Source organism: Providencia sp. PROV209 (assembly GCF_028479485.1).
Lineage (GTDB): Bacteria > Pseudomonadota > Gammaproteobacteria > Enterobacterales > Enterobacteriaceae > Providencia > Providencia alcalifaciens.
The window spans coordinates 1-45,523 of the sequence record NZ_JAMPNR010000027.1 but is presented as its reverse complement, the minus strand read 5'-3'; the positions used below and the strand labels follow the sequence as shown (position 1 = coordinate 45,523).

47 protein-coding genes are annotated in these 45,523 nt (G+C 40.5%); 24 read left to right on the top strand and 23 right to left on the bottom strand.

What is annotated here, in order from left to right; translation table 11 throughout:
- On the top strand, positions 1–271 hold a 271-nt coding region (locus PR795_RS17595; RefSeq protein ID WP_272516973.1), incomplete at its 5' end, for a UDP binding domain-containing protein.
- Positions 272–366: 95 nt separating this feature from the next.
- On the opposite strand, the gene PR795_RS17590 is transcribed toward PR795_RS17595, so the two are convergent.
- A complete protein-coding gene (locus PR795_RS17590; RefSeq protein ID WP_272516980.1) occupies positions 367–1,569 on the bottom strand; it encodes an ROK family protein in 1,203 nt (400 codons plus the stop codon).
- Between the two features lie 202 nt (positions 1,570–1,771).
- Here PR795_RS17590 and PR795_RS17585 point away from each other — a divergent pair, with 202 nt between their 5' ends.
- The 3 genes from PR795_RS17585 to PR795_RS17575 all read left to right on the top strand — a co-directional run bounded on the left by PR795_RS17585 (position 1,772) and on the right by PR795_RS17575 (position 4,936).
- The gene (locus tag PR795_RS17585) at positions 1,772–2,590 is read left to right on the top strand and encodes a purine-nucleoside phosphorylase (protein ID WP_006660593.1); all 819 of its coding nucleotides are present in this window, start codon (positions 1,772–1,774) and stop codon (positions 2,588–2,590) included.
- A 117-nt stretch (positions 2,591–2,707) separates the two neighbouring features.
- Positions 2,708–3,964 carry a nucleoside permease gene (locus tag PR795_RS17580; protein ID WP_006660592.1) on the top strand — a complete coding sequence of 419 codons (1,257 nt, stop codon included), beginning with the start codon at positions 2,708–2,710 and terminating at the stop codon, positions 3,962–3,964.
- A gap of 327 nt (positions 3,965–4,291) precedes the next feature.
- Positions 4,292–4,936: a Qnr family pentapeptide repeat protein gene (locus PR795_RS17575; RefSeq protein ID WP_181480404.1), complete on the top strand. Its 645-nt coding sequence runs from the start codon at positions 4,292–4,294 to the stop codon at positions 4,934–4,936.
- Between the two features lie 140 nt (positions 4,937–5,076).
- On the opposite strand, the gene PR795_RS17570 is transcribed toward PR795_RS17575, so the two are convergent.
- Positions 5,077–5,940 (bottom strand): YicC/YloC family endoribonuclease, encoded by an 864-nt coding sequence (locus PR795_RS17570; RefSeq protein WP_006663234.1) that lies wholly within the window; start codon positions 5,938–5,940, stop codon positions 5,077–5,079.
- Positions 5,941–6,063: 123 nt separating this feature from the next.
- On the opposite strand from PR795_RS17570, the gene rph reads away from it, so the two are divergent.
- Together rph and pyrE are read left to right on the top strand one after the other, a co-directional pair.
- A complete protein-coding gene (rph, locus tag PR795_RS17565) occupies positions 6,064–6,777 on the top strand; it encodes a ribonuclease PH (protein WP_006660589.1) in 714 nt (237 codons plus the stop codon).
- Between the two features lie 139 nt (positions 6,778–6,916).
- Entirely contained in the window at positions 6,917–7,558 is a 642-nt protein-coding gene (pyrE, locus tag PR795_RS17560; RefSeq protein WP_006660588.1) for an orotate phosphoribosyltransferase, read from the top strand.
- 54 nt (positions 7,559–7,612) lie between these two features.
- Here the strand turns inward: pyrE and slmA are convergent, their stop codons facing one another.
- From slmA to coaBC, 3 genes are all read right to left on the bottom strand, one after another.
- Positions 7,613–8,209, bottom strand: a complete 597-nt coding sequence (gene slmA, locus PR795_RS17555) for a nucleoid occlusion factor SlmA (protein ID WP_006663233.1) — start codon at positions 8,207–8,209, stop codon at positions 7,613–7,615.
- Positions 8,210–8,427: 218 nt separating this feature from the next.
- On the bottom strand, positions 8,428–8,901 hold the full coding sequence (dut, locus tag PR795_RS17550; protein ID WP_181480943.1) for a dUTP diphosphatase: 474 nt from the start codon (positions 8,899–8,901) through the stop codon (positions 8,428–8,430).
- Positions 8,855–10,093, bottom strand: coding sequence for a bifunctional phosphopantothenoylcysteine decarboxylase/phosphopantothenate--cysteine ligase CoaBC (gene coaBC / locus PR795_RS17545; RefSeq protein WP_006660585.1), 1,239 nt, complete (start codon positions 10,091–10,093; stop codon positions 8,855–8,857). The genes dut and coaBC overlap by 47 nt, the downstream gene beginning before the upstream one ends.
- 182 nt (positions 10,094–10,275) lie before the next feature.
- Between coaBC and radC the strand changes: the two genes are divergently transcribed.
- The 8 genes from radC to PR795_RS17505 all read left to right on the top strand — a co-directional run bounded on the left by radC (position 10,276) and on the right by PR795_RS17505 (position 16,817).
- Positions 10,276–10,941 (top strand): RadC family protein, encoded by a 666-nt coding sequence (gene radC / locus PR795_RS17540; RefSeq protein WP_006660584.1) that lies wholly within the window; start codon positions 10,276–10,278, stop codon positions 10,939–10,941.
- A gap of 253 nt (positions 10,942–11,194) precedes the next feature.
- Positions 11,195–11,431: a 50S ribosomal protein L28 gene (gene rpmB, locus PR795_RS17535; protein ID WP_004265123.1), complete on the top strand. Its 237-nt coding sequence runs from the start codon at positions 11,195–11,197 to the stop codon at positions 11,429–11,431.
- Between the two features lie 11 nt (positions 11,432–11,442).
- Positions 11,443–11,610 (top strand): 50S ribosomal protein L33, encoded by a 168-nt coding sequence (gene rpmG, locus PR795_RS17530; protein WP_004265124.1) that lies wholly within the window; start codon positions 11,443–11,445, stop codon positions 11,608–11,610.
- Between the two features lie 209 nt (positions 11,611–11,819).
- Positions 11,820–12,884 carry a lipopolysaccharide core heptosyltransferase RfaQ gene (gene rfaQ / locus PR795_RS17525; RefSeq protein ID WP_006660582.1) on the top strand — a complete coding sequence of 355 codons (1,065 nt, stop codon included), beginning with the start codon at positions 11,820–11,822 and terminating at the stop codon, positions 12,882–12,884.
- Between the two features lies 1 nt (position 12,885).
- Complete coding sequence (locus PR795_RS17520; RefSeq protein WP_181480403.1) at positions 12,886–14,010, top strand: glycosyltransferase family 4 protein; 1,125 nt, start codon at positions 12,886–12,888, stop codon at positions 14,008–14,010.
- Positions 14,003–14,800: a lipopolysaccharide core heptose(I) kinase RfaP gene (rfaP, locus tag PR795_RS17515; RefSeq protein WP_181480402.1), complete on the top strand. Its 798-nt coding sequence runs from the start codon at positions 14,003–14,005 to the stop codon at positions 14,798–14,800. Before PR795_RS17520 ends, rfaP begins: the two co-directional genes overlap by 8 nt.
- Before the next feature lie 25 nt (positions 14,801–14,825).
- Positions 14,826–15,827 carry a glycosyltransferase gene (locus tag PR795_RS17510; RefSeq protein WP_006663229.1) on the top strand — a complete coding sequence of 334 codons (1,002 nt, stop codon included), beginning with the start codon at positions 14,826–14,828 and terminating at the stop codon, positions 15,825–15,827.
- Positions 15,828–15,839: 12 nt separating this feature from the next.
- Positions 15,840–16,817, top strand: coding sequence for a glycosyltransferase family 8 protein (locus PR795_RS17505; protein ID WP_006663228.1), 978 nt, complete (start codon positions 15,840–15,842; stop codon positions 16,815–16,817).
- Positions 16,818–16,857: 40 nt separating this feature from the next.
- On the opposite strand, the gene PR795_RS17500 is transcribed toward PR795_RS17505, so the two are convergent.
- A complete protein-coding gene (locus tag PR795_RS17500) occupies positions 16,858–18,411 on the bottom strand; it encodes a phosphoethanolamine transferase (RefSeq protein ID WP_272516979.1) in 1,554 nt (517 codons plus the stop codon).
- Between the two features lie 181 nt (positions 18,412–18,592).
- Here PR795_RS17500 and PR795_RS17495 point away from each other — a divergent pair, with 181 nt between their 5' ends.
- Positions 18,593–19,597: a glycosyltransferase family 2 protein gene (locus PR795_RS17495; RefSeq protein ID WP_181480399.1), complete on the top strand. Its 1,005-nt coding sequence runs from the start codon at positions 18,593–18,595 to the stop codon at positions 19,595–19,597.
- Here PR795_RS17495 and PR795_RS17490 read toward each other — a convergent pair.
- Positions 19,592–20,860: an O-antigen ligase family protein gene (locus PR795_RS17490; RefSeq protein WP_232373739.1), complete on the bottom strand. Its 1,269-nt coding sequence runs from the start codon at positions 20,858–20,860 to the stop codon at positions 19,592–19,594. The genes PR795_RS17495 and PR795_RS17490 overlap by 6 nt on opposite strands.
- A 115-nt stretch (positions 20,861–20,975) precedes the next feature.
- Here PR795_RS17490 and mutM point away from each other — a divergent pair, with 115 nt between their 5' ends.
- Positions 20,976–21,785: a bifunctional DNA-formamidopyrimidine glycosylase/DNA-(apurinic or apyrimidinic site) lyase gene (gene mutM, locus PR795_RS17485; protein WP_036962540.1), complete on the top strand. Its 810-nt coding sequence runs from the start codon at positions 20,976–20,978 to the stop codon at positions 21,783–21,785.
- 3 nt (positions 21,786–21,788) lie between these two features.
- Here mutM and coaD read toward each other — a convergent pair whose 3' ends face one another.
- Positions 21,789–22,274, bottom strand: coding sequence for a pantetheine-phosphate adenylyltransferase (gene coaD / locus PR795_RS17480; RefSeq protein WP_006660572.1), 486 nt, complete (start codon positions 22,272–22,274; stop codon positions 21,789–21,791).
- A 214-nt stretch (positions 22,275–22,488) separates the two neighbouring features.
- Here coaD and waaA point away from each other — a divergent pair, with 214 nt between their 5' ends.
- Both waaA and PR795_RS17470 read left to right on the top strand, forming a co-directional pair.
- Positions 22,489–23,766 carry a lipid IV(A) 3-deoxy-D-manno-octulosonic acid transferase gene (waaA, locus tag PR795_RS17475; protein WP_272516978.1) on the top strand — a complete coding sequence of 426 codons (1,278 nt, stop codon included), beginning with the start codon at positions 22,489–22,491 and terminating at the stop codon, positions 23,764–23,766.
- A 206-nt stretch (positions 23,767–23,972) separates the two neighbouring features.
- Positions 23,973–25,436 (top strand): ArnT family glycosyltransferase, encoded by a 1,464-nt coding sequence (locus PR795_RS17470; protein WP_181480397.1) that lies wholly within the window; start codon positions 23,973–23,975, stop codon positions 25,434–25,436.
- Between the two features lie 95 nt (positions 25,437–25,531).
- Here PR795_RS17470 and rfaC read toward each other — a convergent pair whose 3' ends face one another.
- The 3 genes from rfaC to rfaD are packed head-to-tail and all read right to left on the bottom strand — an operon-like array spanning position 25,532 to position 28,488.
- Positions 25,532–26,494 carry a lipopolysaccharide heptosyltransferase RfaC gene (gene rfaC / locus PR795_RS17465; protein WP_272516977.1) on the bottom strand — a complete coding sequence of 321 codons (963 nt, stop codon included), beginning with the start codon at positions 26,492–26,494 and terminating at the stop codon, positions 25,532–25,534.
- On the bottom strand, positions 26,494–27,540 hold the full coding sequence (rfaF, locus tag PR795_RS17460; RefSeq protein WP_181480395.1) for an ADP-heptose--LPS heptosyltransferase RfaF: 1,047 nt from the start codon (positions 27,538–27,540) through the stop codon (positions 26,494–26,496). The genes rfaC and rfaF overlap by 1 nt, the downstream gene beginning before the upstream one ends.
- A 9-nt stretch (positions 27,541–27,549) precedes the next feature.
- Positions 27,550–28,488 (bottom strand): ADP-glyceromanno-heptose 6-epimerase, encoded by a 939-nt coding sequence (gene rfaD, locus PR795_RS17455; protein WP_006660567.1) that lies wholly within the window; start codon positions 28,486–28,488, stop codon positions 27,550–27,552.
- A gap of 233 nt (positions 28,489–28,721) precedes the next feature.
- Here rfaD and PR795_RS17450 point away from each other — a divergent pair, with 233 nt between their 5' ends.
- Together PR795_RS17450 and tdh are read left to right on the top strand one after the other, a co-directional pair.
- Positions 28,722–29,915 (top strand): glycine C-acetyltransferase, encoded by a 1,194-nt coding sequence (locus PR795_RS17450; protein ID WP_036979178.1) that lies wholly within the window; start codon positions 28,722–28,724, stop codon positions 29,913–29,915.
- Positions 29,916–29,935: 20 nt separating this feature from the next.
- Positions 29,936–30,961, top strand: coding sequence for an L-threonine 3-dehydrogenase (tdh, locus tag PR795_RS17445; protein ID WP_181480394.1), 1,026 nt, complete (start codon positions 29,936–29,938; stop codon positions 30,959–30,961).
- 82 nt (positions 30,962–31,043) lie between these two features.
- On the opposite strand, the gene PR795_RS17440 is transcribed toward tdh, so the two are convergent.
- Positions 31,044–32,117, bottom strand: a complete 1,074-nt coding sequence (locus tag PR795_RS17440) for a divergent polysaccharide deacetylase family protein (RefSeq protein ID WP_181480393.1) — start codon at positions 32,115–32,117, stop codon at positions 31,044–31,046.
- Between the two features lie 96 nt (positions 32,118–32,213).
- Positions 32,214–33,506 carry a murein hydrolase activator EnvC gene (envC, locus tag PR795_RS17435; RefSeq protein WP_006663217.1) on the bottom strand — a complete coding sequence of 431 codons (1,293 nt, stop codon included), beginning with the start codon at positions 33,504–33,506 and terminating at the stop codon, positions 32,214–32,216.
- 437 nt (positions 33,507–33,943) lie between these two features.
- On the opposite strand from envC, the gene PR795_RS17430 reads away from it, so the two are divergent.
- From PR795_RS17430 to cysE, 4 genes are all read left to right on the top strand, one after another.
- On the top strand, positions 33,944–34,378 hold the full coding sequence (locus PR795_RS17430; RefSeq protein WP_224051067.1) for a rhodanese-like domain-containing protein: 435 nt from the start codon (positions 33,944–33,946) through the stop codon (positions 34,376–34,378).
- A gap of 66 nt (positions 34,379–34,444) precedes the next feature.
- Positions 34,445–34,912 carry a protein-export chaperone SecB gene (gene secB, locus PR795_RS17425; RefSeq protein ID WP_006660561.1) on the top strand — a complete coding sequence of 156 codons (468 nt, stop codon included), beginning with the start codon at positions 34,445–34,447 and terminating at the stop codon, positions 34,910–34,912.
- A gap of 9 nt (positions 34,913–34,921) precedes the next feature.
- Positions 34,922–35,950 carry an NAD(P)H-dependent glycerol-3-phosphate dehydrogenase gene (gene gpsA, locus PR795_RS17420; protein ID WP_006660560.1) on the top strand — a complete coding sequence of 343 codons (1,029 nt, stop codon included), beginning with the start codon at positions 34,922–34,924 and terminating at the stop codon, positions 35,948–35,950.
- Between the two features lie 34 nt (positions 35,951–35,984).
- The gene (gene cysE / locus PR795_RS17415) at positions 35,985–36,806 is read left to right on the top strand and encodes a serine O-acetyltransferase (RefSeq protein ID WP_006660559.1); all 822 of its coding nucleotides are present in this window, start codon (positions 35,985–35,987) and stop codon (positions 36,804–36,806) included.
- Positions 36,807–36,812: 6 nt separating this feature from the next.
- On the opposite strand, the gene PR795_RS17410 is transcribed toward cysE, so the two are convergent.
- From PR795_RS17410 to PR795_RS17365, 10 genes are all read right to left on the bottom strand, one after another.
- Positions 36,813–37,073, bottom strand: coding sequence for a Txe/YoeB family addiction module toxin (locus PR795_RS17410; RefSeq protein ID WP_006663216.1), 261 nt, complete (start codon positions 37,071–37,073; stop codon positions 36,813–36,815).
- A complete protein-coding gene (locus PR795_RS17405; RefSeq protein WP_006663215.1) occupies positions 37,066–37,320 on the bottom strand; it encodes a type II toxin-antitoxin system Phd/YefM family antitoxin in 255 nt (84 codons plus the stop codon). The genes PR795_RS17410 and PR795_RS17405 overlap by 8 nt, the downstream gene beginning before the upstream one ends.
- A 103-nt stretch (positions 37,321–37,423) precedes the next feature.
- Positions 37,424–37,927 (bottom strand): tRNA (uridine(34)/cytosine(34)/5-carboxymethylaminomethyluridine(34)-2'-O)-methyltransferase TrmL, encoded by a 504-nt coding sequence (trmL, locus tag PR795_RS17400; RefSeq protein ID WP_272516976.1) that lies wholly within the window; start codon positions 37,925–37,927, stop codon positions 37,424–37,426.
- Between the two features lie 144 nt (positions 37,928–38,071).
- Positions 38,072–40,153, bottom strand: a complete 2,082-nt coding sequence (locus PR795_RS17395) for a polysaccharide biosynthesis tyrosine autokinase (RefSeq protein WP_181480391.1) — start codon at positions 40,151–40,153, stop codon at positions 38,072–38,074.
- Between the two features lie 27 nt (positions 40,154–40,180).
- Positions 40,181–40,609, bottom strand: a complete 429-nt coding sequence (locus PR795_RS17390; protein WP_036967040.1) for an arsenate reductase/protein-tyrosine-phosphatase family protein — start codon at positions 40,607–40,609, stop codon at positions 40,181–40,183.
- Between the two features lie 5 nt (positions 40,610–40,614).
- Positions 40,615–41,763, bottom strand: a complete 1,149-nt coding sequence (locus PR795_RS17385) for a polysaccharide export protein (RefSeq protein ID WP_272516975.1) — start codon at positions 41,761–41,763, stop codon at positions 40,615–40,617.
- Positions 41,764–42,122: 359 nt separating this feature from the next.
- Positions 42,123–43,148 (bottom strand): UDP-glucose 4-epimerase GalE, encoded by a 1,026-nt coding sequence (gene galE / locus PR795_RS17380; RefSeq protein ID WP_272516974.1) that lies wholly within the window; start codon positions 43,146–43,148, stop codon positions 42,123–42,125.
- A gap of 50 nt (positions 43,149–43,198) precedes the next feature.
- Entirely contained in the window at positions 43,199–44,149 is a 951-nt protein-coding gene (locus tag PR795_RS17375; protein ID WP_181480388.1) for an NAD-dependent epimerase/dehydratase family protein, read from the bottom strand.
- Positions 44,146–45,252 carry a glycosyltransferase family 4 protein gene (locus tag PR795_RS17370; RefSeq protein WP_181480387.1) on the bottom strand — a complete coding sequence of 369 codons (1,107 nt, stop codon included), beginning with the start codon at positions 45,250–45,252 and terminating at the stop codon, positions 44,146–44,148. Before PR795_RS17370 ends, PR795_RS17375 begins: the two co-directional genes overlap by 4 nt.
- Positions 45,253–45,523 (bottom strand): UDP binding domain-containing protein (locus tag PR795_RS17365; protein ID WP_272516973.1); only part of this gene is annotated, 271 nt, incomplete at its 5' end.

Genomic DNA, 45,523 nt, shown 5'->3' with positions numbered 1-45,523 from the left:
GGGCGTATATCGCTTAGTGATGAAAGCGGGCTCTGATAACTTTCGTGCATCGGCCGTTCAAGGCGTGATGAAACGCATTAAAGCGAAAGGGATTGAAGTGGTGGTTTACGAGCCGGTGCTCAAAGAAGACGAATTCTTCCGCTCGAAAGTTATCCGAGATTTAGACGCGTTCAAAGCCGAATGTGACATTATTCTGGCAAACCGTATGGTGCCTGAGCTGGACGATGTGGCGGATAAAGTCTATACCCGTGACTTGTTTGGTAATGATTAAGATTAGCTGACGACTTACATAGTCAGCGGTTATTGATAATGAAGAATGCCCCACATGTTGGGGCATTTTTTTATTTTTTAAGTCTGAGTCGATAACTATTCGGACAGGTAGCTTTCCATTACCATTCCCCCCGCGCCTTGCGCGACAATTTCATAGGAATCATTCGCGGGATAAATTCTGGGCTTAATATTGGGAAAAATAGAGAGTTTCTGTTCAATGGACTTTTTGGTCATGTCGAAGAAGTGGTTTTTCGGGGTGAGGGTTCCGCCACAAACTACGACATCGGCTTGGGCTATTAACACCGCGTTGGCAATCGCAATTCCATAGTAATAAGCCGCTTCCTCTAGTGCTTCAAGGCACACTTCATCATTTTGAGCGAGAGCTTGGAAAATAGTGTGGTAGTTAATTTCAGCTTCGGATGTGACGAGTTGGTTAATAACTGATGGCTTGCCAAGTCGAAGATGCTGGATGACGCGTGATTTGATCGCCTGCAAAGAACTGTACTGTTTTAAACAGCCAAATGAGCCGCATTCACAACGCTGCCCATTGATATCAATTGTGATGTGCCCAAAAGCTTGCGCTGTACTAATTGGTGTCGGAGCGTATTGGTTATTGATGATAGTTGAACTACGAATGTCAGTATCACAGGTTGTGAATAGGAAACGTTGGCTATTCGCTGAATAACGTAATCGGTACTCTGCAAAAGCCGCAAAACTGATCCCACTCCCTAATAGAACGAAGCATGGAACACGCTGTGTAATATATTGATAAAGCTCTTGGATTCTTTCTTTATAGTGGGAATAAGGTACTTTATCGCGCTCTAAAATATGGTCAATGGCAATGCCTATCCCCAATATTTTCTGAGTATCCAATTGATGCTCAGCGAGGAGGTCATCAACGTTATCTAGCAAGTGGTCGAGCATATTTTCGGCAGTTTCAAGATGCTCGTACTTGATTTTAACCTTACCAATAATGTCTAGCTTCAGGTTTTGCAGGACAATCGTAGAGTAAATATCACTCATTTCAATACCCACAAGATAACCATCCGCAGGATTCACGCTGTACAGAATCGGTTTGCGTCCCCCCGTCGATTCTCCGAGCTCAGAGGTCGAGATCAATTGGCACTTACTGAGTTCATCAAGCAATCTGGCACAAGTAGCTGGCTTCATGTTGGCGAGGGACGTCAACATTTCCGCCCTGATTGGTCCGTGGTTGAGGATCAGTCGGTACAGCGTTTTGAGTTTTTGCGTTTTGGAATTTTTAGATGTGCGAAATTCATTCAATAAACGGTGTAACAAGTTCTCCCCCTCCTATTTATATTCGTGATGAACCAAGCCATGCTGGCTTTTATCAAGATTAACAGATTCACATGATGAGTACTTTAATAGATATCATGTTTATCAACATTTTCTCAAAATGAGATTAAGATCGCGGTTAGATTTTTTAATTACGTTATTATCCCAATCATATTCATTATTTGACTTGATTGCGGAGCGCATTATGCACAACACCAAAGATATCTTAGAAAGCTTGAGTTTTATCCAGTCTCGCACAGATGTAAAACCTACCGTTGGGATCATTTTAGGTTCAGGCTTAGGCCCATTTGCCGATACGTTAGAGAATGCGGTGCATATTCCTTATAGCGAGATCCCGCATTTTGCTAAATCTGAGGCGGTGGGTCACGCAAACGAATTAGTGATCGGAACGATAGCGGGCAAAAATGTCGTGGCGATGAAAGGTCGTTTCCATTACTACGAAGGTTTTTCGCTGGATCAAGTGACATTTCCTGTGCGTTTAATGAAAGCATTAGGCGTTGAAAAACTGATTATCACTAACGCATGCGGTGCCGTGAATACTGAGTTTAACCCAGGCGACCTGATGGTGATTACAGATCATATTAACCTGACAGCTAATAACCCATTGATGGGACCAAATAATCCTGAGCTAGGGGTGCGCTTCCTTGATGTTAGTGAAGTGTACAACAAAGAGCTACGCCAAACGATTTTCGATGTAGCAAAAGAGCAAGGCGTGTCTTTGCGTCAGGGGGTATATGCATGGTGGACGGGTCCAACCTATGAAACGCCAGCAGAAATTCGCATGATCAGAACCCTTGGTGCTGATGCAGTCGGTATGTCCACAGTACCTGAAGCACTAGTGGCGCACCATTCTCAGATTAAAACGGTGGGTATTTCCTGCCTGACAAACATGGCATGCGGCATTTTAGAACAACCACTGAGCCATGACGAAGTGATTGAGACCGCTGAAAAAGTGAAGGCGACCTTCTTAAAATTAGTGACTGGTGTCATCGAGCGCTTCTAACGTCAAGTTACTTAATCTCAAATTAATAGAAAGACAGTGCGGGAACGGTTTTCCTTTAGGGCGTTATCGTCAAGCTGAGAATGTCACCCGCCAAACTTACTTCAAACGGAGCCTAGTATGAATATTAAGTCTCGTTTAAAGGTCATGCTTTTTCTGCAATATTTTGTTTGGGGAAGTTGGCTGGTGACATTAGGTGCCTACATGATGAAAACTCTGAGTTTTTCAGGGGCTGAAGTCGGTATGGTTTATAGCTCTAAGGGGGTTGCCGCTATTTTAATGCCCGGTTTAATTGGCATTATTGCGGATAAATATATTCCCGCAAATCGGTTGTATATGATTTGTCATGTGATTTGCGCAGGTTCTCTATTTTATGCCGCGACAGTCACGGATTCTTCCGTCATGTTCTGGGTGATGTTAATCAATGCCATGGCATTTATGCCAACCATTGCGCTGTCTAACACCATCAGCTACTCCTCGTTGAGCCAATATCAGCTAGATTCTGTCGCGAATTTCCCACCAATCCGTGTGTTTGGGACAGTTGGATTTATTGCGGCGATGTGGAGCATCAGCCTATTAAAATTTGAACTCAGTAGCATGCAGCTGTATGTGGCAGGTTGTTGTTCATTACTGTTAGCCATGTATTCTTTCACATTGCCAAAAATGGCAGTCAATAAACAGGCGATCACCACTAGCTGGATGAGCAAGCTTGGGCTAGATGCATTAGTCCTGTTTAAAAAGCCGATTATGGCGGTCTTTTTCCTGTTTGCGATGTTGCTGGGCGCAGTGCTGCAAATTACCAATACTTTTGGTAGCCCGTTTCTGCATGATTTTGCACGTAACCCACTGTATCAAGACAGTTTAATTGTGCAATACCCATCAATTCTATTATCTGTCTCCCAAATGGCAGAAGTGGCGTTCATTCTCGCTATTCCATTCTTCTTGAAACGGTATGGCATAAAAACCGTCATGTTGCTCAGTATGCTAGCGTGGACATTACGATTTGGTTTCTTCGCATTTGGCGACCCATCGACGATTGGTTTGATGTTCTTAATCATGTCGATGATTGTGTATGGTTGCGCATTCGACTTCTTTAATATCTCCGGTTCTATTTTTATTGAGCAGGAAGTTGACCATCGAATGCGTGCCAGTGCCCAAGGTCTGTTCATGACGATGGTTAATGGGGTTGGCGCATACTTTGGCGCGATATTGAGTGGGTTGGTCGTCGATTACTTTAGTGTGGATGGGGTGAAGGATTGGCAATCAATTTGGCTGGTATTCTCGTCTTATACGGTCATTTTAGCGGTGATTTTCTATTTCTCATTTCACTATAAGCATCAGCGAGAAAAACCGTTGCTGGTCGCTAAAGCGAACTAACGGTTGAGTTTGATTGAATAAAAAAAGCCAGCGAATATGCTGGCTTTAAATTGTTCTAAAAAGTGATAAATCTATTCATTGATCCAGTGACTCAAATGTACGTAGTGACTGGACTCAGAGGGACCCCATTGGGTACAGATTCAATTGGCGCGCCCCAATAAATCGATCAAATAACGTTCAATTTGAGATCTTTGTAAGGGTTCCCTTTGCCATTGCTTTTGTGCTAATACTGTTAGCCATCGACCTGATGATTGCAGGATTTGATATAGACAATATCACCTGCCATTAGCAGAACATTGCAGTTCAATCTTTTTTGAATGGTTTATTATGTTATTAAATGACGAGAAAATAGGGAAAAATCAGTTTAAAGGGACGAGCATCAAAAATGCAGTGTTTTCAAACTGTGATTTTTCAGGCGCTGATTTGACGGATACCGAGTTTCTCAATTGTAGGTTCTATGATAGAGATACTCAAAAAGCGTGCCGTTTTAACCGTTCAATTTTAAAAGATGCCAGCTTTAAAAATTGTGATTTATCCATGGTAGATTTTAGGCATTCACAGGCTCTTGGATTAGAAATCCGAGAGTGTCTTGCTCAAGGGGCTGATTTTCGTGGTGTCAGTTTTATGAATTTGATTACGGCGAAAACATGGTTTTGCTCTGCATATATCACAAAATCGAATCTGAGTTATGCGAATTTTTCTGGGGTTATCTTAGAGAAATGTGAGCTGTGGGAGAATCGCTGGCACGAAACAACGGTTATAGGATCAGTTTTTAGGAATTCAGATCTTTCAGGTGGAGAATTTTCTTCATTTAATTGGAGTGATGCAGATTTTACGGGTTGTGATTTAACGAATTCACAGCTTGGGGCTTTAGATATTAGACGAGTGGATTTTAGTGGCGTTAAGTTAAACGAAGATCAAATCTTTCATTTAATCGATAGTCTCGGCATTATCGTTGTAAGTAACAGTTAATGTAGCTTTATCTCGGTGATGCACCTTAACGGCACACGCTGGCAATGCGTTATTGTGCTTCACTCTGCTATGTACGAATAGTAAAAAGCCAGCGAATTTATTGAATAAGCTGGCTTTGAAGTTATTCTGAAAAGTGAAATTTATTCGATATTTTGAATTTGCTCGCGCATTTGCTCGATCAGCACTTTCAGCTCAACAGCGGAATTAGTCACTTCGCTATTGATAGACTTAGAGGCCAGGGTATTTGACTCACGGTTAAACTCTTGCATCATGAAATCAAGGCGGCGACCGCTTGCTTCTTTCTTCTTCAGAATATTACGCGTTTCTTTAACGTGAGCTTCTAGTCTGTCTAATTCTTCAGCCACATCGACACGTTGTGCCAATAAAATCAGCTCTTGTTCTAAACGATTGTTTTCTAATTGGATACCCGCTTCGTCTAATTTACTTTGCAGACGTTCACGCTGCCACTGTAGGATTTCTGGCATATGTTGGCGAACTTTGGCAACTTCGACTAAAACGCCATCTAAACGCTGCTCAATGAGACTATGCAGTGCAGCACCTTCGGCTTCACGGCTCTGAATAAAGGCATCGATGGTTTCATCTAAACCCGCCATCAGCTGTTCACTGATAGCATCTAAATCTTGTTCACCCGCAGACATCACGCCAGGCCAACGTAAAATTTCTAATGGGTTAATTTCACCTTCGTGGCTGTAATTTTTCACCCAGTTAGCAGCGCTAATCAGTTGACGAGCAAGATCTTCATTCAGAAGTAATTCGCCACGTTGCGCACCATCTAATTCAAAACGCAGGTTACATTCGACTTTACCACGCGTTAATCGGGAACGAAGACGCTCACGGATAACTGGCTCTAGACTACGGAATTGTTCAGGTAAACGGATATAGGTTTCTAAATAACGCTGGTTTACGGAACGCAGCTCCCAAGCCGCATTCCCCCATTCACCCTTGATATCACGGCGGGCAAAAGCAGTCATACTACGGATCATAATTCGTTCCTATCATTCATTAAGATAACAGGATTATAGCGCTATGACGGATGACAGGATAGGCATTATCCGATTAACAACGTATAATACGTGCCAATTTGAGTTGATAACGGAGATAACACCATGCGCCCAGCAGGTAGATTAGCAGATCAGATGCGTCCTATAAAAATTACGCGTAATTATACAAAGCACGCAGAAGGCTCTGTTCTTATTGAGTTTGGCGACACGAAGGTGTTATGTAATGCAACGGTTGAGGAAGGCGTTCCGCGTTTTCTAAAAGGTCAGGGGCAAGGTTGGATAACCGCAGAATATGGCATGTTACCTCGTGCAACCAATTCTCGTAATCAACGTGAAGCGGCAAAGGGTAAACAAACAGGTCGTACGATGGAAATTCAACGACTGATCGCCCGTTCATTACGTGCTGCGGTCGACCTGAAAAAACTCGGAGAGTACACCATTACCTTAGACTGTGATGTTATCCAAGCGGATGGTGGTACACGTACTGCATCTATTTCAGGAGCTTGTGTCGCATTAGTCGATGCCCTGAATAATATGGTTGCTCAAGGTAAATTAGCGAAAAGCCCACTGAAATCTATGGTTGCAGCGGTATCGGTTGGTATCGTAGGGCAAGAAGGCTTATGTGATCTTGAGTATGTGGAAGATTCCGCCGCAGAAACCGATATGAACGTGGTGATGATGGAGGATGGTCGCATGATTGAGGTACAAGGTACCGCAGAAGGTGAGCCGTTCAGCCATGAAGAGTTACTCGAACTACTCGCCCTCGCGAAGACGGGGTTAGACACCATTTTCGAAGCTCAGCGAGAAGCGCTGAAATAGATTTATGATTGAATAGGCGGCTGAAAAGTCGCCTTTTTTATGTCCGCTGTTTATTGATTAAGTTGCTTACTGATAAAGATAAACCGCGAAAGTAGTTCTAATAAAAAAGACCAATATTAATTAATGAGGAGAATGACCAATGAAAGCCTATCAGCGCGATTTTATTGAACTTGCCATGAAAAAACAGGTACTAAAATTTGGTGAGTTTACGCTGAAATCAGGTCGTAAAAGCCCCTATTTCTTTAACGCGGGGCTATTTAATACAGGGCGTGACTTGGCTCTTGTGGGTCGTTTTTATGCACAAGCATTAAAAGAGAGTGCGATTGAGTGTGATGTGATTTTCGGTCCTGCTTATAAAGGGATCCCTATCGCAACAACAACGGCAGTGGCGTTAGCAGAACATCACGATATCGATATGCCATATTGTTTTAATCGTAAGGAAGCGAAAGATCATGGGGAAGGCGGCACATTAGTGGGTAGTCCATTACAGGGGCGCGTTGTGGTTGTTGATGATGTTATTACCGCTGGCACGGCAATTCGTGAGTCAATGGAAATTATCAAACAACAAGAAGCCACCTTAAATGGTGTGTTGCTGTGCTTGGATCGTCAAGAAAAAGGGAAAGGGGAAATTTCTGCGGTGCAGGAAGTCGAGCGTGATTATGGGTGTAAAGTGTATTCGATCATCACAATGAGCGATTTAATCACGTATTTAACCGAAAAAGAAGGTATGCAACAGCATCTTGCTGCGATGAAAGCATATCGTGAGCAGTATGGTATTTAATTGAAAAAAAGCCCTCGCCCAATAACGGGCGGGGTGAGTAGTATAAATAAGTGGTTATTGTAGCTGAGCCAAAATTAAAGGCCAGCGAGCTTCAAATTCTACCGTTGGGCGGTAACGAAACTCAGAACGTACAAAGCGCGACAGCATACCTTCACAGAAGGCTAATAGTTGAGAAGCTAATAATGATTCATCATGGATAAAACCATGCCCATCACGGATTTTTTTCTCTTTTAGGACTTGTCGCAGCTGCGATTCTATACGTTCGAATAATTGGTTAATGCGTCCTTGCAGTCTATCTTGCTCGAACATTAGCGCATGCCCTGTCATTATACGCGTTAATCCAGGGTTTTTCTCTGAGAAACCTAAAATTAGCGCTAAAACCAATTTAATTCGGACAAGTGTATCTTTTTCATCCGCTAAAATCAGATTGATGCGTGAAACGAGTGAATCTTCAATAAACTCAATTAGGCTGTCGAACATCTTCATTTTACTTGGAAAATGACGATATAACGCCGCTTCTGAAACACCCACCGCTGCCGCGAGTTTTGCCGTTGTAATACGCTGGCTGCCGTCGCTACTTTCTAACATTAACGCAAGAGCCTGTAAAATCTCATCACGTCTGTTACGTTTTTGTATTGTATTCTCTGCCATGTCTGATAAGACCCCTGCTAAAACAGCAAGACAAACTATCCAAAATTTCGCTCTGAGTAAAGTCACCCTCAGAATAAAACAGGTTTAAAATATGTAGAGATTATAACCAAATCTAAACAGCTCACGAGATAAAAAATACCGTAATGATTGTTTTTATTCACAAATATAGGCGTTTTTAGAACGCCTATATTCGGTATTTCAGCGTGAATTGGTTCGACTTATTGACGACCAGAGTGTCCGAAACCACCTTCACCACGCTCTGTCGCATCAAAATCATCCACAATATTAAATTGTGCCTGAACAACAGGAACGAATACCATTTGTGCCATACGTTCACCTGGTTCAACGGTGAATGCTTTGTCACTACGGTTCCATATTGACACCATTAACTGACCTTGGTAGTCGGAGTCGATTAAACCCACTAAATTTCCCAGAACAACACCATGCTTATGACCCAGCCCTGAACGTGGCAGGATCACGGCAGCAAGTTGCTCATCAGCGATATGGATAGCCAAACCCGTCGGGATCAATTCAGTTTGACCCGGTGCTAAATCGATAGGTGCATCAAGGCATGCACGTAAATCTAAACCCGCAGAGCCAGTGGTTGCGTAAGTTGGCAGTGGAAACTCGTTCCCAATACGGGGATCAAGAATTTTCAGATCGATTTTTTTCATAACGTTGAAGTATCTCATCAAGTAAATGGTGGCTTAATTCAATTTTACTACTGTGTGGCAATCGAACATCACCGAAAGCATCAAATAGATGTAATGCGTTGTTATCACTATTAAAACCATTATCTGCTAGGGAAACGTCATTGGCACAAATTAAATCAAGTTGCTTTTGTTGGCGTTTTTGTCGTGCATACTCATCGACATTTTGGGTCTCTGCAGCGAAACCAACCACATAAGGTCGATTTTGCGTCAACTTCCCGACACTCGCCACAATATCAGGGTTTTTTACAAGAGTAATGGAGACTTCATTACCTTGTTTTTTAATTTTATTTTCAGCAACGGTTTTGGCGCGGTAATCGGCTACGGCCGCACAGCCAATAAAGATATCTTGCTGATTAATCGATTGGTGCACTTGCTCATACATCTCAAGGGCACTGATAACATTAATTCGATTTACACCACTTGGTGTTGCAAGGTTAACGGGACCTGCAACCAGAGTGACTTTTGCACCGCGAGCACTTGCCGCTTGTGCGATGGCAAAACCCATTTTTCCAGAGCTATGATTACTAATAAAACGCACAGGATCTAAATCTTCACGGGTTGGACCTGCCGTGACCATGATTGAAATCCCTTGTAGATCTAAATGTGGCTGGAAATGCTGACTTGCCAATTTCACAATAGCGAGTGGGTCTATCATGCGTCCAGGACCTACGTCACCACATGCTTGGCTACCTTCGTCGGGTCCCCATATCATAAACTGGCGTTGTTGCAGTCTGATTAAATTATCTTGGGTTGCCGCTGCGCGGTACATTTGTTGGTTCATTGCGGGAACGACCGCAATAGGGGCAGATGATGCAAGGCAAACCGTTGTGAGTAAATCATTCGCCATACCCGCACTGAGTCTCGCGATTAAGTCCGCAGTGGCTGGCGCTAAAATAATTATATCAGCCCATTTTGCCAATTCAATGTGACCCATTGCAGCTTCAGCAGCGGGGTCTAGCAAATCGTCAGCGACCGGATAACCGGATACCGCTTGCAAAGTAAGAGGCGTAATAAACGCTTTTGCCGCAGGTGTCATCACAACACGTACAGATGCCCCTTCATCACGCAGCCGGCGAGTGAGTTCTGGAATTTTATACGCGGCTATTCCACCACTAATACCGAGAACAATTCGCTTACCTAATAATGAGTTAACTGAAGTTTGTTGAGTCATGGTCTCTGTCCGATTTGGTCAACATGGGGGGCATCTTACCATATCAATGAGCTTGGTGAGAGAGCCGATTTTGTATCCCGATGCTATTTTTGCGAAGCGCTACGCAAAGGATAGCTTAGACGATTGGCGTTTGCGGATTCGTTAGCTAAAAAGGGGGCAACGACGCGAAAGGAGGTTGGTCGATGCATGAATACACGGAGCTTTTACCGCGAGAAAAAATGCTCGCATACGGCGCTGCTTCATTATCAGATATAGAGCTATTAGCCATTTTCTTACGTACAGGAACACGGGGTGAATCTGTTTTACAACTTGCTGAACGGTTACTTTATGAGTTTGGTTCACTCTATTTATTAGTGCAAGCCGACTATAAGAAGTTAATTGAATGCAAAGGTGTGGGAAATTGTAAATTGACGCAATTGCAAGCTGCGAGTGAATTGGCGAAGCGCTGTTTTTCAATGCAAGTGTTGTGCACGGATATCATGAATAACCCTAACGCGCTGAAATCTAAGCTACTTGAGTTATTCTCAGGGCAGGAGCGTGAGGTGTTTATAGTGCTATTTCTCAATAACCAACATCAGGTTATTTGCCATGAAGAAATGTTTAAAGGGACGATCAATCGTGTTGAAGTTCATCCGCGAGAAATTCTTCGGTTTGCAATGAGAATGAATGCGAGTGCGATAGTGCTTGCCCATAATCATCCATCGGGTAATCCGGAACCCAGCATGGCAGATAAGTATGTGACTGAGCAAATTCAAGGTGCTTGCGACGTGATGGGGATTAAATTACTCGATCATTTTGTCGTTGGACACAAATCTTGTATCTCATTTGCTGAGCGCGGATGGCTGTAAAATCATTTTTTTGACTAAAAAATGACAACTTTTGCTGTGTTGGGCTTGAGTGAAAACGATTGAAAGCGTATACTACGCCACCTTTAAGGATCTCGGGTTTGACGAGAAGAGCCTATCTCAGTAAATTTTTTTGCTAAGATAAATACATTTTGTTGATCACTTAAAAGTTTGCTGAGATGGGCTCCTAAGCCTGACGAGGCAGTCAAGCCCAGAACAAAAAAGCTCGAGCTGATTAGATTTTTGGAGAATAGACATGTCACGAGTCTGCCAAGTTACCGGCAAGCGTCCAATGAGCGGTAACAACCGTTCACACGCATTAAACGCGACCAAACGTCGTTTTTTGCCAAACCTGCACTCTCACCGTTTCTGGGTTGAGTCTGAGAAACGTTTCGTAACACTGCGTGTATCTGCTAAAGGTATGCGTGTTATCGATAAAAAGGGTATTGATGCTGTTCTTGCTGAACTGCGTACCCGCGGTGAGAAGTACTAAGGAGCTAAAAAATGGCTAAAGGTATTCGCGAGAAAATCAAGCTGGTTTCTTCTGAAGGTACAGGTCACTTCTATACCACTACGAAGAACAAGCGCACAATGCCAGAAAAACTGGAACTGAAAAAATTCGATCCAGTTGTTCGTAAGCATGTGATCTACAAAGAAGCAAAAATCAAATAATTTTGTTTCTGCGTACGAAGAACCCAGCTTAGGCTGGGTTTTTTTTTGCCAAAAATTAGCGATAAAATAGCTATCCATTGGGATATTGATTAAAAGCTATAACCGTTAATCTGAACGTAGTAACATATTCAGTATTCATGGAATTAATAACGCATTTTATTGTCAAATATCCATATCAATTTATCTATAGACCTGATTAAGAGCGCCTGGTGAAAAAACAGTACAAAAAAATTCTTGTGATCAAGATGCGATTTCATGGTGACATGCTACTGACGACGCCTGTTATCAGCTCATTGAAGCAAAATTATCCTGATGCTCAGATTGATGTTTTACTTTATCAGGACACAATTCCTATCTTATCGGAAAACCAAGAAATCCATACGCTATATGGTATGAAAGGTAAAAAAAGTGGCGGGCTCAGTAAAGCCTGTAACTTTTTAAGCTTACTGTTTAAATTACGTCGTAATCAGTATGACTTGGTCGTTAACCTTGCTGATCAGTGGATGGTTTCACTACTGGTTCGCGCGATTCCCGCTACAACGAAAATTTCCCATGATTTTGGGCATCGCGATTCAAAATTTTGGCGAAATAGCTTCACGCATCTGACTCCTCCTGAAGGGGAGCATGTTGTTTTAAATAATCTTTCTGTATTAAAGCCGTTAGGAATCCAAGAATTTAACACAGACCTAACCATGTCTTATACGGAAGAAGATTGGAAAAAAATTGACCAACGCTTGCTCGATCTTGGGGTACACAGTAGCTACGTAGTGATTCAGCCTACAGCTCGGCAAATCTTTAAATGTTGGGATAATGAAAAATTCTCGGCGGTGATTGACGCATTGCAGTCTCGTGGATATCAAGTTGTACTCACGTCAGGTCCAAGCAAAGAAGACTTAGCGTGTGTGAATGAAATAGCCAACAATTGTCAAACGAAGCCAACAACTGAGTTGGCGGGTAAAACATCATTTCCTGAATTAGGGGCATTAATTGCTCATGCCGCACTTTTTATTGGCGTTGATTCTGCGCCGATGCATATTGCGGCAGCAGTGAAAACGCCAATTGTTTGCTTGTTTGGTGCGACAAACCATATTTTTTGGCGCCCATGGAGTGACAATGTGGTGAAATTCTGGGCTGGCGACTACGAAAAAATGCCGCCAAGAGATGAGTTGGATCGCAATAAAAAATACCTTTCGGTGATCCCAGCTTGTGATGTGATTGATGCAACAGAAAAAATGCTACCGATGAATATGCGTTCAATGATGGGAAGGTATTAGTATGGTATTGGCATTCTGTCTGTATAAATATTTCCCATTCGGTGGGTTACAACGGGACTTTTTACGTATTGCGACAGCGTGCCAAGCTCGCGGGCATCACATTCGCGTTTATACCCAATCATGGGAAGGCGAACAACCGGAACAGTTTGAAATTGTTATTGTTCCTGTTAGCTCAGGCACTAACCATGGTCGGAATCGGCAATATTATGAGTGGGTGATGGCAGATCTGAAGCAACATCCTGCAGATAGGATTGTTGGTTTTAATAAAATGCCGGGGTTAGATGTTTATTTTGCTGCGGATGTTTGTTACGCGCAAAAAGTCGCGGAAGAGAAAGGGTTTTTCTATAAGCTGACTCCACGTTATAAACATTACGCTGCGTTTGAAAAAGCGGTCTTCCAAAAAGGTCAGCCAACCCAGCTAATGATGCTTACCCCTCATCAAATTGCTCATTTTAAAAAGCATTATGGTACTGAAACTGAACGTTTTCATATGCTTCCCCCTGGCATTGCCATTGACCGAAAATATGACCAGCAAATTGCCGATGCGAAGCGTATTTATCGAGAAAAAAATCAAATACCTGATTCCGCTTTTTTATTGCTTCAAGTGGGATCCGATTTTAAGCGTAAAGGGGTTGATAGAACCCTTAAAGCAATGGCTGCACTGCCCGAAACCATCAGAAATAACACATTATTAATGGTCGTTGGACAAGATAAACCTTCTAAGTATCAGAAACTCGCGGAAAGCTTAGGGATTGCAAAACAAGTGTCATTTTTTAGCGGACGCAATGATATCGCTGAGTTAATGGCAGCTGCTGATTTATTAATGCATCCAGCTTATCAAGAAGCGGCAGGAATCGTACTTCTTGAGGCCATTGTGGCTGGATTACCGATTATTGTGACCGAAGTATGTGGTTATGCATCATTTATCAATAAAGCGCAATGTGGCGTAGTGATAGCGGAGCCGTTCGAACAGTCTATTTTAAATCAGTCACTATGCGATAGTTTGCAAGATACTCAGAAACTGGTTCAATGGGCAAACAATGCAAAATATTATTCAGATACAGAAGATCTGTATAGTTTACCGGAAAAAGCGGCCGATATTATTTTAGGATGCTCTAATGGTTGAGTTAAAAGCGCCTTTTAACGAATTATGGAAAGATAAAGACCCGTTTGCTGAGACAGACAAACTGAATGGTGAAGTTTTTCGTGCATTAGAAACACGTCGAACGTTACGTTTTCAGCTCGATGATAAAAGCTATTTTATTAAGATCCACTACGGTACGACACTAAAAGAAGTTTTGAAGAATTTATTTTCATTCCGTTTACCTGTGTTAGGTGCAGACCGTGAGTGGAATGCTATTCATCGATTAACTGAAGCCGGCGTTGATACAATGAACGGGCGAGCTTTCGGGCAAAAAGGTTGGAATCCACTTCGCCGTCATTCATTTATTATCACTGAAGATTTAACGCCGACAGTGAGCTTAGAAGATTACTGCGCTAATTGGGTCACTCAACCGCCTAAATTCAAAACTAAGCAAATGTTGATCCAGCGAGTCGCTGAAATGGTACGTAAGATGCATAGCATCGGTATTAACCATCGCGACTGCTATATCTGCCATTTCTTACTGCATTTACCGTTTACGGAAAATCAGCAAGATTTAAAAATTTCAGTCATTGATTTACATCGTGCACAGTTAAGGTCTTCAGTCCCTACCCGTTGGCGAAATAAGGATTTGATTGGGCTATACTTTTCTTCATTAGAAATCGGTTTGACGCAGCGCGATATTTTCAGATTTATGAAGATTTATTTTGATCTGCCGTTAAAAGAGATACTAACTAAAGAATCTAGTTTGATGGCTGAAGCAAAAAGTAAGGCAAAGCGAATTAAAGAAAGAACTGAAAAACGCGGCTTGTAATTAAAATTCGGTATGGAACATAGGCATGGTAATTAATTTTGATGGTATGGTAAAAAAAACAATTCCGATTGGAAATATCGAGATAGATGATTCGTCATGCCAGCATGTTGCATATGGGATTGATCATAATTTTTTGTATGGTAGCGGCGTCTCGATTGTATCTTTATTGATGCATAATCCACACATTCAGTTTGCATTTCATATCTTTATTGATAATTCAATGAGTGACGAAGATATCGCTAAATTTGCTGAAATTTGTCACTTATATAATACAAAAATTACGATTTATTTTATTGATTCAAATAACGTTAAAAAGCTACCTACGACCAAAAACTGGACTCATGCTATCTATTTTAGATTTATTATCGCAGAATATTTTAAGGATAAAATAGATTATTTACTTTATCTCGATGCAGATGTGGTCTGTAACCGTAATATCGATGAGCTCCTAAGCCATAACTTATTGGGTTATATTGCGGCGGTTGTTCCTGAGCGAGATAAGGCCTGGTGGCAAAAAAGAGCCGATTCATTAGGTTTCCCATCTGTATCGAAAGGCTATTTTAATAGCGGCGTCATGTATATAAATCTACGGACGTGGAAAACGAACAATGTAACAGAAAAATCGATGGCGTTACTGATGGATAACGAGGTTAGCCATAGACTGGTTTATCCTGACCAAGACGTGCTAAATATCTTATTAACGGATAGTGTATTATTTATTAGTTCTATTTTTAATACTCAATTTAGCTTGAACTACGAGTTAAAAAAGAGTTTTGATTTTCCCGTAAAACGAACTACTGTATTTATTCATTATGTGGGCCCAACAAAACCGTGGCATGAGTGGGCTAATTATGAGACAGCACAACCATTTTTAGAGGCGAGGGCTGTCTCTCCATGGCGAAATGTACCATTGCTTAAAGCAAAAAGCAGCAATCATCTACGGTATTGTGCAAAGCATAATATTAATCAAAGAAAGTATTTTTTTGCTTTCAAAAATTATATGGCATATTTTTTTAGTAAAATATAAGTAGGTATTTACGTGAACTTAATAAAAGAAAAAATCGAGTTGGGAGCACAAAATGGTGCCGCTGAACTAAATATTGCCTATGGTGTAGATAAAGGATTTTTATTTGGTTCTGGTTTATCTATGAACTCAATTATTATTAATAATTCAGATATCAAGCTAAAATTCCATCTATTTACTGATTATATGAATGATGAATTTTTATCGAAATTAGAAAAATTAACATTAAATGAGAATGTTAATATCGATATTTACATCATTAATGCGGATGAACTAAAAAAACTACCAATATCTCATGTTTGGTCTTACGCGACCTATTTCAGATTCTTTATTTTTGATCATTTATGTGAAACATTATCATCTATTTTATATTTGGATGCAGATGTCTTTTGTAAAGGCAGCTTGAGAAAATATATAGATATTGCTTTTAATGGAGAGTATGCAGCCGTTATTCCGGATGTACCAAACATGCAGATTTCTTGTGTTGACCGTCTTTCTATGCCTCAGCTAAAAGATAAATATTTTAATGCTGGCGTTATTTTTCTGAATCTAAAAGTTTGGGATAAAAATAAATTCACTAAGCAGGCATTTAACCTGATTACGAATAACCACACAGGAAAGACATTAAAATATTTAGATCAAGATGCGTTAAATATCATATTTAATTGCCAGAATATTTATCTGCCAAGAGATTATAATTGCATTTATACTCTAAAGAATGAATTAGAACATGAGAATTATAAAGACTATATTACATCAGAAACTAAATTAATTCATTATACAGGGGCGACCAAACCTTGGCACTATTGGGCGGTCAATTACCCAGCAAGTCAAACGTTTAAAGTCGCTTTTGAAACATCACCTTGGAAAAATGATGAATTAGTTGATGCAAAGAAAAAACCAGAGTATCAAGAGAGATATAAACATGAATTTAATCAGAAGAAGTTTTTAACTGGAATTTCTAGTTTGATTAAATATAAAAAGTTTAAATAAAAATTAACGGTGGTGATTATTAATCACCACCGCATAAGAATTATTTTTCTATAATATCAATAGCTTGGTCACTATCTGAGTTTTTTAGCTTAGAATACTTATTATATAGCCCATAATCAGTGATATCATCTTTAGGTGTAAATAAACTATGGTTTGAATCAACTTTACTATTATTAATGCCTAGCCAATTAGCGAGTCCATCTACAAATAGTAAGCCAGATTTAAAATTTTTCACCATTATTCTTTCTTTATCATCAGATGATATTTTAATCAATGGGATTTCGAGAACTTTTGCTGTAGAGTTGCTTAAATTCATTCGAATTTCATTGTTAACTTCGCTATGAGATAGGCCATGATCAGAAAAATAAAGAATAGAAAAAGTACGTTTATCTCTTTTTTCTTGTTCACCTAACAAATTATAAATTTTCTCGATGATTTCATCTGTCTTTTGAATGCTCGTTACATAGCAGGAAACATTATTATATTTTTCATCTTTCGTAATGTATTGATTACCATAATCTTCAATTCTTGCACAGGCGTCAGGGTGTGAGCCGTAAAGATGAACAACAAATAATCTTTTTTGTTTTTCCGCTATCTTGGAATTGAGTTCTTTTTTGAACATATCAATGAGTTCAAAATCACTTGCATTACTTGAGTTATACGCCCCAATTTTGATAAATTTTTTCGTATCACTGCGAGATGCAATAAAACTAATTGGAGTATCGTATTCACCGATAAACCCTTGGTTAGATAACCAATATGTTTTTATTCCAGCGGATTTAGCGAGGTCGATAAAATTTAACCCATAGTTAGGTTGCCAATCAGTTTTATTAGCGGAGGTTAACATTAAACGTAATGAGGATATGGTATTGGTACCACCTGCAGTTAATCCTTCAACAATGGTTCCATTTACTTTAGATAAAAATGGCGTGTTGTTTATTGGGTAACCATAAATTCCCATATAATCACGTCGGACGCTTTCCCCGATAATCAAAACATAGTCATCATACTGAGTATTATTATTTTTTAGCTCAGACTGACCCCATTCACTCTTTTTTGTCAAATCGCTTAATGAATTCACTTCATCTTTCAGATTGACAAAAGATTGATAGCTTTCATTGAAAAATTGAAATGGAGATTGGTTGATTAGGGCAATAATCACGAGGCAAATCATTAAGGTCTTATTTCTATATAGGTTAATTTTTTTTATTGTAATTATTTTTTTAAAGGCAATGAACCCAGCAATAATTACTAAACTAGATAAATAGTTTTTAATCGGAATTTGAGTGAAAAATTCCTGTGTTTCTAGAGCATCTGTGGCAATTAATGATGCTAAATATTGATAGGTTGGAATACCAAATGTTAACCCTATTGGAGTATATATAACATAGGCTATGGTAAATATAGATCCCAAATACCAATAGGCTTTTTTAGATGAGCTTAAAATAATAAAAAATAAACAAATTAGCGTTATTTCGCGGACACTAGGATGTGCAATACCAGCTCCTTTAAGCATCATTTTAGAAAAAATAACAAGAATGACGAGAGAGATAATGGTAAATAGTACTTTTTTTATATCTATATTTTCTTTCATTTTTCAAGGCCAATAGGGTCTGTAATGTCTAAAATAAGCGCTTAGCGTATTTAACTTAAATTGTTCTTCAATAGAAAAGTGTAAATTTGAGTATCAGATAAAATGGGCATATACATTAATTTATGATTGGTTTAATCTATATGCATAGATATATTTATTAATGATTCTACGGCATAATTGTATGGATAACCAACATTTTTTAAAGAGTAATCAAATCCAGAATGGCTTAGTTTCAGTCATTATTCCTGTATATAACTCAGCGTCATTCATTTGTAAGACTATTGATTCAGTTTTACAGCAAACCTATTCGAATTATCAGATTGTGATTATTAATGATGGTTCAACCGATAACACGGTAGAGGTTATTACCAAAAAATTGGGTAATAACCTAAATTTTAAGGTTATTACTACGCCTAATGGTGGTGTTTCTAAAGCTCGTAACACCGGTATTACATATGCTGAGGGTGAGTATATCTGTTTCCTTGATAGTGATGATAAATTAGAACCGACATTTTTGGAAACGCTTGTTGAGAAAATTAACCAAAATAAAGTTGATGTTCAACTATGTGGGTATTATAAACATTACGCTAATACGGTTGAAAAATTACCTAAGTCTAATGATTGCCAAAGAATTCTTAGTCAGTACCTTTTAGGTGATATGTCATTCCATATAGGTTCAATGTTAATTTCAAAGTCATTTTTAGACAAAGTAAATATTCGATTTAATCCAGATTTACGCTTAGCGGAAGACATTTTATTTATATGCCAGATATTATCTGTAGCAAAACTAAACATTTGTTTAAGTTACTTATATCACCATCAGTATCGAAAGGGCTCTTTAACAACCTCTGCATGGACTAAAGAAGATTATTTTCATGATATCGATGCTAAGGTGACGATAGAAAAAGAAATTAAGCAAATTTATACAGGGGAAGATCACAGTTTCGTTTGCCATCAATTAGCTTCAAATGTGTTCAGTAGTAAATTGAGATATGGCTGGAAACTGTTTCTAGCTAAAAAGTACCGTGAGCTAGCCAGCCTGAATAACCAGAAATTCTTTGCCGATTATGATATTAGTATATTACCCAAGAAATATAAAAAAAGAGCAAAGATTATTGCATTTAATAACCCGACCATTTGGGCTCTAATTAACGTGTTTTATACTAAGAAAAATACCAAATTATGAGAGTTTCAATCGTGAAGAAAAGCAGCTAGTCATAAGAATAAGCACTAATATCCACGATAGTGATACTTGAGTTGAAATAATCAATGTATCACTAAGTCCTAACCCGATTAAAACGAATGTAAACCCTAAGATAAACGGGTTTTTGGCTTGTTTATAGCCATATGCAAATATTGCGACATAGAATAATAAGATAAGAAGAACACCATTAATCCAGCCTTTGGTGGATAATTCTTCCATTAGATCATTATGTAAATGGGCTTGCATATGCTCAATTGCACCAGCGAATCTTTTATCATTCTTTGCCAATTCGATAATTTTACTATTTCTTTCTTCTGCTGATTGCCATAGAAATCCATTAGATGCATAAAATCCAGTTTGGATCATAGATAGCCGATCTCCAACAGATGTGGATGTAGAGTCATTTTTGATATAGGCAATGATTTCATTACTAGCACTTTGTATTCTTTGTATAATTGTTTCGCTAAAGATTGCGCATATAATTAACGCCGCAACGATAGGGAACAACACAAATTTTAATTTTAAATTTTTATTTTGTCTAAAATAAAGAAAAAAGATACAGAGGCTAATAACTGGATACAATAAAATTCCCGCTCTCGTTTCAGTTAGAACTACACAGAAAAAAGTGATTAAAATAGATAGAGAATATAAATAATATTTTATCCTTGAGCCGTAAGATAAAAAGATAAATTGTGCATATAAAGATAAAAATATCATGGCATAAGCTGCCCCAGTAGCATTTGAGGCATTATGAAATGCCAACTCAACTCTTGGAATATGGAGGTAAAACTCTTGATACACAGTATAACCCAGTATGCTTATCTGGCTTATTGTTGCGGTTATTAAATGCAACTTCGAGATTAAAATATTTTTCAACGCATTATGGGTTATAAGTAATATAAAGCTACCAAACAGAGCTATTTTCCCCATTTGGAAGTATCCATGGTAGACATTTCTATAAATAGTATCACTTGTTTTGTAAAGTTCTACCCAAATCAAATGAGTTATACCAATCAAAAATAAAGGGATAGCAACAATGACTATTTTGTTTTTTAAATATACCTTAGGTGAGGATAAAAATATTAAAACTGAAAGTATGCCTGCAAAATTAAATATTTTACTGGTAATATCAGGTTTAAAAGGTAATAACAAAATTGCAATAAAACACAATCCGAGCATCAGGGTGGGAAGATATCGATGACATGATTGAACTAAAAAATTATTGCTGAAAGATAATTTGGTCATAATATCATTGCTCAGAAATGATGATAATGGATAAAATATTTCTCATTAGAATAACTGATGTTAATTCAACTTAGAAGAAATGATTGAATTTATATAAGAGAGATTGGAGCTCACCATGCCAGAACTACCCGAGGTTGAAACCAGTCGCCGAGGTATTGAGCCTCATTTGGTTGGTAATACAATTAGTTATGCGATTGTGCGTAATGAACGTTTACGTTGGCCGGTCAGTGAACAAATCAAACGTTTATCTGATGAAACCGTGCTAAGTGTCCAACGCCGGGCAAAATATTTGCTGATTGAGCTGCGCAAAGGATGGATTATTGTCCACTTGGGCATGTCTGGTAGTGTCAGGATTTTAACCGAAGAACTTCCAGAAGAAAAACATGACCATGTAGACCTTATTTTAGGTGATGGAAAAGTTTTGCGTTATACCGACCCTCGACGTTTTGGTGCATGGCTTTGGTGTGAGGATTTAGCATCCAGCTCTGTGCTTGCCCACTTAGGTCCTGAGCCTCTCTCAGATGAATTTAACCCTCAGTATTTATTTGATTTAGCGGCAAAACGTAAAGTTGCGGTTAAGCCGTGGTTGATGGATAACAAAGTGGTTGTTGGGGTGGGAAATATTTATGCTAACGAAGCGCTATTTGCGTCAAAAATCTCACCAGAAAAATTGACGAATACACTGACACTCAATGAAATCACTGAACTCGTGACACAGATTAAAAAAGTGCTGCAACGTTCGATAGAGCAAGGTGGAACGACTCTGAAAGACTTCTTACAGTCAGATGGAAAGCCTGGTTATTTTGCCCAAGAGTTGTTTGTTTATGGGAAAAAAGGTGAGCCATGCTCTTTATGTGGAACACCGATTGAAAGCATTAAACAAGGGCAGAGGACAACCTTTTATTGCCCTCAATGTCAGAAGTAACTGCTAGATTTTATTGAGCTTTTTCAGCATGGCCTCGGCGACAACCGGCGGTAAAAACGACGAAATATCCCCATCATGAAGCGCAACATCCTTAATTAAAGAGGATGAAACGAAAGACAAACTTTGTGATGGGAGTAAAAACACGGTTTCTAAATCGGGAACAAAGTGGCGGTTCATATTGGCTAGCTGCCATTCATACTCAAAATCCGCGACTGAGCGCACTCCACGAATTAAAATATTCGCACCATGCTTTTGGGCAAAGCTTGCCATTAACTCTGAAAAACCAACAACTTCCACATTATCCAAATGAGCGGTTACTTGCTTTGCCAGTTCAACGCGCTCCTCCAAATTAAACATAGGGCTTTTGCGTTGGCTATTTGCGATAGCGAGTAGGACATGATCAAACATTGCGGCGGCGCGGGTTACGATATCAACATGCCCAGAGGTAATCGGGTCAAAGGTGCCCGGGTAAATAGCTTTATGGTTCATAATATTGCTATCTCATTGTTTATTAGTGCTTATTCTAATATATAAAGATGAATAAGTGACGGTGAAATCCACATTAACGGCAATTGGGTTCTGTTGCAACAAGCACGGATAGGTATACATTTATTTTAAGTCTAATTTTAGGCACAGATTCTACACACTTTCAGTAATGGTTTATGGTAAGATACCGCCAATTTTGGTAAGTGAATCAGATCGAATGCTATTGCGTGTATATCAGGTACTTCTTTATCTCATCCAGCCACTAATTTGGATACGCTTATTACTGCGTAGCCGTAAAGCGCCTGCGTATCGTAAACGCTGGGGGGAACGTTATGGCTTTTGTAGCGGAAAAGTCGTTCCGAAAGGTATCTTGTTGCACTCAGTCTCGGTGGGGGAAACTCTTGCGGCTGTGCCTCTAGTTCGCGCATTACGCCATCACTATCCATCACTCCCTATCACTGTCACTACAATGACTCCAACAGGCTCGGAGCGCGTCCAGTCTGCTTTTGGCGATGATATCAGCCACGTTTACCTACCTTATGATTTACCGGGTTCAATGAACCGTTTTCTTAAACAAGTTGACCCTAAGTTGGTCATTATTATGGAAACGGAATTATGGCCCAATATGATCAACCAACTGCATAAGCGAAATATTCCATTAGTGATCGCCAATGCTCGATTATCTGAACGTTCAGCCGCGGGTTACCAAAAACTAGGTAGCTTCGTGAAACGTATGCTGCAAAACGTCACGATGGTTGCGGCTCAACATCAAGAAGATGGTGAGCGTTTTATTCAATTAGGATTAAGGCGTAAGCAGTTAGAAGTGACGGGAAGCTTAAAATTTGATATTTCCGTTACCCCTGAACTGGCGGTTAAAGCCATTACATTACGCAGACAGTGGGCGGCACACCGACCTGTGTGGATTGCGACGAGCACCCATGAAGGTGAAGAAGCCATTGTTTTACAGACACATCAACAATTGCTGCAAAAGTTTCCTAATTTATTGTTAATTTTAGTCCCAAGGCACCCTGAGCGTTTTGCTAAAGCGGAAGAGTTGACGCAAAAGGCTGGACTCAGTTTTATTCGACGTAGTAGTGGCGCTATCCCATCTCCAGAAACGCAAGTCGTTATTGGTGATACCATGGGGGAGCTTATGCTGCTTTATGGAATTGCAGATATTGCTTTTGTTGGTGGCAGTTTAGTCGAAACTGGCGGGCATAATCCCTTAGAAGCCGCGGCTCATGCACTACCGGTTTTAATGGGACCGCATACCTTTAATTTTAAAGATATTTGTGCGAAGCTCATTCAAGCTGATGGGCTAATTACCGTAACAGGCAGTGAATCCATGGCTCAAGCGGTTACGAGCTTATTGTCTGATGAAGATTACCGCTTGTATTATGGTCGTCATGCGGCTGAAGTATTGCATGAAAACCAAGGCGCATTACAACGCTTACTGAAATTATTACAGCCTTATTTACCCCCAAGAGAACAATAATATTTAGCAAAAATATTGTTAACTTGAATATTACTATAATGAGTAATGACAATTTCTCTCATTTCTAATTATTTTTTTTAAAGTATAGTAAACTATCCAGTCACATTTTTGCATACTCGCTCGAGTTAGGGGGCATCCTCTAAATCTCGAGATAAAATAATGCGTATTTCCCTTTAACTTTATTGATAAATTTCGCTGAAAAAAGAATGCCAACTACCAATCAACCAGCCTCAAATAAGTATTTGTATCTTTGGATCATTGGCTATGCCATCGCCTGGATCCTTGCGAGTTTCTTTTTTGACCCAACGGTTCCCTATGATACCGTCGAAGCGGTGAACTGGGGAATGAATGGTGAATGGGGGTCGCCAAAAAACCCTTGGTTCGTGGGCATGATGATGTGGCCTGCCATCCATCTGGGTATTTCCTATAGTTTCTATTGGTACTTTAGCCATTTTGTCGGTATTGCATTTGGGCTACTCGGGGTATGGAAATTAGCATATCGATTAACCGGGCGTCGAGATCTTGCATGGTTTGCGATGCTGATGATGAATTTATCCGGTGTTATTAACTTCGATATCATTCCTTATAATGATAACTATATTTTAGTAACACTCTGGCCGTGGGTACTCTACTTTTTTCTTCGCTCTGTTGAAGATAACCCGCTGTGGTGGCTACCGTTTGCTTTGGTTGCAGGCCTCGCTACGATGGGGAAATATTCTACATTAGCCTTAGTTGGTTCAGTGTTCTTGCTAACTGTATTTGTGAAGCAAGCCCGCCAAAGCTACCGCCATCCGGTATTTTATCTCGCGATAGCACTTTGGTTTGCCATGATACTGCCAAACTTATTCTGGCTAATAGCGAGTGATTTTTCTGCCTTTAAATGGGTAGGTTCGCAAATTGATCCTGGTTTTAATTTACATACGACTGAAGCCGCATTAAGTGTGTTTTATCCACTGATCATTGCAGCCATTATTTTGTATTGTTGTGGTGGAAAAATTGGTTGGCCAAAAGCATTATCTAATCGCATGGCAAACTTTATTATTTTATTTCCATTAGCGGTTATTTACGGTTGGTTTTCGTTCCATGATGGCGGACGAATTACGGAATGGCTACAACCATTTATGATGGTATGTGCACCTTTGTTTGTTGGTTCAATCACGGTAATGCCAAAGAAATCTCTGAAAAAACCATTAATTGGTTTAGTAGTGGTTGGCGTATTGATGATTCTGGGCTACTTGATTGTTCAAGCAGGAAATATTCGTGGCGCTGGTCAAAAGTTCATTGGGGTGAAAATCTTAATTGCTGAAGGCGAGCAGCGTTGGTACCAGCGTTATGGCACACCAGTGAAATATGTCGGCGGAGAGGATAATTTGCATCAATGGTTTATTATCTATGCTCAAGATAGACCACATGTTATTCAGCCGTGGACGCTAGAAAATCATATGCCACCAAATGTGTATAACCGTGATATTACTGAAGCAGAAATTCGTGAACACGGTGCTATTTTATTAGGTCGTAAATATGATGATTGTGCACATGAAGATTTTGCGAAAGTACGTAAATTCTGGCCACAGTTTACGATTGAGAAAGAAGACGTCATTTATCGTTCTGAACCGGATGCTGAGCCGAAAACCATGTGTTTTGGGTTTATCGCGCCCGAGAAAAAATAGCAATCTTCTTCTGTATTGAGAAATAATGAAGTGGTCAAATGACCGCTTCATTTTTTTGGATCCCATACTGTAGAAGGGAAGCTAGAACAGGTAGTTTAAAGATAGGCACTTAATTGCTGAAAAACAGTATTGGCTGTAATGCTATCCATACATTTATCCGCGCTTTTTATCTCATTTTGTCCCTTCCCATAACCACCAATTAAGCCTGGATCGGTGGGACCAAATAGAGTGAAGTTTGGTTTATCTAAGGCCGCAGTCAAATGGCTTAAACCAGTATCAACAGAAACTACCGCTTTAGCATCCGCAATTTGTTGTGCGACTTGTGCTAGCATTAATTTTGGTAAAACTTCAACAAAATCAAAACCCTCGGCTAGCCTCATTGCGCGTTGGCGTTCATGTTCTGCACCCCATGGGAGCTTCACCTTCAGTCCAGTTTCTTTCATTAACTGAATAAGTTCACGCCAATGAGACTCAGACCAATGCTTATCATCACGCGTGGTCGAGTGTAAAAACACCACATAAGGTGCGAGATCTTCGTGACTGGATTGTGAAAAGTGGCGAGCAATCGCGTAATCACCTTGCGTTGTGGGGCAGCTGTATCCAAGGCTTTTGGCAAATAACTGGCGAATACGTTCTACAGCATGCTGCTGTTTACTAATGGAATAACGATGATCGTAGAAGAAACTGGCGATCGGTTCTCGAATACTATGGCGATCATAACCATGTTTAGGACCATGAGCGAGACGAGTCACTAGCAATGCACTTTTAAGTAACCCTTGTGCATCGATAATCGCATCATAGTGCGTTTCTTGTAATTGGCGACGAAATTCTGCACGTTCAGCTCGAATGGGTGCAGAAAACCAATTTTTTCGCCAACGGCGAATGGCGACAGGAATCACTTTGTTTACAGCACTATGCCATGTGGGAATTTGAGCAAATCCCTCTTCAACCACCCAATCAAACTGAATATCTGGTATCGCAGTCTGCGCATCTGTCAATGCAGGCAGAGAGTGTAAAACATCTCCCATAGATGATGTTTTTACTAATAACACTCTCATTATTTAATACCTATATTTAAACGTGTAAGGGCATCAAGTACCATCTGAGGTTGAATATCGATTAAACTTTGATGATAACCACTCTCGCCATCACCTTTACGGACTTTGTGATAACCCGTGATGAGGCGTATCACTTCCGCTTTATCTGTTAGTGGGGGAGTGAAGTCTGGGCTACTTGGTCCATACAAAGCGACGAGTGGTTTATCTAGTGCGGCAGCAACGTGCATGAGACCAGAGTCATTGCTCACCACGGCTTGGCAAGAATCAATAAGGTTAACCGCTTGTTCTAATGACGTTTTCCCAGCAAAATTAAGGCATGAATTGCGAGCACTGTCAGTTAAACTTTGACGGATCTCTTCACCTGCGTCATGGTCTTTTTGAGAGCCAAATAACAGCACTTGATAGCCTTGCTTACTAATCAATTTTTCGGCAAGAGCGGCATAGTGGTAGTGTGGCCAACGTTTGGCAGGACCAAATTCCGCACCTGGGCAAAAACCAATAATGGGGCGAGAAGAATCGATATTGAACTGGCGAACGGTTTCATCAACGTGTTGTTTATCCGTGACTAATTTCGGCCATAAAATAGGCGCAGGGATATCTTCGGCTGATTTAATACGTTGTTTATCATACGCCAATGCGACATAGCGCTGAACCATCAACGGAAATGCTTGTTTATTTAATGGGCGTAAATCGTTGAGCAACCCATAGCGCATTTCACCACGCCATCCAGTTCTTTTGGCTATTTTGGCAAAGAAAGGGACCAGTGCAGATTTTAACGAGTTCGGTAAAACAATCGCCTGATCGTAGCCATTTTTGCGCAATTTGATACCTAATTGGCGACGTTCGCCAATTTCTAACTTTCCATGCCCTAATGGCATGGAAATGGCTTCAGATACCTCGGGCATTTTTGCCAGCAAGGGACGGCACCAGTCTGGTGCCATAACATCAATTTGAGCATGAGGATGCAGCGCCTTGATCGTGCGATAAAGGCTCTGGGACATCATCATATCCCCCACCCACGAGGGACCGATCACCAATATTTTCATAAATGAGGATTACGCGTCCTTATTCAGCCATTGCATATATTCGGTGACGCCTTCGGCAACCGTTTTAAACGGTGCAGTATAGCCAGCAGCACGTAGTTTAGTGAGATCCGCTTGCGTGAAGCTTTGGTAGCGACCTTTTAATTTCTCTGGGAATTCAATGTATTCAATCGCCACATTTTTATCTTTATGGAATGCAGTCACTGCATCGGCTACCGCTTGGAAAGATTCTGCACGACCTGTGCCACAGTTAAAAATACCTGAAACGTTGTTTTCCCAGAACCATAAGTTTACGGCAGCAACATCACCGACATAAATAAAGTCACGGCGGAAAGTCTCACTTCCTTCAAACAGTTTGGGATTTTGTCCTTCATTAATCTGTTTATTTAAGTGATAAGCCACGCTTGCCATGCTGCCTTTATGGTTTTCATTTGGTCCATATACGTTGAAATAGCGGAAACCACAGACTTGCGATTGCGCTTCCGGCATGATGTTACGAACATATTGGTCAAATTGGAATTTAGAGTAGCCGTATACGTTCAGCGGTTTTTCAAATTCGCGTTCTTCGATGAAATTATCGCTACGTCCACCGTAAGTAGCAGCAGAAGAAGCATATAAGAATGGAATTTCACGCTCTAAACAGTAATGCAGTAGCTCTTTAGAAAATTGATAGTTGTTGTCCATGATGTACTTACCATCCCACTCAGTGGTGGATGAACAAGCACCTTCATGGAAAACGGCATCAATATCGCCAAAATCATCACCAGCAATCACGCTCACGATAAAGTCTTCTTTATCCATATAATCGGCAATATCGAGATCAACGAGATTGGCAAACTTAGTACCATCTTTCAGGTTATCAACCACTAGAATATCGGTGCGACCTATTTCATTCAGAGCTTTAATAATATTGCTGCCAATAAAACCAGCTCCGCCAGTGACTACGATCATCGTGAATACCTCAAGTGGGTTAAGAATAAATGGGATATAAAATTGGGGTCTATAATAACACCTCTTTGTGCAGACAACAGTATATCGACCAGATAATTGTCCTAGTTGTCATACCTCTTTAAAGGGAATTATCGTGATCTTGTCTACAAACTTAACTTATTTGCTCACCAGATATCGCTAGTTCTAGTGACTATAATTAAACTCTGTAAACAACTTCTTTACAGGAACAAATCATGTCAGAACAATTTTACCAGCAGATTAAACAACAATTGGTGCAAATAGAAGCTGAGGGCTTGTTTAAACATGAACGCATTATAACGACATCTCAAGATGCGGATATTGAAATCCAAGGTGGGCAGCGCGTTATTAATTTTTGTGCAAATAACTATTTAGGCTTAGCCAATCATCCCGCATTAATTGAAGCTGCAAAACAAGGAATGGATAGCCACGGTTTTGGTATGGCATCAGTGCGCTTTATTTGTGGAACCCAAGATAGCCATAAAGTTCTTGAAAAGAAAATTGCGGATTTCCTTGGAATGGAAGATGCGATTTTATATTCATCCTGCTTTGATGCGAATGGCGGACTGTTTGAAACGCTGTTAGGACCTGAGGATGCAATTATTTCTGATGCGTTAAACCATGCATCTATTATTGATGGTGTTCGCTTATGTAAAGCCCAGCGATACCGTTACAGCAATAACAATATGACGGAATTAAAGCAACGTCTTGAAGAAGCTAAAGCCGCAGGGGCACGCCATATTTTGATTGCCACTGACGGCGTTTTCTCGATGGATGGTGTGATTGCGGATTTAAAAACAGTCTGTGATCTTGCGGATGAGTATAACGCATTAGTGATGGTTGATGACTCTCATGCAGTTGGTTTTGTTGGTGAAAATGGTCGCGGTAGCCATGAGTACTGTAAAGTGATGGGGCGCGTTGACATTATTACTGGCACATTAGGAAAAGCATTGGGTGGCGCATCAGGTGGTTATACTGCTGCCAAAAAAGAGGTGATTGAGTGGTTACGTCAGCGTTCTCGCCCTTATTTATTTTCTAACTCTCTTGCGCCAGCCATTGTCGCCGCCTCGATTAAGGTGATCGATATGATGGCCGATGGAAAAGAGCGTCGTGAAAAATTATGGCGTAATGCGGTGTTATTTAGAGAAAAAATGTCTGCTGCTGGTTTTACTTTAGCAGGCGCTGACCATGCCATCATTCCTGTGATGTTAGGTGATGCCAAAGTAGCACAGGAATTCGCTTCTGAGTTATTAAAAGAAGGTATTTATGTAACAGGATTCTTCTATCCTGTTGTTCCGCAAGGACAAGCGCGAATTCGCACGCAAATGTCTGCGGCTCACAGTGAGGAGGATATTTTACACGCTGTTGATGCATTCACCCGTATTGGCAAAAAACTCCAATTAATTTAGCCTCTAATAAAAGGTCGCCTATGAAAGCACTGTCCAAATTAAAAGCAGAACCAGGTATATGGATGACAGATGTTCCGAAACCAGAACTGGGACACAATGATGTGATGATTAAAATCCGTAAAACCGCGATTTGTGGGACGGATGTTCATATCTACAATTGGGATGAATGGTCGCAAAAAACGATTCCCGTCCCCATGGTGGTAGGTCATGAATATATAGGGGAAATTGTTGAGATTGGGCAGGAAGTTAAAGGATTTAAAATTGGTGACCGCGTTTCTGGCGAAGGGCATATCACTTGCGGTCATTGCCGAAATTGCCGTGGAGGGCGTACCCACTTGTGCCGTAACACGATTGGCGTAGGTGTCAATCGCCCAGGGTGTTTCGCTGAGTACTTAGTGATCCCTGCGTTTAATGCGTTTAAAATTCCTGACAATATCCCAGATGAAATAGCATCGATCTTTGACCCATTTGGTAATGCGGTACATACAGCGCTGTCCTTTGATTTAGTCGGGGAAGATGTGCTGGTATCTGGTGCAGGTCCCATTGGTATTATGGCGGCGGCTGTTTGCCGACACGTGGGCGCTCGTCATGTGGTGATCACCGATGTGAACGATTATCGTCTTGAATTAGCAAAGAAAATGGGTGTAACACGTACGGTGAATGTGAGCCGTGAAAACCTTAAAGATGTGATGAATGAGCTGGGGATGAAAGAAGGATTTGATGTGGCGTTAGAAGTTTCAGGGGCGCCAGCCGCTTTCCAAACCATGCTAGACACCATGAATCATGGTGGCAGAATTGCTCTGTTAGGTATCCCTCCAGCATCGATGGCAACAGACTGGAGCCAAGTGATTTTCAAAGGATTGTTTATCAAGGGAATTTATGGACGGGAAATGTTTGAAACGTGGTACAAGATGGCGACTTTAGTACAGTCTGGTCTTGATTTATCACCAATCATTACTCATGAGTTTTCCATTGATGATTTCCAAAAGGGCTTTGATGTCATGCGTTCAGGGCAATCAGGAAAAGTGATTTTAAACTGGGACTAAATTAAGTTTAATCAATCGGTTATTTCTAAGGGTTCATAGGCTAAATGCTTTTGAACCCTTTTTATATTCTGCCTATTTATTGCTATGAGGCTTTCTTTCCTGCAATTAAAGGTAGCAAGGTTTTATCTTGATAAATGGCTTCTACCACAAACATGAGTAGGTCAATGCCTTGTAGGCGGGTAGTTGGAAGCTCTATCTCACAAATTCCTAATTCGGTCGGTTGCTCAGATTGTTGAGCGTTTTTATTGACCTCTGTGAGTTCTGAATTTTCTGGTACGGAGGTTTTGTCAGCGGAGATTGGCTGCGTAGGCTCAGTCAGTTTTTCATCGGATTGACTTGGTGTTTTTACTTCAGGCTTTTCTGTTGGTAACGAATGAGTCATACCTTCAGGCTGCATTCTGAGTGTTTTGCGAGGCTCGCCCGTTGCTGATTGATGATTGACTAAAGTGCTGACGGGGACTAATTCAATATCTGCGGGAACTTGAGGAATAAATTTTTGTAATGCTCGTACTGTCGAAGGATGTGGGTGACCAATGGCGACCGCACTACCATGTTTACGTGCGTAGGCAATGGCTTTATTCAGTTGAGTGCGTGTTTCCTCTTCAGATTGGTGGTTATCAATAAAAATATTTCGTTTTGCGGAGGGGACACCGAATTCTTTTGCCGCATTCACAGCTTGTGTATTGCCAATGGTGACGCTATCTAAGAAAAAGAGGTTCGATTGCGACAACGAGCGCATTACATTGCGCATCCCAGAAAGGCTGGAGGTCATCTCGCTGCCCATATGGTTATTCATTCCTTTAGCGTGAGGAACTCGGCTAATGGCATTTTTGATGATGCGGTCAACCTCTTCAGCACTCATCGAAGGGGCGAGAGTATCTTTTTCAAGTGGTTGTTTACTCAAAGGTTTCATTGGCATATGAATCAAAATATCTCGCCCTTGTTGATAGGCGGTTGCCGCAACCTCAGCACCATGAGGTGAGTTAGGTAAAATCGCAATGCTGATTGCCGCAGGTAGCGCGAGTATTTGATTATCTTCTTTTACGCGATAGCCGAAATCATCAATGACAATTGCAAGCTTAGCTGCACTCACCTGAAAGCCAATTATGAGAAGGAGTAAGCTAATCAGTAATTTTACGGGTGAGTGTTTTAACATAATGATTTTCCTAACAGATTATAGAATTAGCGAGAGACTAGAATGTTATCAACTCGCTATCTATTTATTTATGGGTACAGCTATCTATTGATATTTTTATCGACCTAACCATGGACGAGGGTTAACGGTTTTACCTTGACGACGAATTTCAAAATAAAGAGCAGGGCGTTCTTGACCACCACTGCTTCCTACCAAGGCAATCGGCTGACCAGCACGGACTTCTTGTCCGACGTTAACTAGGGCGCTTTGGTTATAGCCATATAAGCTCATATCGCCTTTACCGTGTTCAACGACGACAACCAGGCCGTAACCTTGTAACCAGTCTGCGAGTAATACTCGACCATCAGCGATAGCTTTAACTTGGGTACCTTCATTCGCCGCAATAACCATCCCTTTCCAGCGTAATTCACTGGAGATGACATCACCGTAATTGTGTAGCGTTGAACCTCGTACTGGCCAAATAGCTTGACCGGCTGGACGACCTAAACCGCCTGTTCGGGACATCAGTGATTGCTCACTTTCGGATGGCTTGTAGGTTGCCCCTTTCTGTTTCGCTTTTCGCTCTTTTTCAGCTACTTGAGCACGAATTCGAGCTGCTTCACGCGCTTCGCGTTCCGCTCGAGCTTTAGCTTCACGCTCTGCTTTGGCAATTTTGTCACGTAATCTGGCTTCGTTTTGCTTTAATACCGCTAAGTTTTTCTGATCTTCTTTTAATGCGCTTTCTAAGACAGTTAATGTTTTTTGCCTTGAAGCTTGCGCATTATCTAATTTTTGTTTTTCTTGCTGCTGGCGTGTGAGCGTTGTTTTTTGCTCCGCCTGTTTTTTTTGTTCTAACTGCTTTTGCTCATGCAGTTCTTGAGTCGTTTCTTCCAGCCCAAGAATCGTTTTTTCGCGGGCCTGATTAAGGTAGCCATAGTAGGCAAGAATACGTTCTTCGCGTTGACCTTCTTCACCTTTTAACAGTAGTGATAAACCTTGATGTTTGCCAAGTCGAAATGCGGCATCCAATTGCTCAGCAAGCAGTTTTTCTTGTTCATTTTTTTTCTTCTGCAATCGACTAATATTGGCGGATAAAGCGGATATTTCTTTATCTAGTTGTTTTAATTGGTTTTGGGTTAGGTGCAAATCACGGCTTGCGGCAGAAATACTTTGTTCTTGTTCTTTCAATTGCTGGAGGAGATTGCTTTTTTTAGCCTGCTGTTCTTTAACGCTTTTTTCTTTTTCAGCGATACTTTTCAGTAGGTCGTTTAGCTGACCTTTATTTTCGGTGATCGGATTCGCGAGTGCGACATGAGAAGGCGCCAAAGTAAATAATCCCAAACCAAGCAGGGCAGGAATCATTGCCTGACGAACAAAAAATGTTTTTATTCGATGGGATGTATGGGCCATTGTGATAGATCACCTCAATTAAATGCAATAACTGATTATTTCATCTGCAAGTCGTGCTTTCCAGTGTTCTCTTAAAAATAGTCATAAAAACGCTTAAAAATTAAGAATGTTGCTATTATGCAACGTAATACTAAGTCAAATTATAGGCGTATTATCACTGATTTTTTTTGTATAGCTAGTTTTAGGGGCTTTTTTTCTATCTTGACGGGAATTAATTTATCGTCGAGGCCTAGTCTGAGCATGTTTATGTTAAAATGCTTGCGTGCAGCTTCGAGGAAAAATTTCTTTTTTTCAGTAAAAAGGTGTTAACTCTGCGAGTGTTTTCGCAAAAAAGATATTCTAGTTTGCGCTAACTGGCTGTAATTAGCTCAGCACAAAGGTATACTCTGAACCCTTTGATATTCGTTTTTAACTAACGGGAGTAATTGCCCCCCATGATCCAAGAAATCATGCAATTTGTCGGTCGTAACACGTTTGTTAGTCTGACTTGGATAGTGTTATTTGTTGCTGTGGTCGTGATGACCTTCAGAAGCCTATTCTCTAAAACTAAAGTCATTGCGCGCACTCAAGCGATTGCGATGATCAATAAAGAAGAAGCCATTGTTGTGGACTTACGTACGCGTGAAGAGTTCCGCAAAGGGCATATTATTGATTCAATTAACTTAACACCATCTGAAATTAAAGATAATAATTTGGGTGAGCTGGAAAAACACAAACAAAAATCAGTGATTATGGTTTCTGCGAGTGGTATGGAAGCAGGTAAACCTGCGGAACAGCTAGCTAAACATGGTTTTGAAAAAGTCTTTGTCCTGAAAGAAGGGATCGCTGGTTGGGCGGGTGAAAATCTGCCGCTGGCTCGTGGTAAGAAGTAATCATCCGGCACGGTGTCGGCAACTGAATATATCTCGAAACTCTAATATGGAAGTAAGGTAATTATTATGTCAGAACAAAACAACTCGGAAATGGTATTTCAAATTCAACGTATTTATGCAAAAGACGTTTCATTTGAAGCACCTAATGCACCTCAAATCTTTCAAAAAGAGTGGCAGCCAGAGATCAAATTAGATTTAGATACTTCTTCAACTCAATTAGCTGAAGGCGTATATGAAGTTGTTCTGCGTGTAACAACGACTGCAACATTGGGCGAAGAAACTGCATTCTTGTGTGAAGTTCAGCAAGCGGGTGTGTTCTCTATCGATGGTATCGAAGGAACACAAATGGCGCATTGCTTAGGTGCATACTGCCCGAACATCCTGTTCCCATATGCGCGTGAAACTATCACTAACATGGTGGGTCGCGGTACATTCCCACAATTGAACTTAGCGCCAGTTAACTTTGATGCACTGTTCATGAATTATTTACAGCAGCAACAAGGTGAACAAGCGCAGAACCCTGAAGTTCAATAAGGTCGCTTAATGAATACTGCTTCAATGACAGTGATCGGTGCCGGCTCGTACGGCACCGCTTTAGCCATTACCCTTGCACGTAATGGTCATCAGGTGGTGCTGTGGGGGCATGATCCTGCACATATCCGCAAATTAAACCAAGAACGTAGCAATCAGGCGTTTTTGCCTGGCGTTTCTTTCCCTGATAGTTTATCTCTCGAGACGGACTTAAAAAGTGCCGTTGAAGCGAGCTTGAATATCTTGATTGTAGTGCCTAGCCATGTATTTGGTGACGTACTGAAGCAAATCAAACCGTATCTGCAAGCGGGCTCCCGCATTATTTGGGCAACCAAAGGGCTAGAGAGAGATACTGGACGTTTGTTGCAAGATGTCGCGCGTGAGGTATTAGGTAATGAAATTCCCCTGGCGGTATTGTCTGGACCTACGTTTGCGAAAGAGTTAGCGGCGGGTCTTCCTACTGCAATTTCAGTGGCAGCATCTGATAGCCAGTTTGGTGATGATTTACAAAAATTATTCCATTGTGGCAAAAGCTTCCGTGTCTATAAAAACCCAGACATGATAGGTGTGCAGCTTGGTGGTGCCGTGAAAAACGTGATTGCGATTGGCGCTGGGATCTCGGATGGAATGGGCTTTGGTGCAAATGCTCGTACAGCATTAATCACGCGTGGGTTAGCTGAAATGAGCCGCTTAGGTGTGTCATTAGGCGCTGACCCTTCAACATTTATGGGTATGGCTGGGTTAGGTGATTTAGTGCTAACCTGCACGGATAACCAATCTCGTAATCGCCGTTTTGGTATGATGCTGGGAAATGGTGTCAGTGTTGAAGAGGCGGAAAAAGAGATTGGGCAAGTGGTTGAAGGCTATCGTAATACCAAAGAGGTGAAAGCCCTTGCGGAACGTGCCGGTGTTGAAATGCCAATCACAGAACAAATTTACCAAATCCTCTATTGCAATAAAAATGTGTTAGAAGCCTCCCAAGCGCTGTTAGGGCGGGCAACTAAAGATGAAATTGCGGATATGCCTAAATTACCAAGCTAATAATAAGCCAATAATAATATAGAAGAGAGCCATTATGTCGCGTGAAGAATTGGATAGAATTTGGGGTTACATTAAGGAAGAAGCCAAGGCGCTTGCTGACTGTGAGCCCTTACTCGCCAGTTTTTTTAACGCGACATTACTAAAGCATGATAATTTAGGTAGCGCGCTTAGCTATATGTTGGCAAATAAGCTTAGTTCCCCCATTATGCCTGCAATCGAAGTTCGTGAGATCGTAGAAGAAGCTTATCGCAATGATGAGCAAATGATTTTTTCTGCGGCGATGGATCTTTCTGCGGTACGTTTACGTGACCCCGCGGTTGATAAGTACTCGACTCCTCTGTTGTATTTAAAAGGCTTTCACGCCTTACAAGCCTACCGTATTGGGCATTGGTTATGGGGAGAAGGTCGTAAGGCACTTGCGGTCTACTTACAAAACCAAATTTCAGTTTCTTTTGGTGTTGATATTCATCCTGCTGCACAAATTGGTTGCGGAATTATGCTCGACCATGCGACAGGAATTGTGATTGGTGAGACGGCGATTGTCGAAAACGATGTATCGATCCTCCAATCGGTCACTTTGGGCGGTACGGGTAAAACCTGCGGCGATCGCCATCCAAAAGTACGTGAAGGCGTGATGATTGGCGCCGGCGCGAAGATACTCGGTAATATTGAAATTGGTCGTGGCGCGAAAATTGGCGCTGGCTCTGTGGTATTACATCCCGTTCCTCCTCATACGACAGTGGCGGGCGTTCCTGCTCGTATTGTTGGTAAGCCAACAAGCGATAAGCCATCGCTAGAGATGGATCAAAACTTTAATGGTAACGTTGATGGTTTTGAAAGCGGGGATGGGATTTAAATAAAGTCAGTAGTGATAGCGGCAGGCAATGATAACTAATGCGGTATTTTCGATTGCATAAACTAGCCTGTTTGTTTCATCTATTCTACGAGACCAGAAGCCAGCCAAGTTTTCTTTTAGTGGCTCTGGTTTACCTATACCGCTGAATGGCGTTCTTTTCGTGTCTTCAATGAGTTTATTTATCCGCTTTAATGTCTTTTTATCTTGGTTTTGCCAGTATAGATAGTCTTCCCAAGCTTGATCCGTCCATGTTAGAAGTCTACTCATTGATTAGCTTTCTCTCTGAAATCTTACCCGCTTTAAATTGCTCGATGGATTTGTTGAGATGCTCTGCATTTGCAGGAGAGCGCAGTAGATAGATGGTTTCCATTAAACTATTGTAGTATTCCAAGGACATAACTACAGCCGCTTCAGAATCACGGCGGGTTATAATCGTCGTATCCATATCATCAACAACTCTATCAAGCACTGCTTTCAAATTGCTTCTAGCATCACTAAAGGAAATGGTTTTCATTGTATGATACCTGTCTTGTACTATTTATTGTACAAGTCTAGCAGTAACTTAAATGATGTTCAAGATTTGTTCTAAATCTAGCAAGCGGGATAAGCAAGCTAAGCTAGTCTTTCAGCAGCGCACCCGAGTACCCAAGCTGGCGCCAAGTTTCGAAAACCACAACGGCGACCGAGTTAGACAGGTTCATACTGCGGCTTTCAGCTAGCATCGGGATACGAATTTTCTGCTCGATTGGCATATTGTCGAGAACATAAGGCGGCAAGCCACGAGTTTCTGGTCCAAACATCAAATAATCATCTTCTCGATAGCTCACATTGCTGTGGCTCGGTTTACCTTTGGTTGTCAACGCAAACACGCGAGCGCCTGTTGGCGACTGATTATTATCAGGATTTAACCCTTCACTTTCTAAGAATGCATAATAATCATGGTGATGTTTGATGTCCGCAAACTCACTGTAATCGAGTCCTGCGCGGCGCAAACGTTTGTCATCCCAAGTAAAACCCAGCGGGTGAATAAGGTGTAAGCTAAAACCTGTATTAGCACATAAGCGGATGATGTTGCCCGTATTGGGTGGGATTTCAGGTTCGAATAAAACAATATGTGGCATAACGTTAATGGCTATTGGTCTAGATGAAAAAAGATGATGCAGAGTTTACGCGCAAATTTGGAAAGATGCATCTATTGCATGGCACGAGGGTGAAACGGAATAATTTGAGGGTATAAAAAGGCGAGCTAATCGCTCGCCATCCCATTAATACTGGTAAACATAGCGATAATCCTCTGATTTCTTGTGAATACCATTGAGGATCGCACCTGTAATTTCAATATTATTTTGAGCAAAATGTTTAAGAGCACGTTCGAGCTCTTTCACGGTACTGACATCATAATGTGCAATTAGGAGCGAGGTTCCCGCATATTTACCAATAATTGCAGGATCGGTTACTGCAAAAATAGGCGCGGTATCAAGCAGTACCATGTCATATTGATGCTTAAGCGAGTCCAATAAATGTTTAAATTGTTCGCTCATGAGTAGCTCGGAAGAGTGAGAAACACTCTTTCCTCGGCTTATAATATCCAAATTATCAATAACTTGTTTATGAATAATGATTGGGTCAGGATTGTGTTGAGATAAGAACTCTGAAAGCCCCGATTTATTTTCTAAGCCAAAAGTTTTATGGATATGGCCCTTACGTAAGTCGGCATCAATAAGCAGAATTTTTTTACCTGCATTTGCGAGGACAACAGCGATATTTGAAGCAATGAAGCTTTTGCCAATGTTGGGCGACGCGCTAGTCAGCATGACAATGTTATTGTTTTGGTTCATGACTGAAAAATAGATGCTCGTTCTTAATGAACGGATGGCTTCTATTGCAAGATCGCATGGATTTTCAATCGCTAATGGCTTTCGATGTTGATTAGACTGTAATCTTTTTTCATCAAAAGAAAATGGAATGGCTGCATAAACCTGAACACCGAGCGCTTCGATATCTTCAGAATTTTTAATTTTATTATTCAGGCATTCCTTGGCGAGCACATAACCGCTACCGACAATGAAACCTAGAATGGATGCTAAAGCCATAATTAAGGTTTTTTTCGGCGCAATAGGCGCGGGCTGCGATTCTGCCGGGTCAATGATGCGCATGTTAGAGGTTATCCCAGCATTGAGTACACTGAGTTCTTGTTGCTTCGCAACCAATTGATTATAAATTGCTTGTTCTGATTCAACATCTCGAGTTAGCCGAACAATCTGTTGCTGAGTATTTGGCAGCTGTTGGATATTTTTACTGATACGTTCTTTTTCGAGTAGTAATGTTTGGCGTTTATCTATCAAGGATTGGTAAGCAGGGTGATTACGGGTATATAACTGTTGAATTTCCACTTCTTTGAACGTCAGCTCGTTGAGTTTTTCTTCTATTTGTAATGCGCTTTCAAGTGCGGATTTCGCTTCTAAAGAGAGGTCAATAGACTCATTTTTTTTACGAAAAGCATTTAATTGATTTTCATAATGGTCAAGCTTACTTTTTATTTGGGGCAAATAATTCTCTAAAAAGACCAACGAGTTATCAGTGGCTTTTTTCTTATGCTCTATATTTTGATCGATATAATTTTGAATAATGTTATCCAGTATTTTGGTATTTTCTTGCTTATTGAGTCCCTTAATCGATAAATTAATGATTCCAGTACTTTTTCCAAGCTCATTAATGCTGATACGACTACGCAAATTTTCGATAGTGGAAAACCGATCATTTTTTATCAGGGTCAGTTTATCTCCCGTTTCTGCCATGAATGAATTCACTAATAGGCGGATACCCTGTTGCTCTATGGGGAAGCCAATTTTGCCGTGATAAGTTTCCCCTGCAATAGCCAAAGTATATTGATGTTCATTGAGATACGTTAGTGTTGCTGGCTGATCCATTAAGCTAGAGGGTAAATAATATTGCCCAATATCGATGGCGATTGTATTTCTGCTCAGTTTAGGCAACAGCCCTGATGGTGATATTTGAATATCCAAATTAAGGTCTGAGACTGTTTTACCTAAAACCATGCGGGATTTTATCACTTCAACTTCTGATTCTACCGGATTTGCATGACTGCCGAAGGGCATCACGTCATTCATTTGATCTAATAATGATGCTTGGTTGGCTTTGTCATATTGCAGCGTGGCATTGGCTTGATAGATGGGGGCAGCCATAAAACAGTATATTCCTGCAATGAATATAAAAATAACAGTCGAAATACTTATTGTTAAATAATTGAATTGTAATGCTTTAAATAAGGCGAGAAGGTCGATTTCATCTGCATTTAGCGATTGGTTTTTTTCTTTATTTATCATTATGTTAGTTTTGCCATCAGTTAAAAATTAAATTTTCCCTTGCCAGGAACTGGCCGCTTGTTCCATAAGTTGATAAACATGTTCAAACATCTCATCACTATGTTTATAGGGATCGGGGATTTCAGATTTGTTTAGCCATTCACCGAATAACATGACTTTGCCGCGAGTTTGCGGAAACTGTTGATAGAGTTTTTGGATATGGTGGTTTTCCATCACAAGGATTAAGTCTGCTGATTGGCATAGGGGTTCAGTTAAACGGCGAGAATAATGCCCCTCTAAAGAGAGATTATGGTTTTTAGCAATACGGATAGCATTGTTATCCGCAGGTTTGTTCAGTGGCGCGATAAAGCCGACGGAATGAATCATTTTTTGAGGGAAAAATAACTGCATTAAGCGTTCTCCAGTGGGGGAACGGCAGATATTGCCCATGCATATAATAAGGATATTATTGAACATAGGTATTACCAGTTATAAATACGCTTAGTACTTTCGGTTAACAGGTTGTATGACGTGATGGTTGGCAAGAGTTGGGTAATTAAACGGTTCCAACGAACAATAGGCGCTGCGGTCACATAAACAAGGTCATAAGGCTGTAATTTAAATTTGGTTCCCATCACTAATGCGGTCGCATCGGATAGGTCTAGCTGATAAATAACCGCTATTTTTTGAGGCGGTAGCTCATTTGGCATATGATTATTCGGTACTTGCTTATTAATAGGGCGAATCACAAATATACCGGTCGCACTTGCTGTTGTTTGATTGAGTCCTCTGGATTTACTGAGCGCCTCGGTAATACTCATGCCTGCACGGTCGATCGTCAGGGTCGCTGGTTGTTCGACTTCTCCCATCACAAATACTTTTTGTGCATCATTGCGGGGCACATATAGCACATCATTGGGCTGCATTAAGTGGTTCTGGGTTAGGTCGCCATACTGAACTAAGGATTGCAGTGAGACCTTGATTTCTTTGCCGTTACGGGTAAGCACCACGTTATTCCAATCTGCGTTTTCAGTGAGCCCACCTGCCGTATTGAATGCCTCTAAGAGGGTTAGCGGTATATTTGTGATGGGAAGCGCTCCCGCCTTGATGACCTCACCAGAAACATACATTTTTTGTGAGCGAAATGCCGCAATGCTGACATCAACTTGCGGTGTTTCAATATAGGCGGCGAGTCGGAGGCTCACTAATTTTCGTATTTCACTAATTGTTTTTCCGATAACGGATACTTTTCCAATATAGGGATAATAAATTGTGCCATCGGAGTGAACCCAATTTCCGGAATCAGCTGCGCTGCGATAAGAACCCGCAGGAATGGTGAGCTCGGGGTGATCCCAAACCGTAATGGCCAATACATCGCCAACGCCAACCCGATAGTCATAAGTGGCTAATTGTTTTTCCAGTTGTGGATTTGGTTTGGCGATCACAGGGGCAATCTGCATTTCATTTAGCAACTGTGGGGAGATAGGGTAGATATCCACAAGCGCATTAATGTCATGTTTGCCAGTGTTAATAATGGTTTTTTCTGATGTGGAAATATACGTTCCAGGGACGATTTGGCACCCAGCAATGAGCGCGCTGGCTGCTATAGGAATAAGGTATTTCATCAACATGGTAATCGCCCTAAATCAGGATAGGAAAGCGTGCATTTCAGACATTGAAGTTACACAAACATATAATTCTGGCTGGCATAATAATTTAATTCTTAATTGATATTCAAATATTTTGTCTGAAAAACCCACTTATATAAAAATATAATAGAATAAAAAAGGTTATTGATTTTTTGGATGTTTTTTGTGTAATGACGAGAATGGAATTATTTTTAAGACTTTATTTAAATATTAGAGCGTTATTTTTAGAGTAAAAGAGAGTTAAGGAAGAGAGTTCGAATGGGGGGTATAGAAGGGGGGGATTTTTAAATATAAAAAAGGCGAGCTGAGTGCTCGCCTGATTATTACAAAATAAATGTTACTTAGCTTTGATAACCATTTGGATTCATGGATTGCCAGCGCCATACATCATCAGCCATATCTTGAATAGAATATTTCGCTTTCCAACCAAGCTCACGCTCTGCTTTTGCTGGCGTTGACCAATATTCAGCGATATCTCCCGCACGACGCTCTGCTATTTTATAAGGAATTGGTTTACCTACTGCCTTTTCAAAAGCAGCGATAACTTCTAGCACACTTGTTCCAGTACCAGTACCTAAATTGTAGATATAAAGCCCAGAACCCTGGTTCATATGATCTAATGCAGCAATATGTCCATCAGCTAAATCCATAACGTGGATATAATCGCGGACGCCAGTACCGTCTTTGGTTGCATAATCTCCGCCGAATACGGCAAGTTCTTTACGACGACCAACAGCCACTTGTGCAATAAATGGCGTGAGGTTATTCGGGATTCCATTCGGGTCTTCACCCATCAGACCGGAGTTATGCGCGCCAACTGGGTTGAAGTAGCGTAGTAAGGAAATGGACCATTCGCTATCAGAGATACAGAGGTCAGTTAAAATACGCTCAACCATATATTTGCTCGTGCCATATGGGCTGTTGGTGTTTCCTACGGAGGATTCTTCAGTTAACGGGGTATGTTCAGGCTCACCATATACCGTTGCAGATGAGCTGAATATTAAGCTCTTAACACCCGCCTGACGCATGCTTTGGACTAAAACTAAGGTGCCATTCACATTCACATCATAGTATTCAATCGGTTTTTCAACCGATTCACCTACCGCTTTTAAACCGGCAAAGTGGATTACAGCACTAATCGTATGCTGTGCAAAAATGGCATCAAGTACGGCTTTATCACGAACATCACCTTGATAAAACGTCGGTTTAGTTCCCGTGATGGTTTCAATGCGGTTCAATACTTCAAGGTTAGCATTGTGGAGGTTATCTAAAATGATCGGCTGAATACCTTGCTGGATCATTTGTACGCAGGTATGGCTACCAATATAGCCAAGACCGCCGGTGACCAATACGCTAGGGTTATTCATGGTGAAATCCTGTCTATAAATCTCAAAATTGAGATTAAGAAAAATTAGATTTATTTAAACTCATACTGCACAGTATTGGCGATACCTTGTTCCAAAGTAACGGGTGGAACAAAAGAGGTATTGCCAATGTAATTAGATTTAAATTGTGTACGAGCACAGAATTTTTTCACACGAATGCTACTCACTGGAAATTCTTTACCAGTTAGTTTAGAAAGTACGTCAAAACAGTAGCCACCTAAAATCCCAACTGGATATGGAATGCGGATATTGGATTTTGGCTTATTGAGGGCACCACAAATGACCGTTGTTAACTCGTTCATTGTAAAATCAGGCTTATCAATGTAATTGAATACATGCTTTCCTTCAGTGAAGGTTGTGGCAAACGTAATAAATGCTGCGATATTCTCTACATATGCCATTGATTTTTGGTTATTACCCGAACCGATCATTAAGAATCGACCAGACGCAATTTGGCGGAATAGGTTATAAACGTTACCACGGTTATTTTCACCAAAGACAACGGTCGGGCGAATAGTGACTAAGATATTGTCCGCTGATTTTGCTTGCCATGCATCGTAAACGTATTCAGCTTCTAACTTAGATTTACCATAATGGTTAAATGGATGATATTCGCCATCTTCCCCGGTTTCTTTTTCAACGAAGCCATAAACAGCAACCGATGAAGTGAAAACAATGTGTTTGATACCCAGTTGTTCAGCGACATCACAGACGTTTTTGGCTCCATCAACGTTCACTTCATAGTAAAGGCTAATAGGATGAACATTATCTTTATGTTTTGCTGATAGGTTAATAATGACATCACTACCTTTCAATGGCTCTATAAGCGTTTCAGGCTTGGTGACATCGCCAAATTCCCACTTTTCAGGATGTGCTTCACTTTTTTCAATATCAACGATTTTGAAATCGATATTTTGAGATTTTAATTGGTTTGACAGACGTGTTCCGATGAAGCCGGAGCCACCGATGATTGTTAGTTTCATAAATTTTTTTCACTTACTTGGCAATATAGTTTGTATGTATTGTCTAGCATTTTTTTAAAGTTAAAATGGTCACAATAAATTTGTCTACTTTCGTTACCCATCTTTACTCGGATATCTTTATTTTCAAGTAACGTAGCCAATGCTGATGATATCGCTTTACTATCGCCACGCGGAATTAAGTAGCCATTAGTTGATGAAACCATTTCACGTACCCCACCAACATCAGAAGCAATAATTGGTAATGAAAAGCTCATTGCTTCAATAATGCTTCTTGGTAAGCCTTCCCAATTTGAAGGTAATATAAAAATGTCTGCATTAGCGAGTAGCCTACTCACATCATGCCTTTCACCTAAAAAATTGATTTTTTCACTAAGATCTAACTTACTCGCTAATTGTTTTATTTCATCCTCAAGGGGGCCTTTACCAATTAAGTCTAATGTCCAATTTTTTTGAGATAGACTAGAAAGCGCCATTAATAAGGATGTATGGTCTTTTTGTTCAGAAAATCGTGCGACAGTTATAAGTTTCAGAGTCTCATTAATATTATTCATCTTAGGGAATTCTATACTTTTATCAGGCATCCCATTATGGATAACAATTTGTTTATTATTATCAGCTACATTGTATTTAATCGCTAATTCTTTATCTTGCCTAGATACTGTAATGATTTTCTTGCAAAAATTAGAAAAAAATCTTTCAATGAAAATATATAATTTTTTACGTTTTTCAGATACTCCATCAGCGAATGCCCAACCATGGGCAGTGAAAATGCATGGAATTTTACTGCCAAGTAAAGCTGTTCTACCAATTATTCCAGCTTTTGATGAATGCAATGAAACAATATCAGGAGATAATTTTTTCAATATAGATCGCAATTTTATTGCGCAGATTAAATCTTTAATTGGTGCTATATTTCGAGTTAATTTTGGTTCAACAAGGTATTTTATTTTATTTTCTTGTAATTGAGTGGTTAAGGCACCTGACTCTCCAACGATGACAGTTACATTATGTCCTAGATTCGTCATTGCAATAGATAAATCTCTAACATGTATCTGTGCGCCACCAATCTCATCGGCTTTTGTAATAATATATACAATATTCATTTAGTCATTACCAAACAAGTCACGGGTATAGACTTTATCCGCCACATCGTCCAGTTCAGGCACCATACGGTTTGCCAGAATAATGTCACATTCGGCTTTGAACGCGTCTAAATCACGGATAACTTTCGAGCGGAAGAATTCGTCTTCTTTGAGTACTGGCTCGTAAACCACCACTTCAATCCCTTTCGCTTTAATGCGTTTCATCACGCCTTGAACGGCCGAAGCACGGAAATTATCAGAGCCCGCTTTCATCACTAAGCGATATACGCCT

Bases quoted from the DNA above. Each gene is read 5' to 3' on its own strand.
- PR795_RS17495 (WP_181480399.1), top strand. From the start codon at position 18,593: ATGGATAACCAACATTTTTTAAAGAGTAATCAAATCCAGAATGGCTTA.
- coaD (WP_006660572.1), bottom strand. From the start codon at position 22,274: ATGAACCATAAAGCTATTTACCCGGGCACCTTTGACCCGATTACCTCT.
- radC (WP_006660584.1), top strand. From the start codon at position 10,276: ATGCATGAATACACGGAGCTTTTACCGCGAGAAAAAATGCTCGCATAC.
- PR795_RS17390 (WP_036967040.1), bottom strand. From the start codon at position 40,609: ATGTTCAATAATATCCTTATTATATGCATGGGCAATATCTGCCGTTCC.
- tdh (WP_181480394.1), top strand. From the start codon at position 29,936: ATGAAAGCACTGTCCAAATTAAAAGCAGAACCAGGTATATGGATGACA.
- rfaC (WP_272516977.1), bottom strand. From the start codon at position 26,494: ATGAGAGTGTTATTAGTAAAAACATCATCTATGGGAGATGTTTTACAC.
- PR795_RS17410 (WP_006663216.1), bottom strand. From the start codon at position 37,073: ATGAGTAGACTTCTAACATGGACGGATCAAGCTTGGGAAGACTATCTA.
- rfaD (WP_006660567.1), bottom strand. From the start codon at position 28,488: ATGATCGTAGTCACTGGCGGAGCTGGTTTTATTGGCAGCAATATTATT.
- PR795_RS17510 (WP_006663229.1), top strand. From the start codon at position 14,826: ATGGTAATTAATTTTGATGGTATGGTAAAAAAAACAATTCCGATTGGA.
- PR795_RS17580 (WP_006660592.1), top strand. From the start codon at position 2,708: ATGAATATTAAGTCTCGTTTAAAGGTCATGCTTTTTCTGCAATATTTT.
- cysE (WP_006660559.1), top strand. From the start codon at position 35,985: ATGTCGCGTGAAGAATTGGATAGAATTTGGGGTTACATTAAGGAAGAA.
- rpmB (WP_004265123.1), top strand. From the start codon at position 11,195: ATGTCACGAGTCTGCCAAGTTACCGGCAAGCGTCCAATGAGCGGTAAC.
- PR795_RS17405 (WP_006663215.1), bottom strand. From the start codon at position 37,320: ATGAAAACCATTTCCTTTAGTGATGCTAGAAGCAATTTGAAAGCAGTG.
- rfaF (WP_181480395.1), bottom strand. From the start codon at position 27,540: ATGAAAATATTGGTGATCGGTCCCTCGTGGGTGGGGGATATGATGATG.
- PR795_RS17585 (WP_006660593.1), top strand. From the start codon at position 1,772: ATGCACAACACCAAAGATATCTTAGAAAGCTTGAGTTTTATCCAGTCT.
- pyrE (WP_006660588.1), top strand. From the start codon at position 6,917: ATGAAAGCCTATCAGCGCGATTTTATTGAACTTGCCATGAAAAAACAG.
- slmA (WP_006663233.1), bottom strand. From the start codon at position 8,209: ATGGCAGAGAATACAATACAAAAACGTAACAGACGTGATGAGATTTTA.
- envC (WP_006663217.1), bottom strand. From the start codon at position 33,506: ATGGCCCATACATCCCATCGAATAAAAACATTTTTTGTTCGTCAGGCA.
- PR795_RS17385 (WP_272516975.1), bottom strand. From the start codon at position 41,763: ATGTTGATGAAATACCTTATTCCTATAGCAGCCAGCGCGCTCATTGCT.
- gpsA (WP_006660560.1), top strand. From the start codon at position 34,922: ATGAATACTGCTTCAATGACAGTGATCGGTGCCGGCTCGTACGGCACC.
- rfaP (WP_181480402.1), top strand. From the start codon at position 14,003: ATGGTTGAGTTAAAAGCGCCTTTTAACGAATTATGGAAAGATAAAGAC.
- dut (WP_181480943.1), bottom strand. From the start codon at position 8,901: ATGAGATACTTCAACGTTATGAAAAAAATCGATCTGAAAATTCTTGAT.
- rph (WP_006660589.1), top strand. From the start codon at position 6,064: ATGCGCCCAGCAGGTAGATTAGCAGATCAGATGCGTCCTATAAAAATT.
- PR795_RS17370 (WP_181480387.1), bottom strand. From the start codon at position 45,252: ATGAATATTGTATATATTATTACAAAAGCCGATGAGATTGGTGGCGCA.
- PR795_RS17520 (WP_181480403.1), top strand. From the start codon at position 12,886: ATGGTATTGGCATTCTGTCTGTATAAATATTTCCCATTCGGTGGGTTA.
- PR795_RS17395 (WP_181480391.1), bottom strand. From the start codon at position 40,153: ATGATAAATAAAGAAAAAAACCAATCGCTAAATGCAGATGAAATCGAC.
- PR795_RS17375 (WP_181480388.1), bottom strand. From the start codon at position 44,149: ATGAAACTAACAATCATCGGTGGCTCCGGCTTCATCGGAACACGTCTG.
- PR795_RS17490 (WP_232373739.1), bottom strand. From the start codon at position 20,860: ATGACCAAATTATCTTTCAGCAATAATTTTTTAGTTCAATCATGTCAT.
- PR795_RS17470 (WP_181480397.1), top strand. From the start codon at position 23,973: ATGCCAACTACCAATCAACCAGCCTCAAATAAGTATTTGTATCTTTGG.
- galE (WP_272516974.1), bottom strand. From the start codon at position 43,148: ATGAATAACCCTAGCGTATTGGTCACCGGCGGTCTTGGCTATATTGGT.
- PR795_RS17575 (WP_181480404.1), top strand. From the start codon at position 4,292: ATGTTATTAAATGACGAGAAAATAGGGAAAAATCAGTTTAAAGGGACG.
- trmL (WP_272516976.1), bottom strand. From the start codon at position 37,927: ATGCCACATATTGTTTTATTCGAACCTGAAATCCCACCCAATACGGGC.
- secB (WP_006660561.1), top strand. From the start codon at position 34,445: ATGTCAGAACAAAACAACTCGGAAATGGTATTTCAAATTCAACGTATT.
- PR795_RS17450 (WP_036979178.1), top strand. From the start codon at position 28,722: ATGTCAGAACAATTTTACCAGCAGATTAAACAACAATTGGTGCAAATA.
- coaBC (WP_006660585.1), bottom strand. From the start codon at position 10,093: ATGACTCAACAAACTTCAGTTAACTCATTATTAGGTAAGCGAATTGTT.
- PR795_RS17500 (WP_272516979.1), bottom strand. From the start codon at position 18,411: ATGAAAGAAAATATAGATATAAAAAAAGTACTATTTACCATTATCTCT.
- rpmG (WP_004265124.1), top strand. From the start codon at position 11,443: ATGGCTAAAGGTATTCGCGAGAAAATCAAGCTGGTTTCTTCTGAAGGT.
- PR795_RS17440 (WP_181480393.1), bottom strand. From the start codon at position 32,117: ATGTTAAAACACTCACCCGTAAAATTACTGATTAGCTTACTCCTTCTC.
- PR795_RS17570 (WP_006663234.1), bottom strand. From the start codon at position 5,940: ATGATCCGTAGTATGACTGCTTTTGCCCGCCGTGATATCAAGGGTGAA.
- waaA (WP_272516978.1), top strand. From the start codon at position 22,489: ATGCTATTGCGTGTATATCAGGTACTTCTTTATCTCATCCAGCCACTA.
- mutM (WP_036962540.1), top strand. From the start codon at position 20,976: ATGCCAGAACTACCCGAGGTTGAAACCAGTCGCCGAGGTATTGAGCCT.